The sequence below is a fragment of the Bradyrhizobium jicamae genome, from assembly GCF_018130215.1.
Lineage (GTDB): Bacteria > Pseudomonadota > Alphaproteobacteria > Rhizobiales > Xanthobacteraceae > Bradyrhizobium > Bradyrhizobium jicamae_A.
Genome location: NZ_JAFCKQ010000012.1, coordinates 55,469 through 112,498, shown reverse-complemented (window position 1 = coordinate 112,498; position 57,030 = coordinate 55,469). Strand labels below are relative to the sequence as shown.

General features: G+C 62.9%; 53 protein-coding genes (2 of these 53 only partly in view). 30 read left to right on the top strand and 23 right to left on the bottom strand.

Features of this window, described 5'->3' with window-relative positions:
• Positions 1–279: the 3' portion of a hypothetical protein gene (locus tag JQ586_RS16185; RefSeq protein WP_212395585.1), read on the top strand. Its footprint begins 18 nt before the window's first position; 279 of the gene's 297 nt are visible here — the last part of the coding sequence; its start codon lies beyond the left edge, outside the window; the stop codon is at positions 277–279.
• 162 nt (positions 280–441) lie between these two features.
• Entirely contained in the window at positions 442–1,761 is a 1,320-nt protein-coding gene (locus JQ586_RS16180; RefSeq protein WP_212395584.1) for a hypothetical protein, read from the top strand.
• Positions 1,762–1,791: 30 nt separating this feature from the next.
• On the opposite strand, the gene JQ586_RS16175 is transcribed toward JQ586_RS16180, so the two are convergent.
• A complete protein-coding gene (locus tag JQ586_RS16175; RefSeq protein ID WP_212395583.1) occupies positions 1,792–2,412 on the bottom strand; it encodes a transglutaminase-like cysteine peptidase in 621 nt (206 codons plus the stop codon).
• Between the two features lie 182 nt (positions 2,413–2,594).
• Between JQ586_RS16175 and JQ586_RS16170 the strand changes: the two genes are divergently transcribed.
• The 5 genes from JQ586_RS16170 (at position 2,595) to JQ586_RS16150 (ending at position 7,055) form a co-directional block, all read left to right on the top strand.
• Positions 2,595–3,335 (top strand): metallophosphoesterase family protein, encoded by a 741-nt coding sequence (locus JQ586_RS16170; RefSeq protein ID WP_212395582.1) that lies wholly within the window; start codon positions 2,595–2,597, stop codon positions 3,333–3,335.
• A 148-nt stretch (positions 3,336–3,483) separates the two neighbouring features.
• A complete protein-coding gene (locus JQ586_RS16165; protein WP_212395581.1) occupies positions 3,484–4,029 on the top strand; it encodes a hypothetical protein in 546 nt (181 codons plus the stop codon).
• 192 nt (positions 4,030–4,221) lie between these two features.
• Positions 4,222–4,497, top strand: a complete 276-nt coding sequence (locus JQ586_RS16160; RefSeq protein ID WP_212395580.1) for a hypothetical protein — start codon at positions 4,222–4,224, stop codon at positions 4,495–4,497.
• 102 nt (positions 4,498–4,599) lie between these two features.
• The gene (locus JQ586_RS16155) at positions 4,600–5,919 is read left to right on the top strand and encodes a UDP-glucose/GDP-mannose dehydrogenase family protein (protein WP_212395579.1); all 1,320 of its coding nucleotides are present in this window, start codon (positions 4,600–4,602) and stop codon (positions 5,917–5,919) included.
• A gap of 674 nt (positions 5,920–6,593) precedes the next feature.
• Positions 6,594–7,055 (top strand): VanZ family protein, encoded by a 462-nt coding sequence (locus JQ586_RS16150; RefSeq protein WP_249147647.1) that lies wholly within the window; start codon positions 6,594–6,596, stop codon positions 7,053–7,055.
• 37 nt (positions 7,056–7,092) lie between these two features.
• Here JQ586_RS16150 and JQ586_RS16145 read toward each other — a convergent pair whose 3' ends face one another.
• Complete coding sequence (locus tag JQ586_RS16145; RefSeq protein WP_212395578.1) at positions 7,093–8,109, bottom strand: NAD-dependent epimerase; 1,017 nt, start codon at positions 8,107–8,109, stop codon at positions 7,093–7,095.
• Positions 8,110–8,522: 413 nt separating this feature from the next.
• Positions 8,523–9,956: an undecaprenyl-phosphate glucose phosphotransferase gene (locus JQ586_RS16140; RefSeq protein WP_212395577.1), complete on the bottom strand. Its 1,434-nt coding sequence runs from the start codon at positions 9,954–9,956 to the stop codon at positions 8,523–8,525.
• Positions 9,957–10,720: 764 nt separating this feature from the next.
• Between JQ586_RS16140 and JQ586_RS16135 the strand changes: the two genes are divergently transcribed.
• Complete coding sequence (locus JQ586_RS16135) at positions 10,721–11,686, top strand: cellulase family glycosylhydrolase (protein ID WP_212395576.1); 966 nt, start codon at positions 10,721–10,723, stop codon at positions 11,684–11,686.
• Positions 11,687–11,969: 283 nt separating this feature from the next.
• Here JQ586_RS16135 and JQ586_RS16130 read toward each other — a convergent pair whose 3' ends face one another.
• The 4 genes from JQ586_RS16130 to JQ586_RS16115 form a co-directional block, all read right to left on the bottom strand.
• Positions 11,970–12,386 (bottom strand): hypothetical protein, encoded by a 417-nt coding sequence (locus JQ586_RS16130; protein ID WP_212395575.1) that lies wholly within the window; start codon positions 12,384–12,386, stop codon positions 11,970–11,972.
• Positions 12,387–12,511: 125 nt separating this feature from the next.
• Positions 12,512–15,721, bottom strand: a complete 3,210-nt coding sequence (locus JQ586_RS16125; protein ID WP_212395574.1) for a hypothetical protein — start codon at positions 15,719–15,721, stop codon at positions 12,512–12,514.
• Positions 15,722–16,258: 537 nt separating this feature from the next.
• The gene (locus tag JQ586_RS16120; protein ID WP_212395638.1) at positions 16,259–16,432 is read right to left on the bottom strand and encodes a hypothetical protein; all 174 of its coding nucleotides are present in this window, start codon (positions 16,430–16,432) and stop codon (positions 16,259–16,261) included.
• A 12-nt stretch (positions 16,433–16,444) separates the two neighbouring features.
• Positions 16,445–16,810: a hypothetical protein gene (locus JQ586_RS16115; RefSeq protein WP_212395573.1), complete on the bottom strand. Its 366-nt coding sequence runs from the start codon at positions 16,808–16,810 to the stop codon at positions 16,445–16,447.
• Between the two features lie 75 nt (positions 16,811–16,885).
• Between JQ586_RS16115 and rfbA the strand changes: the two genes are divergently transcribed.
• Together rfbA and rfbB are read left to right on the top strand one after the other, a co-directional pair.
• Positions 16,886–17,770, top strand: a complete 885-nt coding sequence (gene rfbA / locus JQ586_RS16110; protein WP_212395572.1) for a glucose-1-phosphate thymidylyltransferase RfbA — start codon at positions 16,886–16,888, stop codon at positions 17,768–17,770.
• 17 nt (positions 17,771–17,787) lie between these two features.
• Positions 17,788–18,882: a dTDP-glucose 4,6-dehydratase gene (rfbB, locus tag JQ586_RS16105; protein WP_212395571.1), complete on the top strand. Its 1,095-nt coding sequence runs from the start codon at positions 17,788–17,790 to the stop codon at positions 18,880–18,882.
• Positions 18,883–18,907: 25 nt separating this feature from the next.
• On the opposite strand, the gene JQ586_RS16100 is transcribed toward rfbB, so the two are convergent.
• Positions 18,908–19,699 carry an IclR family transcriptional regulator gene (locus JQ586_RS16100; protein WP_212395570.1) on the bottom strand — a complete coding sequence of 264 codons (792 nt, stop codon included), beginning with the start codon at positions 19,697–19,699 and terminating at the stop codon, positions 18,908–18,910.
• Positions 19,700–19,915: 216 nt separating this feature from the next.
• Between JQ586_RS16100 and JQ586_RS16095 the strand changes: the two genes are divergently transcribed.
• From JQ586_RS16095 to JQ586_RS16085, 3 genes are all read left to right on the top strand, one after another.
• On the top strand, positions 19,916–21,097 hold the full coding sequence (locus JQ586_RS16095) for an aminotransferase class V-fold PLP-dependent enzyme (RefSeq protein ID WP_212395569.1): 1,182 nt from the start codon (positions 19,916–19,918) through the stop codon (positions 21,095–21,097).
• Between the two features lie 100 nt (positions 21,098–21,197).
• Positions 21,198–22,496, top strand: a complete 1,299-nt coding sequence (locus JQ586_RS16090; RefSeq protein WP_212395568.1) for a dicarboxylate/amino acid:cation symporter — start codon at positions 21,198–21,200, stop codon at positions 22,494–22,496.
• A gap of 449 nt (positions 22,497–22,945) precedes the next feature.
• Complete coding sequence (locus tag JQ586_RS16085; RefSeq protein WP_212395567.1) at positions 22,946–24,322, top strand: L-serine ammonia-lyase; 1,377 nt, start codon at positions 22,946–22,948, stop codon at positions 24,320–24,322.
• 120 nt (positions 24,323–24,442) lie between these two features.
• Here the strand turns inward: JQ586_RS16085 and aspT (JQ586_RS16080) are convergent, their stop codons facing one another.
• The gene (gene aspT / locus JQ586_RS16080) at positions 24,443–26,137 is read right to left on the bottom strand and encodes an aspartate-alanine antiporter (RefSeq protein WP_212395566.1); all 1,695 of its coding nucleotides are present in this window, start codon (positions 26,135–26,137) and stop codon (positions 24,443–24,445) included.
• Between the two features lie 13 nt (positions 26,138–26,150).
• Complete coding sequence (aspT, locus tag JQ586_RS16075) at positions 26,151–27,842, bottom strand: aspartate-alanine antiporter (RefSeq protein ID WP_212395565.1); 1,692 nt, start codon at positions 27,840–27,842, stop codon at positions 26,151–26,153.
• A 325-nt stretch (positions 27,843–28,167) separates the two neighbouring features.
• Between aspT (JQ586_RS16075) and aspD the strand changes: the two genes are divergently transcribed.
• Positions 28,168–29,793, top strand: coding sequence for an aspartate 4-decarboxylase (aspD, locus tag JQ586_RS16070; protein WP_212395564.1), 1,626 nt, complete (start codon positions 28,168–28,170; stop codon positions 29,791–29,793).
• Positions 29,794–29,999: 206 nt separating this feature from the next.
• On the opposite strand, the gene JQ586_RS16065 is transcribed toward aspD, so the two are convergent.
• Positions 30,000–30,152 carry a hypothetical protein gene (locus JQ586_RS16065; protein WP_212395563.1) on the bottom strand — a complete coding sequence of 51 codons (153 nt, stop codon included), beginning with the start codon at positions 30,150–30,152 and terminating at the stop codon, positions 30,000–30,002.
• 247 nt (positions 30,153–30,399) lie between these two features.
• Here JQ586_RS16065 and JQ586_RS16060 point away from each other — a divergent pair, with 247 nt between their 5' ends.
• Together JQ586_RS16060 and JQ586_RS16055 are read left to right on the top strand one after the other, a co-directional pair.
• Positions 30,400–31,374 (top strand): Ku protein, encoded by a 975-nt coding sequence (locus JQ586_RS16060; protein WP_212395562.1) that lies wholly within the window; start codon positions 30,400–30,402, stop codon positions 31,372–31,374.
• Between the two features lie 46 nt (positions 31,375–31,420).
• Entirely contained in the window at positions 31,421–31,651 is a 231-nt protein-coding gene (locus JQ586_RS16055) for a hypothetical protein (RefSeq protein ID WP_212395561.1), read from the top strand.
• Between the two features lie 24 nt (positions 31,652–31,675).
• On the opposite strand, the gene JQ586_RS16050 is transcribed toward JQ586_RS16055, so the two are convergent.
• Positions 31,676–31,840, bottom strand: a complete 165-nt coding sequence (locus JQ586_RS16050) for a Flp family type IVb pilin (protein ID WP_212395560.1) — start codon at positions 31,838–31,840, stop codon at positions 31,676–31,678.
• A 262-nt stretch (positions 31,841–32,102) separates the two neighbouring features.
• Here JQ586_RS16050 and JQ586_RS16045 point away from each other — a divergent pair, with 262 nt between their 5' ends.
• Together JQ586_RS16045 and JQ586_RS16040 are read left to right on the top strand one after the other, a co-directional pair.
• A complete protein-coding gene (locus tag JQ586_RS16045) occupies positions 32,103–33,794 on the top strand; it encodes a thiamine pyrophosphate-requiring protein (protein WP_312016975.1) in 1,692 nt (563 codons plus the stop codon).
• Positions 33,795–33,813: 19 nt separating this feature from the next.
• A complete protein-coding gene (locus JQ586_RS16040; RefSeq protein WP_212395558.1) occupies positions 33,814–35,028 on the top strand; it encodes an NAD(P)/FAD-dependent oxidoreductase in 1,215 nt (404 codons plus the stop codon).
• 66 nt (positions 35,029–35,094) lie between these two features.
• Here the strand turns inward: JQ586_RS16040 and JQ586_RS16035 are convergent, their stop codons facing one another.
• From JQ586_RS16035 to JQ586_RS16005, 7 genes are all read right to left on the bottom strand, one after another.
• The gene (locus JQ586_RS16035) at positions 35,095–36,336 is read right to left on the bottom strand and encodes an ABC transporter substrate-binding protein (protein ID WP_212395633.1); all 1,242 of its coding nucleotides are present in this window, start codon (positions 36,334–36,336) and stop codon (positions 35,095–35,097) included.
• A gap of 63 nt (positions 36,337–36,399) precedes the next feature.
• Positions 36,400–37,884, bottom strand: coding sequence for an ATP-binding cassette domain-containing protein (locus tag JQ586_RS16030; protein ID WP_212395557.1), 1,485 nt, complete (start codon positions 37,882–37,884; stop codon positions 36,400–36,402).
• Positions 37,884–38,810, bottom strand: coding sequence for a branched-chain amino acid ABC transporter permease (locus JQ586_RS16025; RefSeq protein WP_212395556.1), 927 nt, complete (start codon positions 38,808–38,810; stop codon positions 37,884–37,886). Before JQ586_RS16025 ends, JQ586_RS16030 begins: the two co-directional genes overlap by 1 nt.
• 1 nt (position 38,811) lies before the next feature.
• The gene (locus JQ586_RS16020) at positions 38,812–39,687 is read right to left on the bottom strand and encodes a branched-chain amino acid ABC transporter permease (RefSeq protein ID WP_212395555.1); all 876 of its coding nucleotides are present in this window, start codon (positions 39,685–39,687) and stop codon (positions 38,812–38,814) included.
• 92 nt (positions 39,688–39,779) lie between these two features.
• Complete coding sequence (locus JQ586_RS16015; RefSeq protein WP_212395632.1) at positions 39,780–41,015, bottom strand: ABC transporter substrate-binding protein; 1,236 nt, start codon at positions 41,013–41,015, stop codon at positions 39,780–39,782.
• Between the two features lie 885 nt (positions 41,016–41,900).
• On the bottom strand, positions 41,901–43,505 hold the full coding sequence (locus JQ586_RS16010) for an MDR family MFS transporter (RefSeq protein WP_212395554.1): 1,605 nt from the start codon (positions 43,503–43,505) through the stop codon (positions 41,901–41,903).
• Between the two features lie 183 nt (positions 43,506–43,688).
• Positions 43,689–44,225 carry a YcgN family cysteine cluster protein gene (locus tag JQ586_RS16005; RefSeq protein WP_212395553.1) on the bottom strand — a complete coding sequence of 179 codons (537 nt, stop codon included), beginning with the start codon at positions 44,223–44,225 and terminating at the stop codon, positions 43,689–43,691.
• A gap of 275 nt (positions 44,226–44,500) precedes the next feature.
• Between JQ586_RS16005 and JQ586_RS16000 the strand changes: the two genes are divergently transcribed.
• The 3 genes from JQ586_RS16000 to JQ586_RS15990 are packed head-to-tail and all read left to right on the top strand — an operon-like array spanning position 44,501 to position 47,986.
• The gene (locus JQ586_RS16000) at positions 44,501–46,789 is read left to right on the top strand and encodes a transglycosylase domain-containing protein (protein WP_212395552.1); all 2,289 of its coding nucleotides are present in this window, start codon (positions 44,501–44,503) and stop codon (positions 46,787–46,789) included.
• A 1-nt stretch (position 46,790) separates the two neighbouring features.
• Positions 46,791–47,369 carry a DUF1214 domain-containing protein gene (locus tag JQ586_RS15995; protein ID WP_212395551.1) on the top strand — a complete coding sequence of 193 codons (579 nt, stop codon included), beginning with the start codon at positions 46,791–46,793 and terminating at the stop codon, positions 47,367–47,369.
• Positions 47,366–47,986, top strand: a complete 621-nt coding sequence (locus JQ586_RS15990) for a DUF1254 domain-containing protein (protein WP_212395550.1) — start codon at positions 47,366–47,368, stop codon at positions 47,984–47,986. The genes JQ586_RS15995 and JQ586_RS15990 overlap by 4 nt, the downstream gene beginning before the upstream one ends.
• On the opposite strand, the gene JQ586_RS15985 is transcribed toward JQ586_RS15990, so the two are convergent.
• Positions 47,983–48,825, bottom strand: coding sequence for an MBL fold metallo-hydrolase (locus JQ586_RS15985; RefSeq protein ID WP_212395549.1), 843 nt, complete (start codon positions 48,823–48,825; stop codon positions 47,983–47,985). The genes JQ586_RS15990 and JQ586_RS15985 overlap by 4 nt on opposite strands.
• A 92-nt stretch (positions 48,826–48,917) precedes the next feature.
• Here JQ586_RS15985 and JQ586_RS15980 point away from each other — a divergent pair, with 92 nt between their 5' ends.
• Entirely contained in the window at positions 48,918–49,853 is a 936-nt protein-coding gene (locus JQ586_RS15980) for a LysR family transcriptional regulator (RefSeq protein ID WP_212395548.1), read from the top strand.
• Here the strand turns inward: JQ586_RS15980 and JQ586_RS15975 are convergent.
• Both JQ586_RS15975 and JQ586_RS15970 read right to left on the bottom strand, forming a co-directional pair.
• A complete protein-coding gene (locus tag JQ586_RS15975) occupies positions 49,771–50,538 on the bottom strand; it encodes a hypothetical protein (RefSeq protein ID WP_212395547.1) in 768 nt (255 codons plus the stop codon). The genes JQ586_RS15980 and JQ586_RS15975 overlap by 83 nt on opposite strands.
• A gap of 16 nt (positions 50,539–50,554) precedes the next feature.
• Positions 50,555–50,749 (bottom strand): hypothetical protein, encoded by a 195-nt coding sequence (locus tag JQ586_RS15970; RefSeq protein WP_212395546.1) that lies wholly within the window; start codon positions 50,747–50,749, stop codon positions 50,555–50,557.
• Between the two features lie 327 nt (positions 50,750–51,076).
• Here JQ586_RS15970 and JQ586_RS15965 point away from each other — a divergent pair, with 327 nt between their 5' ends.
• The 3 genes from JQ586_RS15965 to JQ586_RS15955 all read left to right on the top strand — a co-directional run bounded on the left by JQ586_RS15965 (position 51,077) and on the right by JQ586_RS15955 (position 52,898).
• Positions 51,077–51,334, top strand: coding sequence for a hypothetical protein (locus JQ586_RS15965; protein WP_212395545.1), 258 nt, complete (start codon positions 51,077–51,079; stop codon positions 51,332–51,334).
• Positions 51,335–51,500: 166 nt separating this feature from the next.
• A complete protein-coding gene (locus JQ586_RS15960; RefSeq protein ID WP_212395544.1) occupies positions 51,501–52,451 on the top strand; it encodes a hypothetical protein in 951 nt (316 codons plus the stop codon).
• A 9-nt stretch (positions 52,452–52,460) separates the two neighbouring features.
• The gene (locus JQ586_RS15955; RefSeq protein WP_212395543.1) at positions 52,461–52,898 is read left to right on the top strand and encodes a hypothetical protein; all 438 of its coding nucleotides are present in this window, start codon (positions 52,461–52,463) and stop codon (positions 52,896–52,898) included.
• Positions 52,899–52,928: 30 nt separating this feature from the next.
• On the opposite strand, the gene JQ586_RS15950 is transcribed toward JQ586_RS15955, so the two are convergent.
• Entirely contained in the window at positions 52,929–53,105 is a 177-nt protein-coding gene (locus tag JQ586_RS15950) for a hypothetical protein (protein WP_212395542.1), read from the bottom strand.
• 388 nt (positions 53,106–53,493) lie between these two features.
• On the opposite strand from JQ586_RS15950, the gene JQ586_RS15945 reads away from it, so the two are divergent.
• The 5 genes from JQ586_RS15945 to JQ586_RS15925 all read left to right on the top strand — a co-directional run.
• Positions 53,494–53,754, top strand: coding sequence for a hypothetical protein (locus tag JQ586_RS15945; RefSeq protein ID WP_212395541.1), 261 nt, complete (start codon positions 53,494–53,496; stop codon positions 53,752–53,754).
• Between the two features lie 10 nt (positions 53,755–53,764).
• Positions 53,765–54,064, top strand: a complete 300-nt coding sequence (locus tag JQ586_RS15940; protein ID WP_212395540.1) for a hypothetical protein — start codon at positions 53,765–53,767, stop codon at positions 54,062–54,064.
• Positions 54,065–54,343: 279 nt separating this feature from the next.
• The gene (locus JQ586_RS15935) at positions 54,344–55,036 is read left to right on the top strand and encodes a recombinase family protein (RefSeq protein ID WP_212395539.1); all 693 of its coding nucleotides are present in this window, start codon (positions 54,344–54,346) and stop codon (positions 55,034–55,036) included.
• Between the two features lie 487 nt (positions 55,037–55,523).
• On the top strand, positions 55,524–55,877 hold the full coding sequence (locus tag JQ586_RS15930) for a hypothetical protein (protein WP_212395538.1): 354 nt from the start codon (positions 55,524–55,526) through the stop codon (positions 55,875–55,877).
• A protein-coding gene (locus tag JQ586_RS15925; RefSeq protein ID WP_212395537.1) for a hypothetical protein crosses the window boundary here: on the top strand, positions 55,874–57,030 show its 5' portion. 610 nt of this gene lie beyond the right edge of the window; 1,157 of the gene's 1,767 nt are visible here — the first part of the coding sequence; the start codon lies at positions 55,874–55,876; the stop codon falls past the right edge of the window. Before JQ586_RS15930 ends, JQ586_RS15925 begins: the two co-directional genes overlap by 4 nt.

Sequence of the window (57,030 nt, the reverse complement as noted above, 5' to 3'; positions counted from 1 at the left end):
TTGTTATTCCTGATCGGCGCAGTGCTGGCCTGGCGATTTCGGGTCTGGATTCTCGTTCCGATCAGCCTCGTTGCGGTGATTGCGACGGCAACGAGCGCGATCATGTCAGACACTGGCCTTGCGGTGGGCTTCGCACATTGCCTTCTGCTGTGCGCTGCGCCGCAGATGGGCTACGCATTTGGCCTGTTTGTGCGTCACGCCATCGTCATGGCGAGGTCGCCGCGCCACACATCGGTTGTGGTCCCCTTCAAGCAACGAGCGGCAGACCGGTTGCATTGAACCACGATCGGCTGGTGCCGATTACCGATCCTGCCATGAGTGATGGGCAGACAGACTCGATTGGCAATCGTTTGGCCCGCCGCGCGTAGTGTGCAATAGTGGATTGGCGGGCGGAGACCGTCCCGCAGCACCGCTGTCCCGATCATCGCCCAAAGCCCCGACTTGTCGATTGCCTTCTATCTCCTCAATTTTCTCGTCGCCACCACGCCGGCTCTAGCCATTGCCGGCGGCGATTTCGCCGAGCCTGCAATTGCACTCCTGGGAGCAGCGATGCTGGCGATCGCCGCGATCGGCCATTCGCCGGTACTCTCGTCGACCGCGCAATTGCTGAAGCGGTTTGTACCCGCTCTGCTGTTTCCATTGCTGTGGATGACGTGCCAGATCGTTCCGGTTCCCCAGACACTGGCGCATCCGGTGTGGTCAGCGACGGCCATCGCTCTGAACGACGCGTCACTACGGGCCCATATCAGCCTTGATCCGGGCGCGACGCTGCGAAGCCTCACCTGGTATCTCACCCTGGTGACGGTACTGATTTCGGCGATCATTGTGACGACGGACAGACATCAGGCGAAGACCGTTCACTTTGTTCTTACCGCCGTCACGACATTCATCTCGATCACAGTTTTGATCTCTCAATTCCACGCGTTCGCAGGCCTGATTCCGACCGAGCATGCCGCAGCGGCGCCATTCGCCGCCTTGCCCGTGGTCGCGATACTGCTCAACGGCGCGATCATCGTGCGCGCCATCGAGCGATACCTGAACCGCAACGAGATCGACGCACCCGCACGCCGAGCGCTGTTGTTGGAAGGTTGTTCCGGTCTCGGCGGTCTCGCACTGTCGGTTGCCGCGATTGTGATTCTCGGGCGCAACGACCTGCTTGCTGTCGCCGCCGCGGGCCTCACCATGTTTCCATTGGTCGCGCTGGCGCGCCACCTCGGCATTCTGCCCTCGATCTCGGCGGGGGCGTTTGGCGCGATCATCGCAATGCTGGTCGGCGCCATACTGGTACGCTTGCACGCGCCTTCGCACCCCGGATTGCTTGGCTTTGCTGTCTCGAACGCGCACGATTCCATCACTCTGACGCAGCGCGCTCTGGCGGATTCCCCCTCACTCGGAAGCGGCATCGGCACGTTCGAATTGCTGTCGAGGGCCTATCAGGATTTCGGCGCTGCGCCCGAACCGACCGCGGCCTCCACGGCCACGTCCATCGTCATCGAATGGGGAACGCCCGCCCTGATCGTCCTGCTCGGATTCGCGGCCCAGCTTTTCTTCTTCATGCTGCGCGGCGCAATCCGACGCGGACGTGACTGGTTTTTCTCGGCAACGGCGGCGGCCGCTCTTCCGACCTTGCTCTGCGAAGCGTTCCTGGATCCGAGCCTATCCAGCTATCTGGTCCAGACCGTCGTCGTGGTCTTGATCAGCCTCGGACTTTCGCAAACCTTCGGCCGAACCAGCGGCCTGGCGGATTCGACGATGGAGTGACGGGCCGAGGTCGACCGTAATTTTTCCACGTCAACCGCGGGCCTGATACACTCGCGACGCGACCGTGGACCAATATTTCGGCTTGTTCGGCATCTGGATGCGCACCCATCGATAGGGCACCCGTGACCACGGCTTGATCTGGGGGGTCATGTTGTCGAGCACCAGATCGCCGCTCTTGGTGCGCACCACAAGTATGAGATGATGCTCGCCCGAGTTGACCACGACCTCGCTCAGCAACAGCACGCGCGCCGGCCAGCCGCGCTTGAGCAGTTCATGGCGCTTGCTCACGGCATAATCGTTGCAGTCCCCTCGGTCCGGATTGATGACCCACGACTCGCCGACCAGCCCGAGTTCGTTGCGCTCCGGCGCAATGCTGCGATTGACGGCCTGATTGACCTCCGTGAGGTCAGCCCAGCGTGCCTCGGTCAGGCTGACAGGGCCACCCCGGAAGATCGGCGCCTGCCGGCACTCGCTCGAGTAGTGGAGGCAGAACATCGTATAGGCCATCGGAGGGAGCGTCGGGGTCTCGAACTTGATGCGCAGCGCCGATCGGAGGCTGATGGGCATCCCCACGAGGCCGGCGCTGGCGGACTGAAGGACCGAGAATCCCGCCACGATCGCTATTGCGGCGACGGTGATAATCCTGTTCATCTGTTGCTCCCCTTATGATTTCGGCGCAAGCTAGGGGAAACGGCTTGAAATTCTGCGGCTTTACGGCTCCCAATTCGACTCAATGCCACCCGGATGCCTTAGACATTCATTAACCATGATCACCGAACCGGTTGGGGGAACGTCGTTCTCAGCTGGGCGTCGAGGCGGCTGACGTCTGGCAAATGTTGAAACTAACGCGACCAAGAACTGCAGTTCGCAAGCCGAGATTGCCGGATGGCGTCCGCATCTATGCCATTAGCGACATTCATGGCTGCGCCGATTTGCTTCAGCAGATGTTTACCGTCATCGACCGCGATTTGACGACCATAGGCTCGATGCGCCCGATCCATGTCTTCCTGGGTGACTACATCGACCGCGGGCCGGATTCTTGCAGAACCATCGAGTTGCTGACCGAGCGCGCCCGCAGGCATGAATCGGTGTTCCTGAAGGGCAACCACGAGGCGTTCCTGTTCGAGGTCCTGAAGGATCCCGCGCAGTTGCGCGACTGGAAGCAATATGGCGGCATGGAGACGCTGATCTCCTACGGACTGCGCCCATCACTTAATCCCGATGCGGCAGAGCAGTCGGAATTGGTCAGACAACTCAGACTAGCGATCCCAATGCATCAAAAGCGCTTCTTCAACAGCCTGAGGTTGCGTTTCGTGTGCGGCGATTTCTTCTTCGTTCATGCCGGCGTGAAACCGGGCGTTGCGTTGGCCCGGCAGCAGGAACAGGATCTGCTTTGGATCCGCGAAGAGTTTCTCGAGAGCAACAAACGCTTCGGGAAATATATCGTTCACGGACATACGCCGGTGCGTGTACCGGAGATCCGAGACAATCGCGCCAATATCGATACGGGTGCCTACGCGACCGGAAACCTGACGCTGCTCACCATCCAGGGCAATAGCATGCTCGCATTGTAGGAGGCCGCCCCTGAAAGATGCATTGGATACACATCCGGCAGGCCCCTCCCCGCGCAGGTTCCGGATCACACTGTTTGCATTGGCCGTGACGGTCGGCGCATACGGCGTCGCATCGACGACGGCCGCAATCGATTCGCCTGCTCGACCGATGTTTCCCTCCGACCTGGCAGCGAAACAGCCGCCAGCGAGCGAAACCGGACCCGAGTGGCTGCATTGGCTCTCGCCGCTGCTGTCCGACCTCGAGGCCAATCAGGCCTTGGCTTCGGCTCTCGTGACGCTGCAATCCCGACAACCAAACCGCGGCGATCGTGCATTCGCGGAGGCCAAGCGAACGCTGGCAATCAGGCCGTACGACGGTGCCCTCTGGGTCGCGCTGGCCCTGCTCCAGGCGTCACGTGATCCGCACGACCCGACCGTGGCCGAAGCGCTGAAAATGGCCTATTTCGTGGCGCCGAACGATGCACGGCTGATGCCTCTGCGGCTTGATACCGCGACAAGGTTCGACGCCGTCTCGATCCCTGATCTCAGGGAAGCGGTCCAGGGCGACGTCAGGCTGATGATGACACGCGGCGACAAGCCGCTTCGGGAGGCCGTCAGGTCCGCGTATCGCCGCTCCTCGGATATCGGCAAGGCTTTCATCGAAGCCACCGTCCAAGCGATTGATCCGTCCCTGCTGCCGCTGGTTCGGGGCTAGCGCCGGTCATGGACAGCTGCCGTTTCGCTGCCTTCAATCTGAACGCCCCGGAATCAGGAAGGGCGCCCCCGGCGACAAGGCCGGTTGCCCGTTCCACCTCGAACGTCTAAGATTGGTCCAATCAGGGGAACATTCACGATGTCGCGATCCTTATTTGGCCTTGTATTGCTCGCCTCAACTTCGGTTGGATTGTTGACGACGGCCAAGGCCGCCGACTACGCGGTCGCTCCCCGTGTCCATCACTATGCAAGCCCGGTCCATTACATCGATCGTGGGCCAAACCCCTATTGCGGGCCGCGCTGCGGTTGTCCGGAAATCGTTCGCGTTCGGCACCGCTCCCTTGAGCAGGCCTACAGCTACACCTTCGATCCACGAACCAGAGACGAGCCGCACTATTTCTACGGCGGCAATCGCAACTACGTCCGGTATGTCGACCCGCGCAATCCGGATCTCGTGGTTCAATACTAGCACCCGTGCTCAAAGAACGGGCTGATGCACGCCGGCGATCTGTCTTAACATCGCCGCGATGAGGGCTTTAGCCTTCGAAGTCTATTTGCGGTAGGAAAACGCATGCGCATTACGATGGTCGGGACAGGTTATGTTGGCCTCGTCTCGGGAACCTGCTTCGCAGATTTCGGCCATCAGGTCACATGTGTCGACAAGAACGTCGACAAGATCGCGGCACTTGATCGCGGGGTGATCCCGATCTACGAGCCGGATCTCGACCGCCTGGTCGAGGCCAATGTTCGCGCCGGGCGACTCGCCTTTTCGACCGAACTGCCCGAGGCGGTCGCGAACTCCGACGCCGTATTCATCGCGGTCGGCACGCCGTCGCGTCGCGGCGATGGCCACGCCGACCTCAGCTACGTCTATGCGGCAGCGCGCGAGATCGCGGTGAACCTGAAGGATTTCACGGTTGTCATCACGAAGTCGACCGTGCCGGTCGGAACTGGCGACGAGGTCGAGAGGCTTATTCGCGACACCAATCCCCAGGCTGACGTGGCGGTCGCCTCCAATCCGGAGTTCCTGCGGGAAGGCGCCGCGATTCGCGACTTCAAGCATCCCGATCGCATCGTGGTCGGAACGGACGACGAGCGGGCGCGAAAGATCATCGCGGAGATCTATCGTCCGCTGTATCTCAACCAGGCACCGGTCATGTTCACCGGCCGTCGGACCGCGGAGTTGATCAAATACGCCGCCAACGCATTCCTCGCGACCAAGATCACCTTCATCAACGAGATCGCGGATCTTGCCGAAAAAGTGGGTGCGGACGTCCAGGAGATCGCGCGCGGGATCGGCCTCGACAACCGTATCGGCGCGAAGTTCCTGCATGCTGGCCCTGGATTCGGCGGATCATGCTTTCCGAAGGACACCCGCGCATTGGTCAAGACCGCGCAGGATCATGAAACGCCGATTCGAATCGTCGAGGCGGTGCTGTCCGTCAACGAGATCCGAAAGCGGGCAATGGCGCGCAAAGTCGCCGCGGTGTTCGGTGGCTCGTTGCGCGGGAAGACCGTCGCACTGCTCGGCCTGACCTTCAAACCCAACACCGATGACATGCGAGAGTCACCGTCGATCCCGCTGGTCACCGCGCTGCAAGATCTCGGCGCCACGATCAAGGCGTACGATCCTGTTGGCATGGAGCAGGCTCGCAACGAACTCACTGACGTTACCTATTGTTCTGGCCCCTACGAGTGCGCAGAAGGCGCCGACGCACTGGTGATCGTGACGGAATGGGAACAATTCCGCGCGCTCGATCTCGGGCGGTTGAAGCAGCAGATGGCCTGCCCGGTCATGGTCGACTTGCGTAACGTCTACCGCCCGAGCGAAGTGGCCGCGCACGGCTTCAAATATGAAAGCGTGGGGAGACCGTCTCCATCTCCTGGTTAGGTGTGGCTCGCGACTGAAAGCGTGCCGTTATCCATTCCCTAGACGAATGGCCGCCACGAAGATGCTCCAAAGGTTGGCCATCTTCTCGCGACCATTCACAATCGCGTCGCCAGGCTCGACCGCAACCAATGGACATTGCCAATGATCAAGCTGCCGCTCGGTATCTTCTTTGCAGCTCTCGTTGCCTGCGCGCCGATCTGTGCGCTGGCCCAGAGCACAACGACGCAGAATGGAGTCCGAAGCGGTTATGGTGGCAGCACGCCGACAACTTCGACCAATACCTCGACAGAACCATCGCGTCCCTCCTCCGCTACCCGGAGCGCCGTCGGAACCAACCAGGGCCGGTCTGAAGGGGCCCTTGGTCTCAGTCCTCAACTTCAAAGAGAACTTGGCATCAGCCGACAACAGTAGGACATGCGGATACCAGGCAAACGGGCCTTGCTGGCATGCTCCGTGCATGGAGGTCAGCTCCATGTTTGCCATCCTTTTCATAGCCGGGATTTTCAGCGCAGGCTTTGCCTCCGGATACGGTATCAGGGCCGCGATTTCACGGCAGCGGCGTCGGAAGGCTCGAGCAGAAGGCTTCGGGCTGCCTATCCTTTCGACGCCTCCGGAGATCCCTTCAAACCTGCGCTAACGGTTCGTGAAGCCGACCGCGGTTCAGCCCGGCAAACATGAGCGCAGGCCTGACCGCTGTCGTGGTTAACGTCTGCGTGATTGACCACGCAGCCTCTTTCACCGTGCAATCGCCGACAGGTCCGGCTATATCGACGATCATGTCACGCAGGCTTTTTACAATTGCGGCGCTGGGCTGCCTCGCCTTTATCGCCTACGCCACCCTCTCATCGCTGGCAGAGAGGCCGGTTCTGTCGCTGCACGAGACTGCGGCCGTCGTTTTTGTCGAGCGCTTTGGCGCGTTTGCGCTCCTCGGTTGCCTCGTCTGCCTGTCGGAAGGTGGCCGGATCACGCGACCTTGCGCAATCGTGCTGGGTGTCGCGATACTCCTCGAGATGCTTCAGGTTTTTCGGGTCGACCGCGATCCGGGTCTGTTCGATGTCGTGGAAAAGGCCGCGGGCGGCATTACCGGAATTTTGATCGCTCGCGGAATCTTGGCGTTCGCGCCCCGGCACGTATGAAGTCGTGCGCCGGCCGAGCGGGCTCATTTCTTCGACTCTAGATCCGATAGTACTCGCGATACCAGGCGACAAATTTCGCTACACCGTCTTCGATCCTGGTCTGCGGCCTGAAGCCAATGTCATGGGCAAGATCGGTCACATCCGCATAGGTCGCCGGTACGTCGCCCGGCTGCATCGGCAGCATCCTCTTCACGGCCTGACGGCCAAATTCTTTCTCGAGTAATCCCACCACGTGCATCAAGTCTTCCGGCTTGTTGTTGCCGATATTGTAGATGCGCCACGGCGCCTTGCTCGAACCTGGATCGGGATGGTCTCCTGACCAGCCCGGGTCGCCCTCCGGCGCAAGACCAATCAGTCGGACCATCGCTTCCGTGACGTCATCGACATAGGTGAAGTCGCGCCGCATATTTCCGTTGTTGAACAGGTCGATCGGCCGCCCCTTGGTGATGGCGTCCGCGAACAGATAGAGCGCCATATCGGGCCGATACCACGGCCCGTATACGGTGAAAAATCGCAACCCCGTGGTCGGCAGCCCGTAGAGATGGCTGTAGGAGTGAGCCAGAAGTTCGTTGGCCTTCTTGGTCGCCGCATAGAGGCTGACCGGGTGATCGACATTGTCGTGGACCGAGAAGGGCAGCTTTGTGTTGGCGCCGTAGACGGACGAAGACGAGGCGAACAGCAGGTGTCGGCATGAGGTGTGCCGGCAGCCTTCGAGCACGTTGAGAAAGCCCCCGAGGTTGGAATCCGCGTAGGCGTGAGGATTCGCCAGCGAGTACCGAACGCCTGCTTGCGCCGCGAGATGAAGCACAACTTCAAAGCGATAGCGCTCGAAGAGCTTCTTCGTCTCCGCCCGGTCGGCAAGATCGACCTGCAGAAAAGTGAAGCCGGCATTCTGCTCGAGGCGATCAAGGCGCGCGCGCTTGAGCGCGGGATCATAGTAGTCGTTGAGGTTGTCGATGCCGACAACCGGCTGGCCGATCTTGAGCAGACGCTCTGTCAGGTGAAAGCCAATGAAGCCGGCGCAGCCCGTGACGAGCAAATTACCTTCGATCACCTCTCGACCTCATCAGTGTTTGCAAAGCGCGACCCCACCAAAACAAGCGCGATGACAGATGAATTCCGCCAGCAGGCTAGCGAAGAGCCCCGCGCCAGCCAGTGGATATGATTAACAGATCAAACACTACCGTAGTCCAACCAACCGGAAAACCGTGGATCAACGCTATCCGGACGCCTTCGAGCGTTGCTCCCAAGACTCGAGCACGCATCCGGCTTATTACATTCTCGTTAATAATTGACCCTCGAGAACTGGGCGACGAGCCTTTGGCACTCTCGGTCGCAAAAACTGACCGCCGAGATAGCCCCTCTTGGAGCGCGGCTGTGTTGGCCCAGTGATCGCGGCTGATCTCCCCGAGCCCGAATCCGAACCGCCGACATGGAATGAAAATCGACGGGCCGTCGCCGCTGGCCCTAATAGGCTTCCTGATGCATCAGCGCGACCGTGGTCCGGAATATGATCCGGATATCCAGCCAGATACTCCAGTTGCTCACATACCAAACGTCATATTCGACGCGCTTCTCCATCAGGTCGATGGTCGGCGTCTCGCCGCGGAAGCCGTTGACCTGGGCCCAGCCGGTGAGGCCGGGCTTCATGTGGTGGCGATAGACATATTTGCTGATCAGTTGATCGTAGTAACTGTCATGCGCCAGCGCATGCGGACGCGGCCCGACCAGAGACATCTCGCCGCGCAGCACGTTCCAGAGTTGCGGCAACTCGTCGATGCTGGACTTGCGCAGGAAGCGCCCGACCCGCGTCACCCGCTTGTCCTGCTTTTTGGCCTGCATGACCGTGGTGCCGTTCTCGGTCACGGTCATGCTGCGGAATTTCCAGATCTCGAACGGCTTGCCGTTGAAGCCGCGCCGGGACTGCCGGAAGATGATCGGCCCGGGTGTATCGAGCTTGACCAGCAGGGCCGCCGTCAGGATCAGCGGCGCCAGCAACAGCAGTGCGAGCGATGCCAGTCCGATGTCGAGGAACCGTTTCTGAACCCGCTCGAACACCGTCAGCGGCGGCCGCTGGATCTCGATCGCCACAGTTCCGCTGACCGGCAGGAACGGCCGCGAAACCAAATCCGCGATCGGGAAATCCGGCAACAGGCGAATCGGCTGCGGAACGATGCGCAGATGCTGGCTCAGCTTCTGCAGCATCGGCAGTTCGTTCCAGTCGATCGCCACGAGATACTCGTCGACGTCGGCCGCGCGCGACTGCCGAATCACTTCGGTGACCTGCTCGCTCCAGTCATCGTCGTTTTGATCCGCCGTCACTTCGAGCACGAAATGTCGCACGACGTCGAATCCGTGCTTGCGGAGATCCTTGAAGCGATTCGAGGTAAAATCCAGCGAGCGGAGGCTGAGCAGGATGACCTTGCGGTCGATCAGCCGCTCCCTGGCGAAGGTCGACGACAAGCAGTAGCGCCACAACACCCGATGCATGATGATGGCGATCGCCCCGATCACCGCGAACAGGATGATCGTGCCGCGCGACAGGTTCGCGGTCGACTTGAGGAGGAAAGCGGCAACAGCCAGCGTCGTCAGCGCAAAAAGCCATGCGAGAACAACCTTGCGCAGCTGCCAGAGCGTATCGAGCAACCTATGATTGTCATAGGTGCGCTGGAAGTAGGCGGCCATTACGAACACCACGCCGACGATCAGCCCGGCGCCCACCGAATTGTCGGGATCGGTCTTCATGGCGTCGCGATAAATTTCGTTCGCCAGGACATAGCTGAAGAGGACGAGAAGAAAGTCGCCGGCGATGATGAAAAGCTGAAACGGCCTCTGCAGCGAAGCCCCGCGATGCGATGTCAGGACGCGAAGACCATCGGAGCCATAAGCCGTTGCAGACATCTCGAACCTCGTCATCACATCATTTTAACGGCAAAGGGCCGCACTTTAACGGCAAAGGGCCGCGTCAATGAAAACTGACAAATACAACGACCGGAGGACGGACGGTTCGAATGGCGAGAAATGGTCTTAAGGAAGGCGATACCTGCTTAGGTTGTTTCGCAAACCGAGCGATATTGTGGCACCGCACCAAGAAAGGCGATTTCCAGCTCGCATTGCAAATTCAATTTGTGACTCGGATTGCAAGAATGTGACGAAGTTGCCGATCACGATGTGCTGCATCAACAATCAATTCGTGAAAAGTTAATGGGCACCGGCAGGCGCCAAGCTCTCGGGCAAAAGAACTGCATAAGTACGATCGGCTTGACATCACGCCATCAGGTCACTGCAGCCGCCGGAGCGTAACGGACGTCAGATTTCGGGGCACATGGTTAACAATTGCGTAGGCTCGAGATGACTTCCGAGGCCATAGCGGCATCGTAGGCGCACCGTCCACAAACACTCCAGCGTGCCCCAGGTGCGTGTTCGACGATTTGGCTCGACGTGCCGCACGCAAATGTTTCTCGGATTGAGAACGCGAATCTTGCTACGTTCAGCATCGAGACCATCGCATTGTCCATCCAGCGAAAAATCGCCAGCAGGTACATCTCGCCGTTCGCGTGCATAGTATTGCGACACACCTATTAAGGGAATACGGTTTGTATCGGCGAAGACCAATCGGGCGACTGCTTCGAGCCTTACCTATCCGGTTGGCGGGCGTCTTCGGCATGCTGGCAATCTTGCTGCTTGGATCGTCCGCAAGGTCATATCCGCTTCAGAAAGGCATGAACGCGGGTGACCTCCTGTTCATGACACCGCAGCAACTCCGTACTCGCTTCGCGGACATGAAGTCGATCGGTGTAAAATGGCTGAGGGTGGAGTTCGACTGGAGCCGCATTCAACCGGACGGTCAAGAAACCTACATTCTCGAGCAGCACGACAGAATCGTGAGCCTGGCGCAGGAGTTCCATATCTCCGTGCTCGGCCTGATATATTTCTGCCCTGCATGGGCAAACGGAGGGCACAAGCCGCCGGCTTATCCTCCGGCCGATCCCGAGAGTTTTGCCCGGTTCGCGTCGGTCCTGACGGCCAGATATTCGTCGGCGGGCGTGCGGCACTGGGAAATCTGGAATGAGCCCAACCTGGGCTCCAGCTGGGAACCCAGACCCTCCCCTGCGGCGTATGTGGCGCTGCTAAGAGCTGCGTACACAGCGATCAAGCAGGCAGACAGCGGCGCAACTGTCGTGTCGGGGGGCCTGGCCCAGCCGTACAACACGAGCACCACGATGCAGGCTGGAGACTTCCTGGACGCGATCTATCGGAATGGCGCCAAGGAATTCCTCGATGCCGTAGGTAACCATCCGTACGGTAACTGGGAGAAGATGGATGGCCCAAATGGGCTGCGCGCAACCATGTCGAAATACAATGATCAGGGCAAGGAAATCTGGGTCACTGAGTATGGCGCGCCAACCGACGGGAAAGGAACCGTGGTCGTTTCAGAGCCCGCCCAAGCCGCTCTCCTGAAAGACGCGTTCGATCGCTCGTCGCGTCAACCAAGGCTTGGACCGGTTTTTTGGTATAACTACAAGGACTGGTGCGAAAAAGGCAGGCCTGATCCCGATTGTTACTATGGACTCTTGAGGTTTGACGACTCCCGAAAGCTTTCCTACTTGCAGTATATGGAAGTGCATTAAAGCGGAGCTTGTGGCATCCGGCATCGGCGGGAGCGTCATACGCGTCGCCAGCTTGCCTCGAACTGGGTATGAGCGACGCCGGGCCTCGCTACGAGATCCAGTTAGCCCGCCATTAACGGATCCTGTGTTGAGCTAGAGAGGCCAGCCGGAAATCCGCCCATGTCGACTATCCAGATCCTTTCGATCGTTTTTGTTTGCCTGGTCGCACACACGTTCGCCTGCTACGTCCTCATCAATCATTGGCTTGTCGAACTGAGCGACGAACCTTAGCGGTGCTGCAGGATCAGCTCCCCGTCCCAATCGCTTGATAGTCCGGAAATCGGGTCAACGCAGTCGCTTTCACGAATTTGAAGTGGGCGATCTCGGCGGCCAGCTCTTTCAGGCGACGCTGGCCGTTTACGATTTCGGCATCGAACAGGTCCTGGTGGTAGCTGTCGAGAGCTTCGCGTTCGAGGTATTCGTCGGTGCCATTTCCAAGCGTCACTGCGGCACGGGCCAAAACTTCCTCAACGCGGCGCGCCAAACCCAGCTGCTCGCTCTCTGCCGCATGCAACGCAGTGTCGATCGCGCTCATGACCGCCCCGATCCTGGCACGGTCGGTCTCAGCATCCCGCTCGGCCGAACGCGCCCTGAAGCCACGCTCCCCGAGACGTTGCTTTATGATGTTATGTGCACGAGTTCGCAAGAACAGCTGAAACATCTGACCCGGCTCCGATTAAGGCCTGTACGAGGAGCAAATCCGAAAGTCGTCCACGCTTGGTTAAGAAACGGTAAAGGCATTGCCCGCAACCTTAACTGCCCGGGGCGCGGACAGCATCGAATACCCTATGCTTGACTTTTCAATGGCCGGCTGGATGTCGTTCGCGCCGGCCGTCCCGGCAGGTGCAGACTCGCCGTCATCATGGGAAAATTATCAAACAGGATGTTCGACTGTGCGTCTTTCTTCGACATGGCAGACCGGGCAGCCTTGTCGATCGTAATATCCGGGTCGCCGTTCTTGCGGCCTGGGAGGCCCCACAGGTAGTGAACCAGGACCGCGTCACGAGGATCGGCCGCTAGGGTGATCCGAACGGTGTTCGAGTTCAAGATGGCTGCCGACGCCACATCCAGCAGATTGTTCACGCACGTCGCATAAACGCCGGCGCCCGCCGTGGTGATGTCGATCGGAGAGCCGCCTCTGGTCGCTGAGAGCTGAAAGGCGCTTCCGCGAGCATTGATCACATAATAGACGGTGCCGGCGGCGATCCCGCCCGGCTCAGTCGCCAATGCACTGATCAGTATTTTGTCACCGTCCGAGTACGTCGCCCCGTTGATGGAGACGACATCGGCGGCTGGATCGATCGAGGTTACCTTGACCACGGAGCTGGGCAGAAAGCCGGTCGACGCCCTTACGACGTCGAACCCGGTGATCTCGCCCGGGCGCCACGACTGCAGGGATGTCGCGCCATTGAGCTGAAACGTGACGTCGACGACAGCTCCGCTTCGCGTCACCGAGACCGGCTCCGGACCAAATCCGTCCACCGCGCTCATGCCGCGATACTTGAGGATCGACATACCCATCATCTCACCCTTCAGGCTCATGTCGCTCGCGTCGGTCGGGTGCGCACCATCTCTCGTGTTCGACCAGAAATAGTGGTCGTCGCAAAGTGACGTGACCAGAGCGTCGCCGTGCTTGCCTGCGATCCAGTCCATCTGCTGCCGGCGCAGCCCGTCTATGCCAATCGTACCGTCGACCGTGGTCGGCTGCCGATTCGACTGGAAGCACTCTGCGAACACGATGTCGTTTCCGAAGTTCGTTCGCAGCCATGAATACAGGCCGTCGAGCTTGGCGCCGTACCCTGTGGTGCTCGCGTCTGCCGGCCCTTGATCCCAGAGATACCAGCCGGCACGACATGCCACCTGATTGGCATCGCACAGTGCAAGACTGTCGACCGCCGCACGGACCGTCCTTGCGTTGTTTGCGTTGCTGAATGCGGAGACCGGGGCGCCGCCGAGACTGATGTTGATGATCGCGACGCAGCAATTGCCGTCGTTGGAGATCTTGTTCGCGAGATTCGACTCGCCCGCCCCCATCTCCTCGGAAGAAAGGACACGTCCCCAGGCGGCCCCGCCATACTTGCTCCAGCGCGACGTGAAACCGTTCGGGGCGACGATCGACTTGAACGAGGCCATCATGCCGGTGATGCTGTCGCCCTGCATGATCAATACCTCGCCGACACCGAAAGGCACCTGCGACTGCTGTTGCGCCTGTGCAGGCGTGTTCGTCTTCCGCGTCCGGAATGACAGCCAGCGCTTGCTGCTCGGGCAGTCGATCCGACCGACGAATGTCCGCGCAACAGTGTCGACAGTGAAACTGCTCAAGGACCGCCAGTCCTGTACGACAGTGGCGCCCGACTGATCCGACCAGTCCAGAAACTGGACGTCCACGCCCGTGGGTGCAACGCCCGTGTAGATGCCGGACAAACAGAAATGACCGATGTTGCCCTTTCTCTGCACGACCGTTCCGGGCTGCCAGCTGTCAATACGAACGCCTCCCGTGATCTGGCCGTTCGGCGCGAGAACACCCGACGCCGGAATTATCCAGGCGTTCGCCCTGTTTCGCAGCGCGCCGAAGTGACCGAACACGCCGTTTCGGAAACCGGTATGGTCCGTGATGAATGCCAGTGCATGAGCCAGCCGCCTGTTGCTCGGCATGCTCCCGATTGCAGAGTTGAAGGTGAACGCCAGACCGGCGTCACCGGATTGACGGTGTTGTGCGACGAAAGAGAAATAGTTCAACTGCAGGTATTGGGCGTCACTGGCGCCGCCCGTACCCGGCGTCAGCGCGTTGAGCCGGGAGACGAGTTGTGCCACCGACTCAGGCATGAAGTTGACGACGACGGCATGACTTCCCGACGCAATGTCGACCGCCGCCCCGCCATCGGTGAGTGAGATCTGAAAATCATCCGCGGAGGGATTGATCACGAAATAGGTGGCGTTCGCGCTCGTTCCGCTGCCCGTCCAGTTCAAACCGGATATCTGAATACGACGTCCGGCGGGCAGCTTGCTGCCGGTCACGGTGATGCGGTCCGACGCGGCGTTTGCGATCCCACCAGTGAGCGAGTCGTACCTCGGGATATCGAGGACGGGATCGACCGGCTTCGTCCGGAATGTAAAGGTCTGGCCATTCAAGGTGATCGAGGCTCCGTCGGAGGGACCAGAAGTCGACGCAGAGTCGCTGCGCGCTGTTCCTCCATCCGAGATAGCCGCCAATGAGATCACCGCCATGGGGTTGCTCGCCGACCGATCACCAAGCCCTTCAGGCTGGATTCCATCAGCAAGCTGCGCGATCTCGTTCTCGGAGAGAGACCGGTTCGCGAGAACGATCGGAAGCTCGATCTCCGGCCCAGGGTCCGCGCTGTTGGCATTGCCCCACGTCCACGTTGCCGGATCAAATCCGTTGCAGGCGCAGGCCTGCTGGACGAGCAACCGCGGCCGCTCGCAGCGGCGCGTCGCCCACAACTCGATCTTCCCCGCCCTGTACTGAACCGTATACATGACAGCCCAGTTTTGCGAGGTCTGGCTGTCCCACTGCTCCGACTGAAAGCCGTAACCCGTCGTGGCACCCGTGCCTGTCGGGACCTTCACCGCGCTGATCTTGTTGTGATCCTTGTCGGTTGCCCAAAGCGAGAAGCGATAACGGCTTGCGTTCCCGGCCGGACGACTTCCGGAGTAATATATCCCGATCGACTGATCCGCGCCTCCGCCGGTCCCCCCCATCGAGAACAGGTAAGCGTCCGTGACGCCTTTCGGAATGCGCCCCCAAACGCTGACGGAAAATTCGGTGCCGACTCCGATGGCGGGCATGACCGCGCTGACACCATTGAACGGCGCCATCTGCACGGTCTGCGTGCTTGTCTTCCAAGCGTTCGGCGTCGCGTCGGACGGAAACGAACGGTTCTCGCTCTTCGCGACCGTGAACCGATTGCTGCGCCCTGTCTTTGTTGACAGAATCGGGCCGAAGGCCATTCCCAGAAACTGGCGGCGCGACGGCATGCTGCTAGTGCCTCGGACGGGAATTGGCAGCCTCGCGTGAACGGCGCTGTGTGACCAACAGAAGCCTCCTGGTCGAGCGTGCGCTGCTCCACCAAAACGATATCTATCTTGCCTGCCCCAGCAAGCATTATGCCATGGAGGCGGGTCAAAGCGGCCTGGAAAAACGCTTCCCTTCGGCCTTACCTTGAATCAGAAAGCGCGTCGCGGGCGGTCAAACGTACTCGCTTGACGTCCTGGAATTGACCCTGCGTTCGACGAACTGAATCGATATGGCGCATATAGCAGGTAGTGTGCCCGGCGTTTTTGCGAACGCCACGAGCGCAGCACGTATCCCAAGACGAATCCGAGGGCGTATGTGACGGCGACGATCGTAAAAGCAGTGGCCATCGCTGAGGTCCTGATCTGGCATTTGCGCTGACCCGTTTTAGAGTCCGAAGTTGTGACCACATCATGTTTCGGCACGCCGAAAGATTGTTCACAGATTGGATTTTTTGTGCAGCCGGGCGGTGCAAAGCTAATCAGAAAGAACTCCGCGAATCACGAAAAGAACCAGAGAACAAATCTCGCGAACATCGAGCTCAGCAGATAGATCCATCCAACCATCGCCAGCACCGTGAGCGCAACGAACGCTCCCGACACGCTTCTTTCCTTGAAACGCAGGAACAGCGGGATCTTTTGTGGTTGGGAAGGCATATCGAGACCAGGCTGCACGATTCAACTTTTCTAGCAATCAAGTTCAATAGTGTCATGACGAAATTGGGACATCGCCAGTTGCGGCGGGCTTCGTGAAATCAATTTCGTTTTATCGCCGGGGAACAACACGCGCAATGAGACCAGCAGTCGACTTAACCGATCGTGGTTACCGTCGAGCAGCGGATCTTCGGCAACATAGCAGCGATGCTTTCGCGGGAATGTGAGCTCGTCCACACGACGACATGCTTTGGCGCGCGATGAATGCCCGGCGTACTGGTCGTGAGAGCCGATTTTCTCTAAGGCGCCGGCGTCAAGGACCCTGCCGGGCGCGGGGCATTGCGACGTCAACGCGACACTCGCGCAAGGTCTTGCGCCAAAATGGTAAATCCGGGCCATGGCCCCGTACCGCGGGCGAAAATCTATGCTAGAGCTTGAGCGGCAACCCTCAAATTCCGCGGGGCGAGAGGTGTGATGAAGGGGATAGTTCTTGCGGGTGGAACCGGAGCGCGGCTCTACCCGGTGACGACGGTGGTGTCCAAGCAATTGCTGCCGGTGTTCGACAAGCCGATGATCTACTATCCCTTGTCGACGCTGATGCTCGCGGGAATCAAGGACATCCTGATCATCACGACGCCGGAGGATCAGCACCTGTTCCGCCGGCTGCTCGGCGAAGGCAGCGAGCTCGGACTCAAGTTCTCCTATGCCGTGCAGGACCAGCCGCGCGGCCTCGCCGATGCCTTCATCGTCGGCCGCGACTTCGTAGGTCGCGACAACGTCGCGTTGATCCTCGGCGACAACATCTTCTACGGTCACGGCCTCAGCGACAAGCTGGCGCGGGCCGCCAGCAAGACGCGCGGCGCGACGATCTTCGGCTATTCGGTCAGCTCGCCGCAGAGCTACGGCGTGGTCGAGCTGGACAGCCAGCGGCGGCCGATCTCGATCGAGGAAAAGCCGGCCGAGCCGAAATCCGATATCGCGGTAACCGGTCTCTATTTCTACGACAACGCGGTTCTCGACATCGCGGCCTCGGTGAAGCCGTCGCCGCGCGGCGAGCTCGAGATCACCGACGTCAACCGCGCCTACATCGAGCGCGGCGAGCTCTCGGTCGAAATGCTCCATCGCGGCTTCGCCTGGCTCGATACTGGCACCCATTCGTCGCTGGTCGAAGCCAGCCATTTCGTTCAGATTCTCGAGCAGCGGCAGGGCCTGCGAATTGCGTGTCTCGAGGAGATCGCGCTCCGGATGGGGAACATCACGCTCGATCAGTTCCACGGACTGGCGCAGCGGTCGGCCAAGAGCAGCTATGGCGAATATCTGCTTTCGATCTATCGCAGCCTTGCGAAGCTGCAACGCTAGCACCACGACACCACGGCATGAGCACGGATCGATCAACACTCTTCGTCACCGGCGGCGCCGGCTTCATCGGCTCCGCCGTGATCAGGCATTTGCTCGAGACCACCGACGTTTCGATCGTCAACATCGACAAGCTCACCTATGCGTCGAGCCTGGATTCCATTCCGCAGGCCGGGCCGCAATCCGCGCGCTATGGGCTGGCGCGGACCGATATCTGCGACGGCGAGGCGTTGCGCGGGCTGTTTGCCAGATATCGGCCGCAGGGCGTGATCCATCTCGCGGCGGAGAGCCATGTCGACCGCTCGATCGACGGCCCGCAGGAGTTCATCAGGACCAACATCACCGGCACGTTCACGCTGCTGCAGGAAGCGCTGCGGCACTGGCGCGCGCTGACGCCACAAGAGCGCGCATCGTTCCGGCTGCTGCATGTCTCGACCGACGAGGTGTTCGGATCGCTCGGCGCGCACGGCGCGTTCACCGAACGCAGTCCCTATGCGCCGAACTCGCCCTACTCCGCCAGCAAGGCCGCCTCGGACCATCTGGTTCGCGCCTGGTGCGAGACCTACGAACTGCCCTGCCTGATCTCGAACTGCTCGAACAATTACGGGCCCTATCAGTTTCCCGAGAAGCTGATCCCGCACATGATCATCAAGGCGCTCGCAGGCGAGACGCTGCCGGTCTATGGCGACGGCAGGCAGGTTCGCGACTGGCTCCATGTCGAGGATCACGCCCGCGCCCTGTACACGATCCTCCGCCACGGGCGGATCGGAGAGACCTACAATGTCGGCGGCCGCAACGAACGGACCAATCTCGATGTCGTCGAGCAGGTCTGCCGGCTGCTCGATCGGCTGCAGCCATCGAACCAGGGCGAGCACCGCCGGCTGATCTCCTTCGTGGCCGACCGCCCGGGCCACGACCGCCGCTACGCGATCGACGCCGCGAAACTGGAGCGCGACCTCGGCTGGCGCGCGCAGGAGAATTTCGACAGCGGACTGGACAAGACCGTCCGCTGGTATCTGGCGAACCGGGCATGGTGGCAGTCGATCCTGACATCGGGCTATGACGCGGAACGGCGTGGGCTGGGGCTTGCACGCACGGAGCCGGCCGAGAAGTAGCGCCTGATGTGACCCGGGAAGACTCTCATCGGGCTTCCTCGCTCGCTTCGCTCTCATTGTCCGCCAGGATCGTTTGCGAAAGCAGCCTGGCCGCTTTCTGCAGTGGCGCAATGAAGCGGTCGAGCTCGTCGAAGCTGACCCGCGCCACGGGCACTGACACGCCGAGGCATGCGATCAGGTTGCCATCCGGAGACACGATGGGGACCGAGCAACCGACCACGCCCCTGACATACTCTTCGTTCGACTTGGCCCAGCCGCGGCGGCGGGTCTCCTCGAGGACCGTCAAGAATGTGTCCCGGTCGGTAATGGTGTTGTCGGTGAATTTCGTCAGCGTGAGCGCATCGACCAGCCGGTCACGATAGCGCGCGGGCAAGCGGCTCATGTAGATCTTGCCGGTCGACGTGCAGTGCAGCGGCGCGGCCTCTCCCGGCCTGAACTGCAGCCCCAGCGGCTGGATGACGCTGACGCTGTCGACGTAGCTGACGACATCGCCGCGCACCACGCCGATCTCGCATTGCTCGCCGATCTCGTCTGCGACCGCTCGCAGCACCGCATGCCGTCGCGCCGTGCGGAAGGCTGCCGCGATGGCTTTCGCGGCCAACGTCACCATCTGATTGCCGACCACATAGCGCTTCGTCCCGATGGCCTTCTGCAGGAGGCCTCGCGCCTCGAGATTTCCGACGAGCCTGTGGGTCGTCGGAAGCGGTAGCGCAAGCGCACTGGCGATCTCCGCCACCGAGACCGCCTTGGTCTGCTCGGCGACATGCCCGACCACGGCAAATGCCCGGTCGAGGGGCCCATCCGCTTTGCTGGTCATGGCTCCCTTCCCATCATTTCGACAAAAACGAATTATCGATTTTCGGAATAATTACAGCCTAAATATGAAAATGTCGATGGACGAAGAACGGTCGTGCCCATATCCTTGGCTCTGCCGGTGAGAGATCAAATTTTGTGCAGCGCACTGCGCGGCCAGAACCGGCTCAAGCAACAACAGTCCGAAGCAGCCTCGGTCGCGCTCGTCAGGGAGAGTGGGATGTCGCGTCACTACGACGTTGCCGCCGTTCGAAAGGCCTTTCCGGCCGCCGAACACGTCGTTTATCTCGATAGCGGATTTCAGACCCCGCTCTCGCGGCCGGTCAAGGAGGCCTATGAGCGCTTCCTGCAGGAGGGCTTCGAGACCGCGGGGCCGAAGCAGATCTGGCTCAACCGACTTGAAGAGACGCGCACCAAGGTCGCGGCTTTCCTGGGCGCCAGGCCGAACGAGATCGCCTTCACCAAGAACACCTCCGAAAGCATGAACATCGCAGCCAACGCGCTCCCGCTTCGCGCTGGTGACAAGGTTCTGATGATCCACGGCGATCATCCCAACAACGCCTACGCTTTCCTCAATCTTCGGAAGAAGGGCGTCGAGATCGTCTTCATTCCGATGACAGAGGTGGTCGATGCGGAAAGCTTCCGGCCGCACATCGACGAGCGGACCCGCGCGATATCGATGTCGCTTGTCACTTTCCATGCCGGGCATCGCTTCGACGTGGAGAGCGTAGGTGCTCTGTGCGCAGAGCGTTCGCTCTATTTCGTCGTCGACGCGATGCAGGGCATCGGCGTCGTGCCAATTGACGCCAAGGCGATGAAGGCAACCTTCATCGGCTCGGGCACGCACAAGGGACTGCTTGTCCCGCAAGGACTCGGCCTGCTCTATTGGGACGCGACAAGGACCGAACTGGAGCCGGCCTACCTGGCGGCTGCCAGTCTTGCCGAGCCGCCGTTGGACTTCGTCGCCAGGCCCGACAATCTGGCCCTGCCGCCGACGGCCGGCCGGTTCGAACTGGGCAACTTCAACCTTCCGGCCATCCAGGGCCTGGGTGCGGCAATCGACCTCATCAACCAAATCGGTATCGAAAATATCCAGCGGCACTGCTTCGACCTCGGCGACTATCTGATCGAGCGCCTCAATGGGCTCGGCGTCGGCCTGGTCGGCCCGCGGGACCGGCAGCATCGCGCGCCGCACATCTACGTCATCGCTTTGCCGGCGGCCGATTGGCTCGACTATTTCACGCAGAACGGCGTTCGCGTATCGCCGGAACGCGACGGCATCCGCGTCTCGTTGGGCATGTTCAACACCACGGCTGACATCGACAGGCTCATGGAAGCAATCCGCGCCCGCAATGCGCCTTCGGCTCGGGCCCGCACCGCCGTTCTGTCCAAGCTCGGGTAGTCCAATACGACCTTCACTTCCTCCAGCAGCAGCCGCCGAGACGCCGGAAATGCGCCACAACTCGGATGCTGCACCCCCCGGTGGCGCGCAGGATCTCGTCATGCAGGCAGGCAGCAGAACTCAAAATCCCAACAAGCTGACCACGTACATCATGGTCAGTCTGGTTCTCGGCATCGCGGCAGGCTACGCGTGCAACAGACTGGCGAGCCCGGAGCAGGCGAAGATCATCGCCGGCTATTTCTCCATCGTGTCGGACATCTTCCTGCGCATGATCAAGATGATCATTGCACCGTTGGTGTTTGGCACCATCGTCTCCGGAATCACCAGTCTCAGTGCGAACGGTGGCGCGGTCGGCCGGATCGCCGTGAAGTCGCTGGCCTGGTTCATCACGGCATCCGTCGTCTCGCTGCTGGTTGGGCTGCTGCTTGCCAACGTCCTGCATCCGGGCCACGGGCTCGGCCTTGCACTGCCCGACGCGAATGCGACGGCCAACGTCCAGACCAGCAGCCTGAACGTCAAGGACTTTGCCGCGCACGTGTTCCCGACCAGCATCGTTCAGGCGATGGCGGGCAACGAGGTGCTGCAGATCCTCGTCTTCTCGATGTTCTTCGGTTTTGCGCTCAGTGCCGTCAAGGGGGCGTTTGCCCCCGATATCGCCAAGTCGATCGACCAGATCGTTCCGGTGATGCTCAAGTTCACCGACTATGTCATGCGTTTCGCCCCGTTCGGCGTCTTCGCCGCCATGGCCTCGGTCATTTCAACGCAGGGCCTCGGCGTTCTCGTCACCTACGGAAAGTTCGTCAGCGCCTTCTATTTCGGCCTCTTCGTGCTCTGGGTACTCATCATCGGTGCGGGCAGTGTCGTACTCGGCGGATCGATCAAGTTCTTGCTCCGCCTGCTCAGACAGCCGATGATGATCGCCTTCTCGACCTCGAGCAGCGAGGCCGCGTTCCCCAAGATGATCGAGCAATTGATGAAGTTCGGCGTCTCCGAACGCATCGCCGGCTTCGTCCTGCCGCTCGGGTATTCGTTCAATCTCGATGGTTCGATGATGTATCAGACGTTTGCCGCGCTGTTCGTCGCCCAGGCCTTCAATATCGACATGCCCATCACGACGCAGATTGCGATGCTGCTTCTTCTGATGGTCACGAGCAAGGGTATCGCCGGCGTGCCCCGCGCCTCGCTTGTCGTCGCAGCCGCAACGCTGCCCACCTTCGGTCTGCCGGCCGGCGGCCTCGTTCTGCTGATCGGCATCGACGCTTTCCTCGACATGGGGCGGACGATGACGAACGTCATTGGCAACGGTATCGCCACTGCCGTCGTCGCCAAATGGGAGAACGAGCTGGGTGCAGCTGTCGAGGAAGAGACTCCCCTCTTGCAAACCGCTGCAGCCGGCTAACGCTGCGCGAGGCGCGAGCTTCGCCCGGTGATCAGGGCTCCGGCGGGGCTACTCAGCACCAACTGGACAGTCACAATGCTAGCCAAGACTGAATTCAGCGCAGCCCCGTCCTGCATGAAGCCGCCCTCTCGATGGTCATGGACCTGGCTGCCACGCAACCTTGCCAGAGTTCATCGGTCCCGGGATCAAAGTCATCCCATCGGTCAAGGGCGACGGACACGAAATCGGCGCGGCAGCCGCCGCAGCCGAGTTTGCGGCGGTTGGCGACGCCTTGGTGCACGGCCGGCGCGTTCGGGTATACTTCGTGAGTGGATCTCGCCGACGTGCCAAATGTCGAACTCGGCGATGAGGTTCATCGACTCTGCCAGGTAACCCCTCCCGCGTTGCGTGGAACGCGGGAGCGTTGCACGCAGCGGCTTGGCAGCCGCGATATCCGAGGGAGGGGTAAGATGCTTAGCGTCTTCGATATGTTCAAAATCGGTGTAGGGCCATCGAGCTCTCACACCGTTGGACCAATGAAGGCCGCGCGCGCGTTTGCAAGGCAACTCTCAGAAACCGGAGTTCTCAACCGGGTCCAGGGCATCCGTATCTGGCTCCACGGCTCCTTGGCCGCAACGGGTAAGGGGCACGCAACGGACACGGCGGTCTTGCTCGGATTGTCCGGCTACGCACCCGACACGATCGATATCGATGCGGTTCCGTCGATCCTCGCAAAGATCGGGAAAGAGAGTGCGATTTGTCTCGACGGGCGTCAGACGGTCCGTTTTGATGCCCTTCAGCATATCAAGTGGAGCGTAAAGCCACTTGCATTTCATCCGAACGGCATGACGCTCTCCGCCTTCGGCGCCGACGGCGACATGCTGGCCGCTGAAACCTACTTCTCCGTGGGCGGCGGCTTCGTCGTGAGAGAGTCGGACATCGGGGCGCAGGATCCGGCGCCGAATGGTCCGGCAGCTCGCTTTCCTTACGACTACGGCACGGCAGATGATCTCGTCGCCCTTTGCAAGAGGAACGCCTTGAGCATCGCCGAACTCATGCGCGCCAATGAGCGTGCGCTGCGTACAGACGAAGAGATCGATCGCGGGCTCGTACAGATCTGGCAGGTCATGAACGGCTGCATCGAGAGGGGCTGCGTCACGGAAGGCCTGCTCCCCGGGCGCATGCAGGTGCGGCGTAGAGCCCCGTCCCTTGCAAAGCTCTTGCGCAGCCGGCCGAGCGTCAGCGCCGATCCGCTGTATGCCATGGAATGGGTCAACCTGTACGCGATGGCCGTGAACGAGGAGAACGCGGCCGGCGGCCGGGTCGTCACTGCTCCCACCAACGGTGCGGCCGGAATTATCCCGGCGGTCTTGCGCTACTATGTGGACTTCGTTCCTGAAGCTTCCGAGCACGGTGTCATGGACTTTCTGCTGACAGCCGCTGCGATCGGGATTCTCTACAAGAAGAACGCCTCGATTTCCGGCGCGGAAGTGGGCTGCCAGGGCGAAGTCGGTGTGGCCTGTTCGATGGCGGCAGCCGGGCTCTGCGCAGTCCTTGGAGGATCGATAGCGCAGGTGGAGAACGCGGCCGAGATCGGCATGGAGCACCACCTTGGCCTGACCTGCGACCCCGTGGGCGGGATGGTTCAGATCCCCTGCATCGAACGCAACGCGATCGGATCGATAAAGGCAATCAACGCTGCCCGCATGGCGCTGTTCGGCGACGGCGAACACCACGTCAGCCTGGACAATGTCATCAAGACGATGCGCGACACCGGCGCGGACATGCTCTCGAAGTACAAGGAGACGTCCGAAGGAGGTCTCGCCGTGAATATCGTTGAATGCTGAGCGCGAACACGGCGTCGTTTCTACGTTGACCGTTATCGGCATCGCCTGACTGACATCGCGAGCGCGGGAACAGTGAGAAATGGAGGCTTTGCCACCACGTTCCGGGTGGCTCCCGCCGGCTCATCCCGCAATCACGGCGACCATGACGGATCCCCAGGTCGTCAGCAGGATGTTCGAGATCGGATAGGCCGGGGTATAGCCAAGCACGACCACCGAGCTACCGGAACGCTCCTGGATGGCGGCCATCGCTGCCGTTACCGTCTGTGCTCCGGTCAGTGCGCCGAGCAAGAGGATGGGGTTCATGCGCAATATGAAATGACCAAAGCAGAAGCCGACGATCTGCGGCAACAGGGTCACCATCATGCCGCCCAGGAGCAGACCGATGCCCGACTCCCGTATGGCGGAAAGGAAGATCGGGCCGGCATGAATCCCGGTAAGGCCGACAAAGGCCGCCAGCCCGAGCGATGTCATCAGGCTGATCGCGCCGTCGGGGATCCGGCCGAAGTGCGGCATACGGGTGCGGAGATAGCCGACCAGAAGTCCGGCGAGCAGCGTGCCGACGCTGGTGCTCAGCGAGATGGTGACACCACCAACCGAAAAACTCACGAGAACGCCAACAAGGCCACCGAAAAAGATCGCAAGTCCCAGCACCACGAAATCGATGCTGGTGCTCGGCGCAACGATGACGCCAATGCTCTTGGCAGCGTTTTGCACCACTGTTTCAGGGCCAACGATGCGAAGCAGATCACCGCGCTGCAGGACCACGCCGGCGGCGATGGGAAGTGCTTCACCACCCCGGCTCAGCGAGCGCAAATAGAGGCCACGTGCCCAGGTCTGTTCCGACGCCTGCTCGAGACTGCTGCCTGCGAGCTTCGACTTGATCAGGAACACGTCGGCCGAGACCAGGGGGATATCGAGGAGTTCGCGGTCCTCGACCTCCTCGCCGCGCGGTCCGATCAGGTCGACGATCACCTGACGCGGTGCGGACAGCGCGATGACGTCGCCTGCCGCGAGCATCGTTCCAGGTTCCGCCTCGAGGATTTGCTCCCCGTGGCGGATGCGGTGGATGAAGACCCGGTGCCCGGGCACGCGGGCTTCGGCGGCGGCAACCGAAAGCCCGGCGATTGCCGCCTGCTCATCCAGCCGGTAGGCGCGCAACTCGAATTTGCGCCAGGCGGACGCCAGGCCGGGTTTGGCCCGGGTGATGCCCAGCGCCTGCTCCAGTTTGAGCGCTTCTGTCTTCAGGTCGATCTTCAGCAGCGCCGGAACGACCATTGTGCAGAACGTGATCACGCCGGCATAGCCGAAGATATAGCAGACCGCATCCGCCACCGCGATATGCGAGACGAAAAGTGCGCGCTGTGCTTCGGGAACGGACAGTCCGTTGACTGCGTCGGTCGCCGTACCCATCGCGGCGCTCTGGCTGAGAGCACCCGACATGAGCCCGGCCGCAAAGCCGGGGTCAAGGCGCAGCACGCGCGCGACGACGATCGCCGCGGCGAGGCCAGTGAGGCTCACGACGACGGCCATGAGCACCGGCTTCAGCCCGTCGCGCTTCATTGCCAGCACGAATTGCGGACCGACCGAATAGCCCACCCCGAACAGGAACAGCAGGAACAAAAAGGATTTGGTCATGCCGGAGACGGGCACATGCGCGAAGTCGCCGACCGCCAGTCCGGCGAAGAGCGCGCCCGTCACCGGGCCAAGGCTGAACGCACCGATCCTGAAGCTTCCGATCCAGTAGCCGGCCGCGATCACCAGGAACAGCGCAAGTTCCGGATAGCGGACCAGAAACTGCTGAAGCCAGGTCAACATCGTCTTGTCGCGGCTATGTCATCAGCATGACCAGCACCATGCCCCAGATCGTCAGCAGCGTATTTCCGACCGCGTAGGTGACGGTATAGCCAAGGCCGGGAATCTGGCTTCTCGCGCGGTCATTGATCATGCCCAGCGAGGCGGTCGTCGTACGCGCGCCGGAGCAGCATCCGAGCACGATCGCGTCGTGGAATTTGAACACATATTTGCCGACGTACATCGCCAGGATCAGCGGTACGGTGGTCACTATGACGCCCCACAGGAACAGGCTGAAGCCGAGCTTTTGCAGTCCGGCGACGAACCCCGGTCCCGAGGAGATGCCGACGACGGCAATGAAGACGTTCAGACCGACCGAGTTCATGAACCACACGGTGGGCGACGGGATCCGGCCGAACGTCGGATGAACGGATCGGAGCCAGCCGAAAAACAGACCGGAGATCAGCGCGCCGCCGGACGTGGACAGAGTCAGCGGCACGCTTCCGATCTTGTAAACGAAGGCGCCGATAAGCGCGCCAATCGCAATGGCTGCCCCGATGAAGGCGACATCGGCAACGTCAGTCGCACGATCCGGCCGGCCCAGCATTTTCGTAGCAGCGCCGACATCGGGCGTGCGACCTACAACGGTGACGATGTCGCCCCGATTGATCTTCGTGCTCGGCAGGATCGGAATCTCGGTCGCGATCGCGCCCCGGCTGATCTTGCGCAGGAATACGCCCCGAGCGCCCGGTGCTTTCGCCAGTTCCTCCAGCGTCTTGCCGTCGACGTCCTTGCTGGTCACGTAGACATCGAGACCCTCAATCGGCACCGCCAGCAGCTCACGATCGTCGACTTCTTCCGCTTGCTCGCCGATCAACTGCACGAGCACGTCGCGGCGGCCAGCCACGGCGACGATATCGCCGGCATGAATCACGGCGTCGGAGGTTGCCTCCACGATCTTCCCGCCTTGCCGAAGCCGCAGGACGAAGACGCGCTGATCGGGAATCAGCGCCTCTGCCTGCTCGACCGTCTTGCCGACGACGGGGCCCCGCTCACGAACGCGGTAGGCGCGCACATCGAACTGGTGCCAGGCCGTCCCCGGGCCGCCCAGTTGCTTCTTGCCGCCGTACTCCTCCTCGTACTTCTTGCACGCGGTCTCGAGGTCGATGCCGAGCAATGCCGGCCCGACCAGCGCCAGGACGATCGCCGACCCGACCGTGCCGAAGATATACGTCACGGCATAGGCGACCGGCATCGCATCGAACAGCTTCTTCGTCTCGTCTGCGGGCAGACCAAGGCGATTGATGGCATCGGTCGCAAGCCCCATCGACGCGGAGATCGTCTGCGACCCGGCATAGAGGCCGACGGCCGATCCGACGTCGTAGCCGGCGAGCTTGGAGCCGAAATAGGCAGAGAGAAGACAGAAGACACAGACCACGGCCGCGAAAATCGCCTGCGGAATGCCGTCCTGCGCGATGCCGCGCACGAATTGCGGTCCGACACCATAACCGATTGCGAACAGGAACATCAGAAAGAAGAACGGCTTCAGCGGACCCGAAATGGTTATTCCGATCTGACCGATGATGACCGCGGCGACGAGCGTCGCGGTCACCGCGCCGAGACCAAGACCCTTGTAGGTGAAGGACCCGAAATAGTAGCCCAGGGCCAGGGAGAGGAAGATCGCGATTTCAGGATAGGTGCGGAGCGTCTGGAAGAACCAATCGATCATGATGTCACCCGTTCATGCTGTCCCGGGGCCTCGGCATACGCCCGCTTCGATCTCGCGCAGGGTGGCCGATGAGGGCGAGCAACTAACTCGGTCGACATCAGACGGCGGTTGGCGACGGGGATGTTGATCTATGTCAAGCGCAACCGCGAGAGTCTTGCGATTTCATCGCCTTGCGACCATCGGTCGGAGCGGTCGCATCGTCCGCACGAGAGCGTTGACATAGATCAAGGGCCGTCACCGGCTGCCGATCATGCTGAAGGCGATTGCGCAGGCAAGAAGCCTGTCCGCCTCCATTCCAACAGCTTGCACCGCCCGGGAGTATCAAATGGCTGATCTTCTGACCTTAAAGAAATTCGAGGCGTTGAGCCCCTTCGAGATCAAGGACGAGTTGATCAATCTGGCGAAGAGCGCTTCGAAGCGGAGCCAGATGGCCTTTCTGAACGCCGGAAGGGGCAACCCCAACTGGGTGGCCACGACGCCGCGCGAAGGCTTCTTCCTGCTGGGACAATTCGCGATCACCGAGAGCAAGCGGGTGATGGAGCACCCGGCAGGCGTCGGCGGCATGCCGCAGCCAAAGGGTATTGCCGGACGGTTCGAGGCCTGGCTCGCACAGCACAAGGACATGCCGGGCGCAAGCTTCCTGACGGAGATGCTGCCCTTTGCGGTCAAGAAGTTCAGCTTCGACCCCGACGCCTTCGTCCACGAGCTCGTCGATTCGATCATCGGCGATAATTATCCGGTGCCCGACCGCATGCTGGTGCACAACGAAAAGATCGTGCACGAATATCTGATGTGGGCCGTTTGCGGCGAGCCCCGGCCAGCCGGAAAATTCGACATCTATGCGGTCGAGGGCGGCACTGCGGCGATGTGCTATCTTTTCAAGTCGTTGAAGGCCAATCGGCTGCTGCTTCCCGGCGACACCATCGCGCTGGCGACGCCGATCTTCACGCCCTACATCGAGATGACGCACCTGGAGGACTATGACCTCAAGGTTGTTCAGATCAGGGCTCCTCAGGAAAACAAGTTCCAGTTCACCGACGAGGAGATCAAGAAACTCGAGGATCCGAAGATAAAGGCCTTCTTCGTCGTCAATCCGTCCAATCCCCCGGGGATGGCGCTGAGCAAGGAGACCATCGCCAAGCTCGCCAAACTGGTGAAGACCAAGCGCCCCGACTTGATGATCCTCACCGACGACGTCTACGGCACTTTCGTGCATGATTTCCGCTCGCTGCTTGGCGAACTCCCGTACAACACCATCGGCGTCTATTCCTATTCGAAGTATTTCGGCTGCACGGGCTGGCGACTTGGCGCCATCGCCATCAACGAAAACAACATCTACGACAAGATGATCGCCGAGCTTCCGGACGCCGCGGTGAAGGCGCTCGACAAGCGCTACGGGCCGCTGACGCTCGAGCCGCGCAAGCTCAAGTTCATCGACCGCATTGTCGCCGACAGTCGCGACGTGGCGCTCAACCACACCGCGGGATTGTCGTTGCCGCAGCAGGTCATGATGAGCCTGTTCTCGCTGGCGGAGATGATGGACGTGAAAAAAGCCTATCAGGCCGCCTGCATGGAAATCGTCAATCAACGCATATGGTCGCTGCTCGACGGGCTCGGGCTTGCGGACAAGCTGACCCCGAATCCGAACTACGACGCCTATTACGCCCTTGTCGATTTCGAATTCTGGGCCCGAAAGAACATCGGCGACGATGCCGTTGAATACCTCAAGAAACATATCCACCCGCTGGACCTTGCCTTCAGGCTCGCCGAAGCCCACGGGATCGTGCTGTTGAACGGAGGCGGATTCGAAGCGCCCGAATGGTCGCTCCGCGTGTCGCTCGCAAACCTCCCTGACGAGGTCTACGACGATATCGGACGGGGCGTTCGAACAATCGCAAGAGGCTATCGCGACGCTTACGAAGCGTCGAAAGGTGCAGCCGCAAAACGCTGACAGCGCATCGACCCGCTGATGGCTGGCTGATACCGCTGCAAAATGTCAAAGGGCGGCGATGGAATTCGCGCCGCCCTGCCCGCGCGCCCCGCTCCGCGATCTCTGCGCACGCATCCCCGTCCTCCTGGATCCGGTCCCGCCCTCCCCCTCTTGGTTCGGACCTCGCGAGCCCGCCTCGCAATTCGACCCGATCAATCCGTTCGGCCCTACACCCTGAAGAACGCGAACCAGACCGTGCCGAGGATCAGCACCGCCAGTCCCGTCGAGGCCGTAAGCAGTGCGAGGACCGAAGGACCAGGCTCGGCCTGGCGCGCTTCGGTCGGGGTTTCGATGATCTGACCGTGTCGTTCCGTTGGCATGCCGACCTCTCCGGTTAAGTGGCTGTAATGTCCCGCCATTGAGGCCCCTCGGAAACCCAACGCATGATCCGGAGCGACGTTCCGAGCCCTTTCGGCTGCGCGAATAACGCATGACAGCAGCGACAAACCGGCGCAGGGCGAAACCACGGTTAACGTCGTTGCCAGATTCAACCGGGGGCGATGTTTCAAAGGCGGGTTCCCGGTGTTATCTTCTTTCATTCCGTCGGTTGCGTAATCGGAGTTTGCCATGGCCCCCCGCGCCAACTGGAAAGGCTTCCTGCGCCTTTCGCTCGTGACCTGCCCGGTTGCCCTGTACCCGGCGACGTCGGATACCGAAAAGGTCTCCTTCAACCAGATCAACCGCAAGACCGGCCACCGCATCAAATACGCCAAGGTCGACGCCGAGACCGGCGAGGAGGTCGGCTCCGACGACATCATGAAGGGCTACAAGGTCGACACCGACACCTATATCGAGGTGACCAAGGAAGAGCTCGACGACATCGCGCTGGAATCCACCCGCACCATCGAGATCGACGAGTTCGTCCCCCGGTCCGAGATCGACAGCCGCTATCTGATCCGCCCCTATTACCTGATCCCCGACGGCAAGGTCGGCCATGACGCCTTTGCAGTGATCCGCGAAACCATCCGCAGCCTCGGCAAGGTCGCGATCGGGCGCGTGGTGCTGACCAACCGCGAGCACATCATCGCGCTCGAGCCGCTCGACAACGGGCTGATGGGCACCCTGCTGCGCTACCCCTACGAGGTGCGCAGCGAGAAGGAATATTTCGACGACATCCAGGACGTGAAGATCACCAAGGACATGCTCGACCTCGCCAAGCATATCGTCGAGCAGAAGTCCGCCGACTTCGATCCGGAGGAGTTCGAGGACCGCTACGAGCAGGCGCTGATCGACCTGATCAACCAGAAGCGCAACGGCATCAAGATCGCAAAGCCGGCACCGAAGTCGGACGGCAATGTCATCAACCTGATGGACGCCCTGAAGAAGAGCCTCGCCAACGAGAAGGCTGCGCCAGCCGCCAGGGGCGAGACCAAGGCAAAGGGCAAGAAGCCGAAGAAGCGTGCCGAGGGTCAGCGCGAGATGCTGCTGCCGATCTCGGGCAGCGGCAAGCGCGAGCCCAAGGAGGTTGCCAAACCCGAGCCGAAGAAGGCCGAGAAGCCGGTGCGCGCACAAGGCAGCGCACGCGCCAAGAAGGCGAGCTGACGGGTCAGGCCGCGGAGACCGATGACCGCCATCGACCACGCGTAAGATGCCCTGGTCGACGCCGTTCGACGATCCGATTCCGCTCCGCCGCGGCAGCCTGGTGACGTTGCAGCAGGCCGCCGACTACATCATGAAATTGCCCGAGGACGCCCAGCAGGAGCCGCGCTGGCAAATCGCGGTCGAGCACCTGATCCATGCGGCGGAACAGGGTGGTGGCTGGCTGATGTTTGCACGGATTGCGATGCTGCGCGCGCTCAACGGGGACGGTGAAGGTTGAAGCAGCGTCGGCGAGCCGGCGGCGCTACTTGATCGCCGCGCTCATCGCCGAGAAGCGGCCGCTCAGATTGACGCCGATGCCGTTGACGCCGGCAACGATCAGGATGCTCAGCCCGGCGCCGATAATGGCGTATTCGATCGCCGTCGAGGCGACCTCATCGCGAATAAACCTTGCGAGCAACGAACGCATTGAAAGCTCCTGTCGACGCCAGCGGATATTTGCCCGCGCAGGAAAAATACGCCAGCCAAACTAGGTAACATTGGTTGACGCCGCATTGACGGACAAGATGAACGATCGCTTAAAGGTTGCAGAGGATTTCGTGCCTATCCCGGGCCGGGTGATCCCGCCCCTCCCGCCCCGAGGCGGCCGGGCTGGCTCGCGAACGCATATCAGAACTACCTGATCGGACCGTGGCCGGCGCTTTACCGGTCCTCCGGAATCCTGTTCCCTTATCGGACAGGACGACAACGAGGCCGGAGCAAACCGGCCGCATCTCAGGGAGACCGTCATGAAGCTCGGCGCCGCGATTGCGGAAATCATGAAGCGCGAGGGTATCGAGATCCTCTGCGGCTATCCCGTCAACCATCTGATCGAATACGCAGCCAATGCCGACATCCGGCCCGTCATGGTGCGCCAGGAGCGGATCGGCATGCACATGGCGGACGCCATCTCCCGCGTCACCTCGGGCCGCACCATCGGCGCCTTCTGCATGCAGCACGGCCCGGGCGCCGAGAACGCGATGGGCGGCGTCGCGCAGTGCTACGGCGAATCCGTCCCCGTGCTGGTGCTACCGATGGGCTATGCGCGCCGGCTCGCCAATGTCGATCCGAACTTCAACTCCAGCCAGGCGATGAAGGCGTTCTCCAAATCGTCGGAGCCGATCAACCTCGCTTCCGAGGTCTGCAACATCTTCCGCCGCGCCTTCACCAGACTGAAGAACGGCCGCGGCGGGCCGGTGATCGTGGAAATCCCCGCCGACATGTGGAACGAGGAGGTCGCCGAGCCCTTGAACTACACGCCGGTGCTGCGCACCCGCTACGGCGCCGACCCGGTTCATGTGAAGGAAGCCGCCGCCCTGCTCGTCAACGCCAGGCGCCCGGTGATCTATGCCGGCCAGGGCGTGCACTATGCCAGGGCCTGGCCGCAGCTGAAGCGGCTCGCCGAGCGGCTCGCGATCCCCGTCACGACGAGCCTCGGCGGCAAGTCGTCATTCCCCGAGACGCATCCGCTGTCGCTCGGCTCCGGCGGCCTCGCCGTGCCGCGCGCGGTGCCGAAATTCCTGGGGGATGCCGACGTCATCTTCGGCATCGGCTGCTCCTTCACCGAGACCTCGTTCGGCATCGCGATGCCGAAGGGCAAGACCATCATCCATTCGACGCTCGATCCGAACCACATCAACAAGGATGTCGAGGCCAGGGTCGGCCTCGTCGGCGACGCCGGCCTCGTGCTCGACGCGCTCCTCGAGGAGATCGGCAAGACCGTGACCGCGGACCGCGACGCCGGCGCGGTCGCCGCCGAGATTGCCGCTTCCCACAAGGAGTGGCTCGCCAAATGGCTGCCGAAGCTGACCCACAACGAGGCGCCGCTCAATCCCTACCGCGTGCTGTGGGACCTCCAGCACACGGTCGACATCCACAACACCATCATCACCCATGACGCCGGCAGCCCGCGCGACCAGCTCTCGCCGTTCTGGAAGTCGGTCGAGCCGCTGTCCTATATCGGCTGGGGCAAGACCACGCAGCTCGGCTATGGCCTCGGGCTTGCGATGGGTGCCAAGCTCGCGAAGCCCGACAAGCTCTGCATCAATGTCTGGGGCGATGCCGCGATCGGCTTCACGGGCATGGACTTCGAGACCGCGGTGCGCGAGCGCATCCCGATCATGTCGATCCTGCTCAACAATTTCTCGATGGCGATCGAGCTCAAGGTGATGCCGATCTCGACCGAGAAATACCGCTCGACCGACATCTCCGGCGATTACGCCGCGATGGCCCGCGCCTTCGGCGGCCATGGCGAGCGGGTGACCAGGCCTGAGGACATCATCCCCGCAATCAGGCGTGGCATCCAGAAGACGCAGGAAGGCGTGCCGGTGTTGCTGGAGTTCATCACCAGCAAGGAGACCGAGGTGTCGCGGCCGGGAACGTGAGGTCGGCAGGGAGGCAGTGATGGCACGTATCCTGGTGCTGGGCGCCGGCTTTGCCGGCCTGTGGGCCGCGCTCGGCGCCGCGCGCAAGCGCGACGAGATCGGCGCGCGGGCTGATGACACCGAGATTCTGGTGGTCGACCGCAACGCCTACCACAACATCCGGGTGCGCAATTACGAGGTCGATCTCGGCGATGTCGCGCTGCCGCTGGCCGGGCTGCTCGATCCGGTCGGCGTGCGCCACAGAGTGGCAGACGTCGAGGCGATCGATCCCGCGAAGCGGCAGGTCGTGGTCAGGACCGATGCCGGTGCAGAAGTCCTGACCTATGACCGGCTGGTGCTGACGACTGGCAGCGAGCTGGTCCGCCCCGCCATCCCCGGCCTCGCCGCCCATGGCTTCGATGTCGACACCTACGAAGCCGCCGTCAAGCTCGACGCACATCTCGCCGCGCTCGGCCGGCAGCCGCCGTCAGCGGACCGTGCGACTGTCGTGGTCGTGGGTGCCGGCTTCACCGGGATCGAGGTCGCGACCGAGATGCCGGACAAGCTCGCTCGCGCCGGCATCACCGGCGAGCGCCACGTCATCCTGATCGATCCCAATCCGGTGGTCGGCGCGACCTTCGGCGCGCATGGACGTCCCGTGATCAACGAGGCGCTGTCCGCGCTCGGCGTCGAGACCCGGCTGAACGTCCGGGCCGGCGCCGTCGACGCCGGCAGCATCACGCTCGATAGCGGCGAAATCATCGCGACACGGACCGTGGTCTGGTGCGCCGGCATGCGCGCCAGCCCGCTCGCCGCAGATTTGCCGGTCGCGCACGACCGGCTCGGCCGCCTCGCCGTGGACCATTTCATGCGCGCCGATGGTCTCGTGGACGTGTTCGCCGCCGGCGATGTCGCCGCCTGCCTGATCGACGGCGCGCATCCGACCGTGATGTCCTGCCAGTTCGCACGGCCGATGGGACGCTTCGCCGGCCACAACGTGGTCGCGGACCTCTTTGGCGAACCGCTGTTGCCGCTCACCATCGACTGGTACGTCACCGTGCTCGATCTCGGTGCCTGGGGCGCGCTCTACACCACCGGCTGGGACCGCGAGGTGCACACCACGGGCGCAGCAGCGAAGGCCACCAAGCAGACCATCAATCGCGAACGGATCTATCCGCCGCGCAACGGCGATCGCGCCGCGCTGCTCGCGGCAGCAGCGGCGACGATCCAGGCGGCGCCAAGGACGCGGACGTAATCGCTGGCTGCGAACTCTCCGCCGTCACTGCGAGGAGCGTGCTCGCAACGACGGTCGGAGGTCTGATCACTGCGACAGCTTCACGAAATCCGGAAACTTCAGCTTCCCCTCCGCGATCGCCTTCGGCCAGACCGTGATCTGCTTGCCGTTCTGCCACTGGAACACGAGGCCAGTCACGGCGCCCGGGCCCGACTTGATGCCGTGGGTGAACTCGTCGTCCTTGCCGTAGAACTGGATCTTGCCGATCGTGCCCTCGAAGTTGGTCTTCTCGAGCTCGGCGACCATCTTGTCCGGATCGGTCGAGCCGGCACGCTGGATCGCTTCCGCGATGATGTAGACATCGTCATAGGCGGTGTAGCCGGTATAGGCCGGCGGCGTGCCGTACTTCGCCTTGAACGCCGCCGCGAACGGCTTCGTCTTGGGCGTCACGGCGACGTCTGGCGTTGCCACCGCAAGCGACGGCACGCCTTCCGCCGCGCCGTTGGTGTCGCCCCAGAAGGTCGGGCTCAGCGCCTGCGCGCTGATGCCGAACATCGGGATCGGCACCTGCTGGTTCTTCCACTGCACCGTCGGCTGCACGCCGACATGGGAGATGCCGGTGACGATCACGTCGGGCTTCTTGCTCTCCATGTTGTTGAAGATCGGCGTGAAGTCGGTGGTATCGGGCGAGAAGCGCACATGCTCGACCACCTTCAGCCCGGCCTTCGGCAGGCAGGCCTCGTAGCCGACATCGAGCGGCTTGGTCCAGGCGGCGTCCTCGCTCATGATCGCGGCAGTCTTGAACTTGAGCTGGTCGACGAGCAGCTCCTTGGCGGCGTCGCAGACGAGCTGGGCCTGGGCGGCCGAGGTCAGGTAGCCGTGGAAAGTGTACTTGTTCTTCTCATAGTCGTTGTGGATCGCCTTGGTGATCTCGTTCGAGGCCGCGCCGGGCGTGATCAGCGGCATCTTCAGCCGCGCCGCCCACGGCTCCAGCGCCAGCACCACCTCGCTGATATAGCTCGCGATCACGGCCGAGACCTTGTCCTCGCTGACCGCGCGCTGGAAGGCGCGCACCGAGTCCGCCGACGAGCTCTTGTTGTCGTAGGTCACGATCTCGATCTTGCGGCCCATCACGCCGCCCTTGGCGTTGATCTCGTCGGCCGCGATCTGCGCGCCGCCCGGCGTCGCCGCACCCGCGATCGACTGCACCTCGGCGATGACGCCGATCTTGATCGGATCCTTGGACTGCGCATAGGCGGGCGCGGCGAGGCACAGCGCGAGCGCCGAAGCCAGCGGCAACAACGCGCCGGCGCGGCCGGCATAGGACATGCGTGACATGATGATCTCCCTTTCTTTGCTTTGTTATTGTCAGTCGTCGAGAACAACCGGGAACTACAGGAAGTCGGCGCCGGCCTCCGCGGCGAAGCGGCCGGGATCGCCTTCCCAGACGATCCGCGCGTGCTCGAGCACATAGACGCGGTCGGCATGCGGCAGCGCGAAGGTCACGTTCTGCTCGCCAAGCAGCACCGTGATCTTGGTGGTCTGGCGCATCTTCTCCAGCGCCTTCGACAGCAGCTCGAGGATGACGGGCGCCAATCCAAGCGTCGGCTCGTCCAGGATCAGGATCTGCGGCTGCATCATCAGGGCGCGGCCGATTGCCAGCATCTGCTGCTCGCCGCCTGACAGCGTCTGCGCCATCTGGCCCTGGCGCTCCTTCAGGATCGGGAATAGCTCGAACAGCCAGGCGAGTTGCTTCGCCCTCGCCGCGTCGTCGAGATGCTGGCCGCCCAGATCGAGATTCTCGCGTACCGTCATCTCGCCGAACAGTTCGCGCGATTCCGGGCACTGCACCAGGCCGCTTCGCGCGATCTTCGCCGGGCCGGTGCCGCGCAGCTTCTCGCCGCCGCGAATGATCTCGCCGGTGTAGGGCAGGAAGCCCGAGATGGTGTTGAACAGCGTGGTCTTGCCGGCGCCGTTGAGGCCGACCACGGAGACGAACTCGCCCTCATGGACGTGGATCGAGACATTCTCCAGCGCCTGCGCCTTGCCGTAATGCACGCTGACGTTCTCGACCTGCAGCAGCGGCGTCTTGTCCTTGAAGCTGGTTTCGGGCCGCGCGTGAGTTTCGATCGCGCCACCGAGATAGACCCGCCGCACGGTCTCGTTCTTCATCACGTCCTCGGCGCGGCCGGTCATGATCTCCTCGCCGAGATACATCGCGAGCACGCGATCGACCAGGGCCGCGACGCTCTTGACGTTGTGATCGACCAGCATCACCGCGCGGCCCTCGTCGCGGAAGCTGCGGATCAGGGCCGAGAACACGCTGACCTCGGCGCTGGTCAACCCGGCAAAGGGCTCGTCGACCAGCACCACTTTCGGATCACGCGCGATGGCCTTCGCCAGCTCCAGCCGGCGCAGATCGGCGAACGGCAGGGTCGGCGGTCGGCGGTCCATCACGGCGCCGAGGCCGACGCGCTCGGCGATCCATTTGGCGCGCTCGGTCAGCGCCTTGACGGGAAACAGCATGAACAGGCTGTCGGGCAGCAACGCGACCATGATGTTCTCGAGCACGGTCTGCCGGTTCAGCGGCCGCGAGTGCTGGAACACCATGCCAAAGCCCTTGCGCGCGATCTTGTGCGCAGGCAGTCCGGCGACGTTCTCACCCTCGAAGATCACGTCGCCCGATGTCGGGCGTTCGATGCCCATCACGCTCTTCATCGCCGTCGACTTGCCCGATCCGTTCGGCCCGATCAGGCCGAGGATCTCTCCGGGATGCAGCGCGAAGCTCAGATTCTTCACAGCGGTCAGGCCGCCGAATCGCTTGGTGAGGCCGCGGACGGTCAGCGTTGCATTGGTCGAGGAGACAGTCTGATCCATTACGAGCGCGCCTCGCGTGACAGGGCCGCTCCGAGGAAACCGCCGGGGAAGAACAGGACGACGAGCAGCGCCACCGCCGAGACGATGAAGGTCGCAAGCTCGCCGGTCGGCCGCAGGAATTCGCCGGCGACGATCAGGAAGATGGCACCGAGCGCCGCCCCCAGCACCGTGCGCCGGCCGCCGAGTACCGCCGAGACGATCACGTTCACGCCGACGGCGACGTCGACCACGGTGCCGACCGAGGCGGTGCCGAAGTAGAACACCAGCAGCGCCCCCGACAGCCCCGAGAAGAACGCGCTGACGATGAAGGCCGCCAGCTTGTGCTTGACGATGTTGAAGCCGAGCGCGCCGGCCTGCACCGGATCCTGCCCGCTCGCCTGCAGGACAAGGCCGACAGGCGATTGCGACAGGCCGTACAGGATGGCTGCGCTCACGGTCATGAAGCCGAGCGCGATCCAGTAATTCGCTCCGGCATTGATGGTGATGACGTCAGGGATGGTCAGGCCGATCTCGCCGCCGGTGAGATCGGCGAACACCACGACGAAGTTCTGCAGCATCAGCACCGCGACCAGCGTGGTCAGGCCGAAATACGGCCCCCTCACCCGCAGCGCCGGCAGCGCCAGCACGAAGCCCGCGACGACGGAGGCGAGCGCGCCGAGCAGGATGCAGAGATATACCGACCAGCCGAACTGGTTGTTGAGGATGCCGGCGGTGTAGGCGCCGACGCCGATCAGGAAGGTCGGCCCGAAATTCACCTCGCCGGCGAAGCCGAACAGCAGGTCCCAGGCCATCGCGAACACGCCGAAATAGAACGCGACCGTCAGCAGCCCGAGGATGTAGCCGGAGACGTAGAACGGCAGCGTTGCGGCAATCACCACGCAGGCCAGCGAGATGAAGAACAGGCGCGAGGTAAAGAAACCGGCCATCTCAGCGCCTCCCCAAGAGGCCCTGGGGCCGGATATACATCACGACGACCAGCAGCAGCAGCGCCGGAATGGTGCGGTAGGCCGGCGACACCAGATAGGCCGTCACGGTCTCGAGATAACCGACGACGAAGGCTGCGATCAGCGAGCCGGAGACGCTGCCGAGGCCGCCGAGCACCACGATCGAGAACGCGCTGGCGGTCAGCGGCCCGACGCTGTAGGAGCTGACGCCCAGGAACATGCCGAGCAGCACGCCGGCGATGCCGGCCAGGATGCCGTAGATCGCCCATACCACGACATAGATGCGGGTGAGCTCGAGGCCGAGCAGCGTAACGCCGCGCGGGTTCATCGAGGCCGCCAGCACCGCCTTGCCGGTCCGCGTGCGGTTCACCAGTATCCAGAGCAGGCCGATGACGAGGCAGCAGACGATCGCGGTGAAGATCTCGTTCCGCGGCGTGCGCACGCCGAAGATGTCGACCACGCCCTCGACGATCGGCAGCACGGTCTTGGCGTTGTTGGTGAAGAAATAGGCAATCAGCTCCTGGATCATGATCCCCCACAGCAGGGTGCCGGTGAGGACGAAGATCTCCTTTTCCTCATTGGGTATACGCCGGGAGTTCTGGATCGGCTTCACGACCGCAAAATAGGTCGCGAACGCCACCACCAATGCGACGGCGACGCCGAGCAGCGCGCCGGAGTAGGTGTCGAGGTGCAGCACGCTGGCGGCGGCCCAGGCGGCGACCGCTGCGGCCACCATGATGGCACCGTGAGAGAGATTGAGAACGCCGGAGACACCGAAGATCAGGGTGAAGCCGGTTGCGCCGAGCGCATATAACGCACTGATGGCAAAGCCATCGATCAGGATCTGTAACGCTTGCATCGATGAGTGGCCGCGGCAGCGGAGCTGCCTGTTGTGGGGAACGCGTAAAAGGAAAACGCTCCCGGGAGAGGCCCGGGAGCGTCATTCCTCGGTCAATTCGCGGTAACCTTGATGAAGCTCGGGAACTTGAGCTCGCTCTTGGCGACCTCCTTGGGCCAGACCGCAACCTGCTTGCCGCTCTGCCACTGCAGCATCAGTCCGGTGATCAGGCCCTTGCCGTACTTGATCGAGTGGGTGAACGGGTCGTCCTTGCCGTAGAACTGGACGCGGCCGATGGTGCCTTCCCAATCGGTCTTCTCCAGCGCCTCGACCATCTTGTCGGCGTCAACAGAACCGGCGCGCTTCACCGCGTCGGCGATGTAATAAACCTCGTCATAGGAGGTGTAGCCGGCATAGGACGGGTAGTTGCCGAAGCGCTTCTTGAAGTTTTCCGCGAACGGCACCGACTTCGGCGTCACCGCGACGTTCGGACCCGAGACGCCCTGATAGAGCACGCCTTCGGCTGCGTCATTGGTATCCTTGCCGAAGGTCTCGTTGGTCGCCTGAGACGAGATGCCGAACATCGGGATCGGCACCTGCTGGTTCTTCCATTGCACCGTCGGCTGCACACCGACATGCGAGATGCCGGTGATGATCACGTCGGGTTTCGAGCCCTCGATCTTGTTGAAGATCGGCGTGAAGTCGGTGGTGTCGGGCGAGAAGCGGATGTGGTCGACGACCTTGAGCCCGATCTTGGGCAGGCATTCCTCGTAGCCGACGTCGAGCGGCTTGGTCCAGGCGGCGTCCTCGCTCATGATGACCGCGGTCTTCATGTGCTTCTGATCGACCAGGAGTTCCTTGGCGGCGTCGCAGACCGACAGCGCCAGCGCCGCCGAGGTCAGGTAGCCGTGGAAAGTGTACTTGTTCTTGTCGTAGTCGGCGTGGACGCTCTTGCTGATCTCGTTGGAGGCCGCACCCGGCGTCACGAACGGCGTCTTGAGGCGCGCCGCCCAGGGCTCGAGCGCCAGCACCACCTCGCTGATGTAGCTGGCGATGACGACGTTGACCTTGTCCTCGTTCACCGCACGCTGGAACGCGCGCACCGAATCCGCCGAGGACGAATGATTGTCGTAGGAGACGATCTCGATCTTGCGGCCGTCGATACCGCCCTTGGCGTTGATCTCGTCGGCGGCCATCTGTGCCGCCTGCGGGATCGACGCGCCGGCGATCGCCTGCGCCTCGGCGATCACGCCGATCTTGAGTGTGTCGGCAGCCAGCGCTCCGGTGGGAGCTACCGCGGCCAAGCCCAATGGAAGGGCCAGGGCAGCCACTCCGGCGAGATGCTGCATCGCATGAAAGGGCACGCGGGATGATCTCTTCACTCTGTCTCACTCCTCTTTTTTTCGGCTGCTTCGAGCTTTTCGGCCGCGACTATAGCCGTGACATGACGCGCAGCAAGAGAAACCGCATGCAGATCGCCATGCGTGGACGACAACTAAAGTAGTGGTCAGCGCTGATACTGTGAGCAAAGTTGAGGCAGTACGCGCGTGGCAGAATTGGAGGGTGGATGGGCGAGCGCGTGGAACGGTGCCAATCACTGATTTGCCCGACGGCGCAAGCCCCCATTGCAGAAATATTTCGGTTTATCAGTAGGCAAAATCAGTGTATAGAATTTGTCGTCTCACCCGCTCGAGGGGCGCTTCGCGATCGTCACGAACGTGGTGGTGGGATGCGGTGGACGCCGAGGTGCGCGCGACGAATGCACCAGAGCGGACGGCGAAATCGTGCAGGCCTGACGCCCTAGTGGCAGGTGTCCTGTCAGCAAGAGACCAAGGTCTCTTGCTGACGGCGGTGACAAAAAAGCCCAGTCTCACCGGGGAGAGCACGTATAAGCCGTAACCCATCGCGCAGGGAAAGCCGGGTTGTTCCCGGTTACACCTGTGGTCCTACCCCCGTGCTTTCTACCTTGCACGGGGCCCATGGGTGCGATCGGCACCCGGCTTTCCCTGCGCCCTCTGCTCACAGAGCGGCGAAACGAAATGCAAAGCTCGGGCAAACATGTCGCGAGAACGCGAAGCTGCGTACTCATCCATTGCTGTCATCGCCCGCGAAGGCGGGCGATCCCGTACGCCGCGGCCAATCGGCTCAAGCACGACTGTCTCTGGAATACTGGGTCGCCCGGTCAAGGCCGGGCGATGACACCAAGGGTGCTGCGGTTCGAGTGGGCCGCCGCCCTACTCCGCCATCTGCACCGGCGCCGCGGCGGGGCCGGCGAGCGGGCGCTCTTCCATCGTGATCATGCAGATTGCGGCGGTGGTCAGCAGCACGGCGGTGGCGCCGAACACGTAGCGGAAGGCGGTGATCATGGCGGCCACGGGAATCGAACTCACCACACCGGCACCCGCCGCATGATGCTCGCCTGCAAGCGAAACGTCGGGCCCGAGCGTCATCAGCAGGATCGCCGCGAAGGCGGCCACCGTGAAGGAGGCCATCAGCGCGCGGAAGAAGTTCATGGCACCGGTGACGGTGCCGACCTGGGCACGCGCCACCGAGTTCTGCAGCGACACCACGCTGACCGGGAAGGTGGTGCCGAGCCCGAGCGCGAACACGCTCATCACGACCAGGAGGCCCCAGAGCGGCAGCGTCGTCACCGCCATCACGACGGCGCCGGCCGCGGCCACCGAGGTGCCGACGATCGCAACGCGCTTGTAGTGCCTGACTTTCGCCATGGTGCGACCAGCGATCGCCGCGCCGCAGGTCGAGATCGCGGCGAGCGGGATCAGCGCAAGGCCGGCTTCACTGGCGGTGAGGTGATAGACCACCTCGTAATAGAGAGGCAGGTGCACGGTGAGCCCGACCATGGCGCCGAGCGCGCAGCCGCCCGCGCCCATCGCGAAGGGCACCACCGAGCCACCGAGCAGCGACAGCGGCAGGAACGGCTCGTCGGCGCGCCGCGCGTGCCAGACGAAGCTGCCGGCGAGCGCGATAGAGGCGCCGAGCATCGCCGCGATGGTGGGCGACAGCCAGGGGAAACGGGTACCACCCCAGGTCAGGACCAGCATGAACACGACGGCGGAGGCCATCAGCAGGACGCCGCCGAGCCAGTCGACCTCGCGCTTGCGGTGGAACACCGGAATCTTGCTCATCTTCGGCAGCAGCAGCGCCAGCGCAGCGGCTGCGAGCGGCAGGTTGATCCAGAAGATCATCGACCAGTGCAGGTGCTCGGCGAACACGCCGCCAACCACCGGGCCGAGAATGCCGCCGGCCATCCAGACGCTGGAGAAATAGGCCTGGTAGCGTCCACGCTCACGCGGCGAAACCACGTCCGAGATCACGGTCTGGACCACGGGCATGATGCCGCCGCCACCAAGCCCTTGCAGGCCGCGGGCGAGGATCAGCATGGTCATGCTGGGCGCGATCGCGCACAGCACCGAGCCGGCCACAAACAGGCTCAGCGAGGTGATGATCATGGCGCGGCGGCCATAGATGTCGCTCAGGGTACCGAATACCGGCGCCACGGCGGTGGACGCCAGAAGATACGCGGTGATGACCCAAGAGAGGTTGGTGACGTCCTGGAACTGGCGACCGATGGTCGGCAGCGCGGTCGCGACGATGGTCTGGTCGAGCGCCGCCAGGAACATCGTCAGCATCAGGCTGATCACGATGGTACGGACTTCGTCGTGACCAAGCGCAGTCGGCGGCGCGAGCGGCGGCGCTTCGCTGAGTTCGATCACTTCGCTGGGAAGTCGGGAGATCTCTTCGGCAATGTCCCCGGCAATGTCTTGGGGCAATGCCTGTCGGGCGGCAGGAAAACGGCTCTGCCGTTCATACTTGTTCATTTCGGGCGTATTGGTTGTCGTAACGCGGCTGCGCGGGGTGCGCCCGCGGTGGAATCATTCTGCGCTTTGCAATTTACGCAGCAATTCGTTCCTCAGGCAGGCACCCGCGCGCATGGGTGCATCCCGCAGGTGCGTCCTCGCAATGACGTGATCGCGAGCGACGCCGCGCAACGCCTGCCGGCGTCAGGTTTTGGACGTCTTGCCCGAGATCTTCGGCCGCTTCTTCAACCGGGCCTGCCTCGGCAGCAAGGCTGGCCAGCGTACGATGTGGTCCTCGAGATCGGCGTCGTTGACGTCGAGCTCGGTGCCCTGCACCCGGCCGCGCACCGAGACGCCCGCCTCATGAACGGTGTTGGGGTCGCCCGAGACCAGGGGGTGCCACCAATAGAGGTCCCGCCCCTCCGCCACGAGGCGGTAGCCGCAGCTCGGCGGCAGCCAGCTCAGTGTGCGGACGTTCTCGGGTGTCAGGCGGACACAATCCGGAACCTGGTCGGAGCGGTTCGGGTAGTCCTTGCAGGTGCAGAGGCCGGAATCGAGCAGCTTGCAGGAAATATGGGTGAAATAGATCTTCCCGGTGTCCTCGTCCTCGAGCTTTTCCAGGCAGCAGCGCGCGCAGCCGTCGCACAGGCTTTCCCATTCGGCGCTGGACATCTCTTCCAACGTCTTGGTTTTCCAGAAGAATCCCTCCTGGTCCGACGGGCGCTTGGGCGGTGCGGTCATGATTCCCTTGGAGTTGCCGATGCGCCTTTCTTGGGATGCCGCCGGTGGGTACGCAAGGGGGTGGTTTTGCGGGGCTGCAAAAGGTGGTGGGCAGAGTTAGGGCTTTCATTAAATTCACCAGCCGCGCCATTGGTTTATGGCCGCTGCTCGGATAGAACAGCCTCCGAGTCCCCAATGACGCAAAAGCGCCTTGGGTTTGCCGCAACATCCAAGCAAGACGCTCGTGGTGCCCTCGCGGAGCACTTGCAGCGCTGTCGAACTGATCAAGGGCCCCGGTGCGCCAGATCCTACCGCCGCATTGGAAGCAGAAGGTCCGGAACTTCTTCCTGGACCTCGATGCGCGCATCGACTCGACGCTGTTCTCGTCGGGCAAGGGCCTGCGCGAGCTCTACGAGCGCTATTCCACCTTCATGGACCGCTTCTATGTCGGCCGCTGGAAGCGCTGGGTCTTCATCGAGCCGCTTTCGGAAGCCGCGACCATCGGGCTCGGCGGCATGATCCTGCTGCTGACGCTCGCGATCCCCGCCTTCCGCGAGACCGCCGACGAGGACTGGCTGAAGAAGTCCGATCTCGCGGTGACGTTCCTCGACCGCTACGGCAACCCGATCGGCAGCCGCGGCATCAAGCACAATGACTCGATCCCGCTGGAGGATTTTCCGGACAATCTGATCAAGGCGACGCTTGCGACCGAAGATCGCCGCTTCTACGACCATTTCGGCATCGACGTGCCGGGTCTCGCCCGCGCGCTCGTCACCAACGCGCAGGCCGGCGGCGTCCGCCAGGGCGGTTCGTCGATCACCCAGCAGCTCGCCAAGAACCTGTTCCTGAACAATGAGCGCACCATCGAGCGCAAGGTGAAGGAAGCCTTCCTCGCGATCTGGCTCGAGACCCGCCTCACCAAGAACGAGATTTTGAAACTCTATCTCGACCGCGCCTATATGGGCGGCGGCACCTTCGGCGTCGACGGCGCGGCACATTTCTACTTCAACAAGTCGGTGCGCGACGTGAACCTGGCGGAAGCCGCGATGCTCGCGGGCCTGTTCAAGGCGCCGACCAAATACGCTCCGCACATCAACCTGCCTGCCGCGCGCGCCCGCGCCAACGTCGTGCTCGACAACCTCGTCGACGCCGGCTTCATGACAGAGGGCCAGGTGTTCGGCGCACGCCGCAATCCGGCGGTCGCCGTCGACCGGCGCGACGAGAACTCGCCGAACTACTATCTCGACTACGCCTTCGACGAGATGCGCAAGCTGGTCGATACCTTCCCGAAATCCTACACCGAGCGCGTGTTCGTGGTGCGCACCGCGATCGACATGAACGTGCAGCACGCCGCCGAGGATGCGATCGAGAACCAGCTCCGCCAGTTCGGACGCGATTATCACGCGACGCAGGCGGCGACCGTGGTGGCCGATCTCGACGGCGGCATCCGCGCGATGGTCGGCGGACGCGACTACGGCGCGAGCCAGTTCAACCGCGCCACCGACGCCTATCGCCAGCCCGGCTCGTCGTTCAAGCCCTACGTCTACACCACGGCGCTCCTGAACGGCTTCACGCCGAATTCGAAGATCGTCGACGGCCCGGTCTGCATCGGCAACTGGTGTCCGCAGAACTATGGCCACTCCTACACCGGCCTGATCACGCTGACGCAGGCGATCACCAACTCGATCAACGTCATCCCGGTGAAGCTGTCGATCGCGCTGGGCGGCAAGGCAGGACCGAAGGCGGGGCGCGCCAAGATCGTCGAGGTCGCGCGGCGCTTCGGCATCACGGCACCGCTGCCCGACACGCCGTCGATGCCGATCGGCTCCGACGAAGTGACCGTGATCGAGCACGCGGTCGCCTATGCGACCTTCCCGAACCGCGGCAAGGCGGTGACGCCGCATTCCGTGCTCGAGGTGCGCACGGGCACCGGCGATCTGGTGTGGCGCTGGGACCGCGACGGTCCGAAGCCCCGGCAGGCCATTCCGCCGAATATCGCTGCCGACATGGCGGGCATGATGAGCCACGTGGTGAGCGAAGGCACCGCGCGCCGCGCTGCGCTCGACGGCATTCCGACCGCGGGCAAGACCGGCACCACCAACGCGTATCGTGACGCCTGGTTCGTCGGCTACACCGGCAACTTCACCTGCGCGGTCTGGTACGGCAACGACGACTATTCGCCGACCAACCGCATGACGGGCGGCTCGCTGCCGGCGCAGACCTGGCACGACATCATGATCGCCGCGCATCAGGGCGTCGAGGTCCGGGAATTGCCGGGTGTCGGCATGGGCCAGAAGCTGCCGCCGCAGGCCAACGTCGCGGCCAACGCGGCGCCGAAGATCCTGGAGACCAAGCCCGGTCCGCCCCCGGTGCTGACCAAGCGCGGCGCCGATATCCTGGTGCAGGTCGAGAAGCTGCTCGACGACGCCGCCAGGACCGCCGGCAAGCCGACCGGCAAGACCACGCTGAACGACCCGTCCAAGGCGGCCAAGCCGGAATCGTCGAGCGCGCTGGCCTTCCCCGAGAACTATGTCGCCGCGGCCGGGCCGGACGGCGCGACAGCTGCCGTGCCGCGCAAGAACTGACGTGCGGCTGCTCCTCACCACCCTGCTGGCGCTCGTGATCGCCACCGCCGTCGGACTCGGCCTCACCTACGCGACGGCGACCCGCGGCACCGATATCGGCACATTGAAGATCGGCGCCTGGGTCGCGCGGCCGAAGAACGGCACCTCCGACGTCGACCCCTATTCGCGCGCCACGATCGCGCGCAGCGGCGAGCTGCCGATCGGGACCGGCGACGGCATCGCCTTCAGCACCACCACCGACGACAAGAACAAGCCGCTCGACGGCCGCTGCGACGTCGTCGTCAGCGGCGTGACGCCGGCGGCGCGGTTCTGGACGCTGACATTGTTCGACCGCAAGGGCCACCTCGTCGCCAACACGCTGCAACGTTACGGCTTCACCAGCCAGGAGATCATCCGCGCCTCCGATGGCACCTTCGAGATCCACATCGCCTCGCGCTCCCGCGCCGGCAACTGGCTGCCGACCGGCGGCATCGAGCGCTACGCGCTGATGCTGCGGCTCTACGACACCCCGGTCGGGGTCGCGACCCGCACCCAGCGCGACGCGCCGATGCCCGCGGTATCGACGGTGGGCTGCCCATGATCCGCATCGTCTTCACGATCCTGGCAGGCGTGCTGCTCGGCGGCGTGGTGCATCTCGTCAGCGTGCTGGCGTTGCCGCGCATCGCCTCGCAGGACGCCTATTCGCGGCTGACGCCGATGACGAAGCTCAACGAGGTGACGCAGCTGCCGCTGGCCGACCCGAACAATTCGCCGATGCCGCTGATGGACCCGGCGTTCGCGGTGGCGATCTGCCGCTACGATCTGTCGACCGGCCCGATCAAGCTCACCGTGCCGGTCAGCCAGGCCTATACGTCGGTGTCGTTCTACACCCGCAACGAGGTCGCCTATTACGCCATCAACGACCGCTCCGCCGGCAAGAAGGTGATCGAGCTCGATCTGATGACGGAAGCGCAGCACAACGACCTGCCGGAAGACGAGGAGGTCACGTCCGCCGACCGGCTGATCATCGATTCGCCGACGACGACGGGGCTGATCCTGCTGAAAGCGCTGGCGGCGGAGCCCGGCCTGATGCCGCAGGCGCAGGCCTCGCTCGCCGCCTCGAGCTGCAAGGTGCAGACCGAGCCCGTGGCGGCGAAGCAGGAGCCGCCGCCCCCGCCCCCGCCGGCACCTCCGCCGCCACCGGCCCGCAAGCGCTAGGCTGCTGGCGCGAGATGATGGGCGCAGAGGCAGGTCTCGTAGTCGACGGGGTCGTGGCTGCTCAGGATCGTCACGGCGTCGCCATGCGAGGCCTTCAGCTGCCGCAGCCGCTCCTGGTTCCGGATCCGCGCCGCGCGATCCATGTCGACGCGGCGCTGGAACAGGCCGAGCACGAACGGGACCCGCGGCCTGGCATCGAGCTGCGCGTGATGGAAATAGGCATCGCCCGCGTGCAGCACCCACCGGTCGCTGCCGCGCACCGCAATCCCGCAATGACCGAGCGTATGCCCCGGCAGCGGGATCATCAGGATGTCGGCCTCGCGGTCATCGAGCGCGCGCACGCCCTTGAAGCCGAACCAGTCCTCGCCGCCTTCGCCATAGAACGCCCAGTCCGGTCCATGCTGCCACTGCGCCGTGACGTAGCGCCCTTCCGGCGGCGCGATCCGATGCGTCACCGCCATGTCGTATTCCCTGCGATGGACGTGCACCTTCGCCTTCGGAAAATCCGGCACACCGCCGGCATGGTCGCGGTCGAGATGCGTCAACAGCAGGTGGCGCACATCGTCCGGAGAGAAGCCGAGCGCCTTGACCTGGCGGACCGCAGTCTCGGCCGGATCGAGCTTCGGCGTGGTCTGGCGCACCCATCTGCGTCCGAGCCGCGGCGGGTCGGCGATGTCGTCGAGCCCGATCCCGGTGTCGACGAGCACGAGGCCGTCATTGCTCTCGACCAGCAGGCAATGACAGACCATCCGCGCCCGCCGGAAAATGCCGCCGCTGCCGTTCACGAGCCGTTGTCCGATCGGGCACATGGTGCCGGTGTTGAGGTGGTGGATGCGCATGATGAGCCCTCTGGTGAAACCGGTGCATGGCTTGCCACTCGCAATACAATAGGTAAAATATCGTCTTCCTATCTATTCAATAGGAACAGCCTATGGATATCCGCGAGCTCCGCTACTTCGCCGCCGTCTACCGCGAGCGCAACCTGACCGCGGCGGCGAGGCGCTGCTTCATCTCGCAGCCGTCGATCTCGACGGCGATCACCAATCTTGAGGCCGAGCTCGGCACGACGCTGTTCATCCGGCACAAGAAGGGCATGGCTCCGACGGAATCCGCCGAGCAATTCCACGCCGTCGCCCGCCGCATCATCGACGAGGCCGATGCCGCGCGGAACCTGTTTCGCAAGCCCGCATCGCGGAGCGCGCTGACGCTCGGCCTGATGCGCACGCTCGATCAGGCGCGCACCATAGCGCTGCTGCGGCCGCTGACCGGCAACGCCGATCTCGCGTTGCGTCTCGTCGGCGCCAGCGAGAGAGCCGACGCAAGGATCGTCGCCAGGACCATCATCGACGCCGGCGAGCATTTCATCCCGCTCTGGACCGAGCGCTACGTCGCGGCGCTGCCGCCGTCACATCCGCTCACCCTGAAGGAAACGCTGCGGACCGCCGATTTCGCCGGCGTGGCGATGATCGACCGCTGCCACTGCGAGCAGCAGAATTTCTTCCGGCGCGGCGCGCCGCAGCGTCGACCGGTGGCGATCGCGGAATCCGAGGATTGGGCGATGGCCCTGGTTGCCGCCGGCGTCGGGGTCGCGATCGTCCCCGAAGGCGTCGCGCGCGGCAATCCGGACGTTGCGATACGTGCGATCGAGATCGACGTGACGCGCCAGGTCGGGCTCGCCTATCCGTCGACCCGCCCGCCATCGGATGCATTGAAGGAGTTCATTGCGACGCTACCGCGGCAGCACACCAGGGGCGGTCGCCGCACCAAGCCGCGGCCGAGCGGTGCTAGCCTTTCGACACCACGCCCTGGACGGGGGCCGGCCCGACTGCGACCGGCTGGGTCGCCGCAAGCCGGGCGAGTTCGTTGATCTGGCGGTCGGCATCCGCCGCCATGCCGTCGGGCGCCTGGATCACCAACCGCTCCAGCGCCCAGCGATAGGACGAGATCCGCCGCTCGATGCTCTGCTGGACCCACTGCACGATCAGCGCATTCTCTTCCATGCGCGCAACAGCGTCAGCGCGTTCGCGCGGTGACAGATCCGAGATCGCCTTCATGGCGGCATTGCGCTTGCGATCGAGGTCAAGCACCTGGACCGCGGTCGCGAAGAACGGCTCGAAGCGGGTGATGTCGTCGCGGACGTCGTCGATCAGGAGCGAGTAGCGCGAGGCCTGCGAGCGGTGCGGCTCGTCGATCAGATTGCGCCCATAGGTCGTGCGGTCGAACACCACATTCTGCCGCCACGGCGACGGCAGCGGCTGGTAGTCGCCGAACACGCTCTTCCACGCCGGGCGCGAATGCGGCGCCTCGATGAATTGATAGGCGAGATCGCGCAGCTGCCGCTCGTTCTCGGTGAGCTGGAATTGCGAAGCTTTCATGCCGACGCTGCCGGTCGTCTCGGCGCCGAGCCAGCGATGCATGTCGTCGTTGCGGAAGTCGGCACGGGTGCGGAAGAAATCGCCGCCGCTGCAGCCGCAGAGGGCTGCGCCCGCCAGCAGCAGGATCAGCGCCGGGAGTGATCGCCGGGCGACTGTCCGTTGCGCAAGCTCCGGCATGGCCGCATGCCCGCGATCAGGAGCGCCGTCGGCGACGCCGGCCCGGCGCAGTGCCCTGTTCCGGTCCGCGCCCGCCGCCGGTTTCCTCGACAGCGCGTTCGATCCGGACCACGGGAAGGATCAGCACCGTCCCCATGCTCTCGCTGGCGTCGTCCATCACGCTCGGCCGCCGCGTAGCCGCATCCGCCGGGAATTCGATGATGGTGCCCATATTCCGTTCTCTCTGGCCCCCGCACGGACATGATTTGCCCTGCGACGCCTGAATTAAGGATGGGTATGGTTAATGGCATCTTAATCGACGCCTACGTGCGGTTACGGATGTGGCGTTGTGCCTTATTTGACACGCGCAAATTCGAGCATTCGGCTTCACGGCTTGTTTTCCTTAACCACCTCTTCACGTTAACCCGTTGATCCGAAAGGCATCCGGTCCCTCGCCTCACGAGGAGGATGAATTGGTTGAAGATGTTTATGAGCTGCGAAAGCCGATGCCGAAGGAGTCCCGCTGGCTGATCGCCGCGTTGCTGATGGGGGCGAAGCCATGAGCGACACGCCAATCATGCCGCAGTCGATACGCGAGAAGATCGACGCCTCGCCCTACGCGGCCATGATGCCGCGTCTTGTTCACCTCATCCGGAACGGTAGTAGCCAACAGCAGAGTGTTGCACTTGACGTGCTCTGTATGATGGCCGCCACGGCCGATCGCGCCATCGCGCTGACGGCGCAGGTCGATGCCGCGCTCGCGAGGATCGATGAGCTGGAGGCCATGTGCCACGCTGCAATGGGGCGCCGGCAATGAGGGCGAAGCCATGAGCGACATGCGCCGCATAGAGATCGTTTGGGGAACCCTTTGCAGATGACTATCTGAATAGCAGAAGGCCCCCGGCTGGATACCGAGGGCCTTCAAAGAGAGAGCGGCCATCACTCCGCGCTCGACACCAACGGCTCACGGTGGAACAAGCACCATGAACTCCTTCTCATCTATTCGCCTGCATGCCGAAGATCAAGCCGACGATGCCGATCGGCTCGACGAAATCAACCTCGCCTTCGCCGCGGCTGCTCGCGAAGATGCCGAGCGCTTCGAGCAGATCCACGACATCGGCGGCAACACCGACAACTCCCACACCCGCGCCATCCGCGCCGCCGGTCGGCTTGCTGACGCGAAGAAGATCTTCGCCCATCGTGGCTGGGATGTTCTACCGCAGAACATCCGAGGCCAGCGCATCCTTGCATGGGGTGCCGACATGGCCTTCCTGGCCAGTCCGAACAATCCGAAGCGCAGCGTCAGGAACTGGTGCCGGAAATGGGCACCATGGCTGAAGCCGGCCGAGCTCGACAAGATCATCGCCGGCACCGGGACCACCAACAAGCGCTGGAACGATGACCAGTGCGCCGCCGTGCTCGTGATTACCGTCAGCGACCGCACTACTCTCGGCCTGCGATTCATCGGCGCCGAGGATGATCCGGATCACAAGGTACGGGACGACCTGAGGCGCGAGAAGAATGCGGCGTGCCAGAGGCGGCGCAGGGCCGCAAACAGTTCCGGCAGCAAGGCTGGCCGGCCTACATTGAACCTGACGGCGGAGCAGAAGAAGGCGCACGTCAGGGAACAGACTGCAAAGCGGAACGTGAGACTCCGAGCGAGACGGAAAAACCCGTCATCGCCTATAAGAGTCATAGGTGCAGTGACGGGATTTAGCGTCACGCAAAAGAGTCTCACACCTTGGCAGTCTCTCGGCATGAGCAAGGCCAGCTACTACCGGCGCAAGAAGGCTGGAACATTGCCGAGGCCGATCATGGTGCGGGCCATCGAGCCGCTCGACACCGACGGCATCGACTTCAGGGTGTTCGGCATCACCGGCATCACCATCAAGGCCGGAACACGCATCGTCAGCCAGTGGCGCGAGGCCGCGTAGGGAAACCCGATGCGCCCGGCGCCCAGCATGGAGGCCAGCGGCATGATCGACCCGAACCCGATGATCGATGACGACGAATACTGGCAGGCTCTACTCGACGAAGCCGCCGAGGAACATTGGGCCAACCTGCAGGCCAAGCAGCAAGCCGAGCAGGACGCCGCGCGCTGGGCCGAGCTGGAGGAGCAACGCGAAGCCGAGGAAGCCGAGGAGCGCGCCGTCGAGCGCGCGCTTGAACGCCGCCATGCCGAACTACGGCGAGCTGCATCTCGGCGACTGCTCGATCGACTGCTCGATGCCGCCAAGTCCGGCAACCTCGATGTGAAGGACCGCACCTATTGCGAGGAGATGGTCGCCTTCCACGAGACCGACTACACCCTGAGCCAGCGGCAGGTGAAGAAGGCTCTGGCGATCCTGGCCTCGCTCGATGACGTGCCGGTGGCGGCGTAGCGCGGCGCCGACAGCGACCGCGCGGGCACACTACTGCCTCATGTTGAGCGCGATATCGATGGCGGCAATCGCCTCGTCATACCGAAGCCGAACACGAGCGACATCCTCTGGAGTCGCCGGATAGTCATCAGACCACGCAAACGGCATTGCCTTCAGGCGCACATAGACCTCGCGCTGATCGAGCAGGTACTGGGTGTAGTTGTCCATGATCAAGTTCCTCAGATTACGATTCTCAGCGCAAGTGCGCCTTGGCCGCGATCCTTCAGGGTGATGGTTAAGGGTTTATTGGCGGAGGTCGCAGGGGCGAATCACCCAACGCAACCGGCACTGATTCGCGCCTCTGGCAACTGTGGGGATGGTGCCATTTTCTGTTGCGGACGAATCGTTCGCGCGTCACCCTGCATCAACTGTTCGGCGCGTATTCGCCGATAGGGCTCAGCGAAAAGCCGTCCCCGCTGCTACGGGAACGGCTTCGGGTATCGCCGAGCTTGGTGAGCGCGGGCCGTCGCTCTGGATGCCCTCCGGGGCGGCGGTCACCTCCACGCTAGGCTTCTGGTGATTCGTGTCAATCAGGTTGATGGGCGGGGGCGACAAGATGCAAGACACTCCAACTCCGTTAAATATGAAGCACCCTCGCTACAACGAGGCGATGGAACTTGCCGATTGGCGAATTGCCCACCTCGTCGAGCTCTACCAAACGTGGCTCAAAGCTCATCCTGACGCAGACAGCCAGCAGCGGGATGCGAGCGTGATGCGATACGCCGCTTATGTCGGAAGCAAGATGTCGTTCTTCAGGCGCAGCTATCTGGCGATCAAGTTGATGAAACGGACCGACTTGGGCGACACGCTGGAGTAGCTTCGGCATCATGATCACGCACGAGCAGATGCAAGCGCAGGCCAACGCCAACCCCGCAAACCGGGCGGCCTTCGATCAAGCAGTTGCCGCTGGTCTTCATCTCGCAGAAGTGGTGCTGGATCGTGACGGTGGTTTCTTTGCCCGCAGGCGCCACCGCAGAGCCTTGAGTGCCGTGGCCAGTACTGGGGAAGTCTTCGTCAATAGACTTGTCGATTCCGACGGCAACCCGCTCAGCGATGAGGATAAGCGCGTGGTCTATGGTTGGCTGACCGACTTCATCCAACTGCTGGTTCGTGTGCGGCTCGGGTAAGCCAGTACGCACCCGCCGGCATAGAGGGCGACAACAGACCCCCTCGCCCCGGAATATTTTACTTCGACCGCCATCGAAGTGTGGTTGCGCCCGATCGAGGATGTCGACACCGACACCCTGCCCGTCGCGATCGACCACGCCACCGACATCCGCGACCGCACCGACCAGACCACCGCGACCAGACAAGAGTGGTAACTTGGAGTTACCGCTCTTGAACACCAGCACGGATGGTGTTACGAATACCTCAACGAACGTTGAGATGTTTGTAACGAGGCGACTATGGCGCAGCATAACGGCAAGTTCATCGCCTATTACAGGGTTTCCACCGGCAAGCAGGGAAAGAGCGGGCTCGGCATCGAGGCCCAGCACGAGGCCGTCAGGACGTATCTCAACGGCGGCGATTGGTCGATCGTCGGCGAGTTCACCGAGATCGAGTCGGGCAAGCGTTCCGACAGGCCCGCGCTAGAGCAGGCGCTGGCCGCAGCGAGGCTGCATCGCGCCGCCCTCGTTGTCAGCAAGGTCGACCGCTTGACGCGCTCGGTGGCCTTCCTATCGCGCCTGCTAGAGGCCGGCGTCGACGTTCGCTTCGCCGACCTGCCGGCGATCGAGGGCGCGACCGGCCGGTTCATGCTCCAGCAAATGGTGGCCGTGGCCGAGCTGGAGGCGGGCTTGATCTCCGACCGAACCAAGAAGGCGCTGTCCGCGGCGAAGAAGCGCGGCACAGTGCTCGGCGGCTTCCGCGGCGTCGTGCCGGGACGCAAGATGCGGGAAGCCTCTAGGAAGGCGCTACAGGCGCGCTCGGCCGCAAGGGCTGCAGACATCGCCCCGGCGATCAAGGCGCTGCAGGATGCCGGGAAAACGAGCCTGCGGGAGATCGCGGCCGGTCTCAATGCGCAGGGTATCCCGACCGCGCGCGGCAACGGCACATGGTCCGCGGTGCAGGTCGCTCGCGTGCTGGAGCGATTGGACTGATCACCAGCCTGATTTAGGCGGTTGATCACGGTTACCGCCTAAATCGATCTCGACCACGGGCCGGGCCACGAGCCCGGCCTTCGCATGTCTGCGCCTTTAGGCGGTCGTCAGATGTGACCGCCTAAATATCGTCATGCAGTCGTGTCGGGCGACCACCAGTCAACAGGGCCGGCACCGACACCGCTTAGCTTCCCCGCCCCGGCCTCGCCCATGCGCTCGGCGATCCTGGCTGGCCTCGGACACCGGGCCACCCGCCGGGGCGCTGTACGGGCTCCGCTGGCCTTCCTAGACCCCATGGGGATCTTTGCCTAGGAACAAAAGCCCGAACTGCACCAAGATGGTGTAGAAACGTCAACATGTTCAAAGCCTTGTGAACGTGCGGCGGCTTTATGCAAGTCTCATGCCGAAGTATATATGAGATATCGGCCGGGTATTGGCCGGGTATCGATGGTTTATTCGCCGGTTACCGAGCGCATTGGAGTCCGCCGTGCCGAAGCTGACCGAGAACGCCTTGCGCTACTTCGCTGAGCCGATTGATGGCCGGTCAAAGATGGGCCGTGCACTGAAGGCAGCGGAGCGGCGCCGCCGTGCGATCGCGACTAAGCTGATCGGCGGACTGGGCCGGCCACCGACAGAGGCCGATGAGGTCTGGGCCAGCAACCTAGCCTCGATGGTGTTCCGTGCCGAGGCGCTGGAGAGTGCCGGCGGCGATACGATCGAGCTGCGCCGCCTGATCAATCAGATGTTGAAGCCATCGGCGAAGCCTGCATCGGCACCGCAGCAGGAAATCCGCCGTTCGCCCGCCGAGCGCTGGGCCACCAAGGTGGAGCCCAGCTCATGAACTTCGGCATCACGATCGACACGTTCCTGTCCGGGCTCTTGTGGCTCGACGGCCAGCCGCTGGTGGTCGAGCCGTACAGGCTGGACATCTTCAAGCGGACCTTCGCGCCGGACTCCGCGATCTCGATGGTGTTGGCTGGACGCGGGAAGAAGAACAGCAAGTCGCTCGACCTGATCCTGGCCGCGCTCTACTGCCTGCTGTTCGCCGACGCGCCGCAGGGCAACGATGTTCTCTTGGTCGCCAACGATGCTGGACAGGCTGGCGATGACCTTGACCTTGCCAAGAAACTGATCGAGGCGAACCCCGATCTCCTCGCCGCCGATCTCGAATGCTTCTCCGATCAGATCAGGCGCAAGGACGGTCGCGGCACCATGCGCGTGCTGGCGTCCGGTAACGCGATCGGCCAGCACGGCAAGACCGGCGTGTTTATCGGTTACGACGAAATCCACGGCTTCACAGACTGGGATTTGCTGGAGGCGTTGCAGCCGGACCCGACGCGGTACTGCTTGCAGTGGATCACGTCATACGACAGCGTCTTCGACACCGAAGGCTGTCCGCTGCACGACCTGAAGAAGATCGGCATCGATGGCACCGACCAGAGCATGCTCTTCAGCTGGTACAGCGCCGACCTCTGCACCGATCCGGCCTTCGCCGAGCTGGAGCCCGATCTCCGAGCGAATCCGTCACTGGCGAGCTGGCCGGATGGCCGCGCCTATCTCGATCGACAGCGGCGCCGTCTGCCCTCTGCGAAGTTTCGCCGGCTGCATCACAATCTCCCCGGAGCGCCGCAAGGCACCTTCTTCGACCAAGGCAAGGTCGAGGCCGCCATCGTCGCGGGCCGCCGTGAGCTGGCTCCAGAACCCGGCGTCGACTACCTGGCCGCGATCGACATGTCGGGCGGCAGCTCTGACGACGCCGTTCTGTCGATCTCGCATTGGAACCCGGTGCGTCGGGTCGCGGTGCAGGATGTCCTAGTTGATCAGGGCGAGCCTACGCCATTCAACCCGCGTCTGTTCGTCGGTCGAGCGGCCGCCATCGCCCGGAAGTATCGCTGCAGGCAGATTCACGGCGATGCCTACGCCGGCGAAGTGTTCCGCTGCGATTTCGCCGATCATGGGCTCGATTATGTCGTGACCGACCAGACGGCCACCGA

Excerpts from the sequence above, each read along its gene's own strand:
- JQ586_RS16175 (WP_212395583.1), bottom strand. The coding sequence starts at position 2,412 with ATGAACAGGATTATCACCGTCGCCGCAATAGCGATCGTGGCGGGATTC.
- JQ586_RS16170 (WP_212395582.1), top strand. The coding sequence starts at position 2,595 with ATGTTGAAACTAACGCGACCAAGAACTGCAGTTCGCAAGCCGAGATTG.
- JQ586_RS16165 (WP_212395581.1), top strand. The coding sequence starts at position 3,484 with ATGTTTCCCTCCGACCTGGCAGCGAAACAGCCGCCAGCGAGCGAAACC.
- JQ586_RS16155 (WP_212395579.1), top strand. The coding sequence starts at position 4,600 with ATGCGCATTACGATGGTCGGGACAGGTTATGTTGGCCTCGTCTCGGGA.
- JQ586_RS16150 (WP_249147647.1), top strand. The coding sequence starts at position 6,594 with ATGAGCGCAGGCCTGACCGCTGTCGTGGTTAACGTCTGCGTGATTGAC.
- JQ586_RS16140 (WP_212395577.1), bottom strand. The coding sequence starts at position 9,956 with ATGTCTGCAACGGCTTATGGCTCCGATGGTCTTCGCGTCCTGACATCG.
- JQ586_RS16135 (WP_212395576.1), top strand. The coding sequence starts at position 10,721 with ATGCTGGCAATCTTGCTGCTTGGATCGTCCGCAAGGTCATATCCGCTT.
- JQ586_RS16130 (WP_212395575.1), bottom strand. The coding sequence starts at position 12,386 with ATGTTTCAGCTGTTCTTGCGAACTCGTGCACATAACATCATAAAGCAA.
- JQ586_RS16125 (WP_212395574.1), bottom strand. The coding sequence starts at position 15,721 with ATGCCGTCGCGCCGCCAGTTTCTGGGAATGGCCTTCGGCCCGATTCTG.
- JQ586_RS16115 (WP_212395573.1), bottom strand. The coding sequence starts at position 16,810 with ATGGCCCGGATTTACCATTTTGGCGCAAGACCTTGCGCGAGTGTCGCG.
- rfbA (WP_212395572.1), top strand. The coding sequence starts at position 16,886 with ATGAAGGGGATAGTTCTTGCGGGTGGAACCGGAGCGCGGCTCTACCCG.
- rfbB (WP_212395571.1), top strand. The coding sequence starts at position 17,788 with ATGAGCACGGATCGATCAACACTCTTCGTCACCGGCGGCGCCGGCTTC.
- JQ586_RS16100 (WP_212395570.1), bottom strand. The coding sequence starts at position 19,699 with ATGACCAGCAAAGCGGATGGGCCCCTCGACCGGGCATTTGCCGTGGTC.
- JQ586_RS16095 (WP_212395569.1), top strand. The coding sequence starts at position 19,916 with ATGTCGCGTCACTACGACGTTGCCGCCGTTCGAAAGGCCTTTCCGGCC.
- JQ586_RS16090 (WP_212395568.1), top strand. The coding sequence starts at position 21,198 with ATGCAGGCAGGCAGCAGAACTCAAAATCCCAACAAGCTGACCACGTAC.
- JQ586_RS16085 (WP_212395567.1), top strand. The coding sequence starts at position 22,946 with ATGCTTAGCGTCTTCGATATGTTCAAAATCGGTGTAGGGCCATCGAGC.
- aspT (WP_212395566.1), bottom strand. The coding sequence starts at position 26,137 with ATGTTGACCTGGCTTCAGCAGTTTCTGGTCCGCTATCCGGAACTTGCG.
- aspT (WP_212395565.1), bottom strand. The coding sequence starts at position 27,842 with ATGATCGATTGGTTCTTCCAGACGCTCCGCACCTATCCTGAAATCGCG.
- aspD (WP_212395564.1), top strand. The coding sequence starts at position 28,168 with ATGGCTGATCTTCTGACCTTAAAGAAATTCGAGGCGTTGAGCCCCTTC.
- JQ586_RS16065 (WP_212395563.1), bottom strand. The coding sequence starts at position 30,152 with ATGCCAACGGAACGACACGGTCAGATCATCGAAACCCCGACCGAAGCG.
- JQ586_RS16060 (WP_212395562.1), top strand. The coding sequence starts at position 30,400 with ATGGCCCCCCGCGCCAACTGGAAAGGCTTCCTGCGCCTTTCGCTCGTG.
- JQ586_RS16055 (WP_212395561.1), top strand. The coding sequence starts at position 31,421 with ATGCCCTGGTCGACGCCGTTCGACGATCCGATTCCGCTCCGCCGCGGC.
- JQ586_RS16050 (WP_212395560.1), bottom strand. The coding sequence starts at position 31,840 with ATGCGTTCGTTGCTCGCAAGGTTTATTCGCGATGAGGTCGCCTCGACG.
- JQ586_RS16040 (WP_212395558.1), top strand. The coding sequence starts at position 33,814 with ATGGCACGTATCCTGGTGCTGGGCGCCGGCTTTGCCGGCCTGTGGGCC.
- JQ586_RS16035 (WP_212395633.1), bottom strand. The coding sequence starts at position 36,336 with ATGTCCTATGCCGGCCGCGCCGGCGCGTTGTTGCCGCTGGCTTCGGCG.
- JQ586_RS16030 (WP_212395557.1), bottom strand. The coding sequence starts at position 37,884 with ATGGATCAGACTGTCTCCTCGACCAATGCAACGCTGACCGTCCGCGGC.
- JQ586_RS16025 (WP_212395556.1), bottom strand. The coding sequence starts at position 38,810 with ATGGCCGGTTTCTTTACCTCGCGCCTGTTCTTCATCTCGCTGGCCTGC.
- JQ586_RS16020 (WP_212395555.1), bottom strand. The coding sequence starts at position 39,687 with ATGCAAGCGTTACAGATCCTGATCGATGGCTTTGCCATCAGTGCGTTA.
- JQ586_RS16015 (WP_212395632.1), bottom strand. The coding sequence starts at position 41,015 with ATGCAGCATCTCGCCGGAGTGGCTGCCCTGGCCCTTCCATTGGGCTTG.
- JQ586_RS16010 (WP_212395554.1), bottom strand. The coding sequence starts at position 43,505 with ATGAACAAGTATGAACGGCAGAGCCGTTTTCCTGCCGCCCGACAGGCA.
- JQ586_RS16005 (WP_212395553.1), bottom strand. The coding sequence starts at position 44,225 with ATGACCGCACCGCCCAAGCGCCCGTCGGACCAGGAGGGATTCTTCTGG.
- JQ586_RS15990 (WP_212395550.1), top strand. The coding sequence starts at position 47,366 with ATGATCCGCATCGTCTTCACGATCCTGGCAGGCGTGCTGCTCGGCGGC.
- JQ586_RS15985 (WP_212395549.1), bottom strand. The coding sequence starts at position 48,825 with ATGCGCATCCACCACCTCAACACCGGCACCATGTGCCCGATCGGACAA.
- JQ586_RS15980 (WP_212395548.1), top strand. The coding sequence starts at position 48,918 with ATGGATATCCGCGAGCTCCGCTACTTCGCCGCCGTCTACCGCGAGCGC.
- JQ586_RS15975 (WP_212395547.1), bottom strand. The coding sequence starts at position 50,538 with ATGCCGGAGCTTGCGCAACGGACAGTCGCCCGGCGATCACTCCCGGCG.
- JQ586_RS15970 (WP_212395546.1), bottom strand. The coding sequence starts at position 50,749 with ATGGGCACCATCATCGAATTCCCGGCGGATGCGGCTACGCGGCGGCCG.
- JQ586_RS15965 (WP_212395545.1), top strand. The coding sequence starts at position 51,077 with ATGAGCGACACGCCAATCATGCCGCAGTCGATACGCGAGAAGATCGAC.
- JQ586_RS15960 (WP_212395544.1), top strand. The coding sequence starts at position 51,501 with ATGAACTCCTTCTCATCTATTCGCCTGCATGCCGAAGATCAAGCCGAC.
- JQ586_RS15955 (WP_212395543.1), top strand. The coding sequence starts at position 52,461 with ATGCGCCCGGCGCCCAGCATGGAGGCCAGCGGCATGATCGACCCGAAC.
- JQ586_RS15950 (WP_212395542.1), bottom strand. The coding sequence starts at position 53,105 with ATGGACAACTACACCCAGTACCTGCTCGATCAGCGCGAGGTCTATGTG.
- JQ586_RS15945 (WP_212395541.1), top strand. The coding sequence starts at position 53,494 with ATGCAAGACACTCCAACTCCGTTAAATATGAAGCACCCTCGCTACAAC.
- JQ586_RS15940 (WP_212395540.1), top strand. The coding sequence starts at position 53,765 with ATGATCACGCACGAGCAGATGCAAGCGCAGGCCAACGCCAACCCCGCA.
- JQ586_RS15935 (WP_212395539.1), top strand. The coding sequence starts at position 54,344 with ATGGCGCAGCATAACGGCAAGTTCATCGCCTATTACAGGGTTTCCACC.